The organism is Kosakonia sp. CFBP8986, from assembly GCF_034044935.1.
Classification (GTDB): domain Bacteria; phylum Pseudomonadota; class Gammaproteobacteria; order Enterobacterales; family Enterobacteriaceae; genus Kosakonia; species Kosakonia cowanii.
The window spans coordinates 172,503-228,977 of the sequence record NZ_JAXCXB010000006.1 but is presented as its reverse complement, the minus strand read 5'-3'; the positions used below and the strand labels follow the sequence as shown (position 1 = coordinate 228,977).

Here is a 56,475-nt window from a genome sequence, read left to right as displayed (position 1 = left end):
CTTTACCTGCGCGGAAGCCAGGGACTTTGGCAGCAGCAATAGTAATCTCTTTGCCGGTTTGCGGGTTGCGGCCAGTACGGGCAGCGCGCTCTTTAACCGCAAAAGTACCGAAACCAACCAGTGCTACGTCGTCCCCGGATTGCAAAGATTCAGTAACAGAAGCAATTAACGCATCTAACGCGCGTCCGGCGGCAGCTTTAGAAATGTCAGCGCCAGCGGCAATCTTGTCTATCAGTTGAGATTTATTCACTCTTCTCTTCCTCTCTTTATATTTTATATCGCACCACATCCTTCGCAGTGCGACCGCGCAGCAGTTATAACAGGCCTGTCATGCCCTTACAACATCAGTTGATGATGACATAGCCGACCAGCAATCTAAATTAGCTATACAAAAAAAGACTGGCAAGTGCGAAATCACTCACCAGCCTTATATTTCTCTACGCACTTTGCGCGAGGTCACTATTTTGCAGTGGCGACCTGTATGCCAAACGGCGCATTCTGCAAGGCAAGCGTCAGCACTTCTTCAATACGTTTCACCGGATGGATATCCAGATCGGCAATGACGTTTTCCGGAATTTCTTCCAAATCGCGTTTATTTTCGTAAGGAATCAGCACGGTTTTGATGCCGCCGCGATGCGCTGCCAGCAGTTTCTCTTTCAGACCACCAATCGGCAGCACCTGGCCGCGCAGGGTGATCTCACCCGTCATCGCAACGTCGGCGCGAACCGGGTTACCGGTCAGGCAGGAGACCAGCGCGGTGCACATGGCGATACCGGCACTCGGACCATCTTTCGGCGTCGCACCTTCCGGCACGTGCACGTGGATGTCGCGTTTTTCATAGAAGTCGCCGTTGATACCCAGCTTCTCTGCGCGCGCGCGCACCACGGTTAATGCAGCCTGGATAGACTCCTGCATCACTTCACCCAGCGAACCGGTGTAAGTGAGCTTGCCTTTACCCGGCACGCAGGCGGTTTCGATGGTCAGCAGATCGCCGCCCACTTCAGTCCACGCCAGACCGGTCACCTGGCCTACACGGTTTTCATCATCCGCACGACCGTAGTCGTAGCGCTGAACGCCGAGATAGTCATTCAGGTTGTCGCCATTGATCTCGATATGCTTCAGGGACGGATCCAGCAGCAGCTGTTTCACCGCCTTGCGGCACAGTTTCGAGATTTCACGCTCCAGGCCACGCACGCCCGCTTCGCGAGTGTAGTAGCGAATAATACCGACGATCGCACTGTCATCAACCGTCAGTTCGTTCGGTTTCAGCGCGTTACGCTCAATCTGCTTGGTCAGCAGGTGGCGTTTGGCAATGTTCAGCTTCTCATCTTCGGTGTAACCGGAGAGGCGAATCACTTCCATACGGTCCAGCAGCGGTGCCGGAATGTTCATGGAGTTAGACGTGGCAACAAACATCACGTCGCTCAGATCGTAATCCACTTCCAGGTAGTGATCGCTGAACGCCACGTTCTGCTCAGGATCGAGCACTTCCAGCAGCGCAGAAGCGGGATCGCCACGCATGTCGGAGGACATTTTGTCGATCTCATCCAGCAGGAAAAGCGGGTTTTTAACGCCAACTTTTGCCATTTTCTGGATCAGTTTACCCGGCATAGAACCGATGTAAGTGCGGCGGTGACCGCGGATTTCTGCTTCATCACGCACGCCGCCCAGCGCCATACGGATATATTTACGACCCGTCGCTTTCGCGATGGATTGACCGAGCGAGGTTTTACCTACCCCCGGCGGCCCAACCAGGCAGAGAATCGGCCCTTTGAGTTTGTTCATACGGCTTTGAACCGCAAGATACTCAAGGATGCGGTCTTTGACGCGCTCTAAGCCGTAGTGGTCTGTATCCAGCACTTCCTGCGCCTGGCGAAGATCTTTTTTGACCTTGCTGCGCGCATTCCACGGAACCTGCACCATCCACTCGATATAGCCGCGTACCACGGTTGCTTCCGCAGACATCGGCGACATCATTTTCAGCTTCTGCAGCTCGGACTCGGCCTTCTCTTTGGCCTCTTTCGGCATTTTCGCCGCGTCGATTTTACGCTTCAGCGCTTCGTTTTCGTCCGGCGCGTCATCCATCTCGCCGAGCTCTTTCTGGATGGCCTTCATCTGCTCATTCAGATAGTACTCGCGCTGGGATTTCTCCATCTGCTTTTTCACGCGGTTGCGAATGCGTTTCTCAACCTGCAGCAGATCGATTTCCGACTCCATCATCGCCATCAGATACTCAAGACGTTCGTTGATGTCGGACATCTCCAGCACCGACTGCTTGTCAGCCAGCTTCAGCGGCATATGCGCAGCAATGGTGTCAGCCAGACGTGCAGGATCGTCGATGCTATTCAGCGACGTCAGCACTTCCGGCGGAATTTTTTTGTTGAGCTTGATATAGCCTTCGAACTGGCTGATCGCGGTACGTACCAGCACTTCCTGCTCGCGCTCATCAATGGCCGGCGAGTCCAGGTACTCCGCTTTCGCAGAGAAGTGCTCGCCGTTATCGGCAAGCGAAGTAATGCGCGCGCGCTGAAGCCCCTCGACCAGCACTTTTACAGTGCCATCAGGCAGTTTCAACATTTGCAGAATAGACGCCACGGTCCCGACGGTGAAAAGATCGTTTACACCCGGCTCATCCGTTGACGCTTCTTTCTGCGCAACCAGCATGATTTTTTTATCATGATCCATGGCTGCTTCAAGACAACGGATTGATTTTTCCCGCCCCACAAATAACGGGATGACCATGTGCGGATAAACCACCACATCGCGCAACGGCAATACGGGGATTTCAATGCGTTCAGAACGCTCAGGATTCATAGAGCTCTCTCTTAGTTTAAAGTCCGCCAGGTAATCAAGGTGACGTGACTGTGCCACACGCACCATTAACATGTAATGGAGTATATGGGGATGTTTCCCACACATTCAACGCCGGGAAGTCGGAAAAATAAAAGGGGAGATAAAATCCCCCCTTTTTGATTAACTGACTGTATGAATTGACGAATTATTCGCCAGATGCCTGCTGCGCTTCCGGCTTGCCGTAAATCAGCAGCGGCTTGGTTTGCCCTTCGATTACCGACTCATCAATCACCACTTTTTCGACGTCTTCCAGAGACGGCAGATCGTACATGGTGTCGAGCAGCGCGGCTTCGACGATAGAGCGCAGACCACGGGCGCCGGTTTTGCGGCTCATCGCTTTCTTGGCGATAGCGTTCAGCGCTTCGTCGCGGAACTCAAGATCGACGCCTTCCAGGTTAAACAGCGCCTGATACTGCTTAGTCAGGGCGTTTTTCGGCTCTTTCAGGATCTGGATCAGCGCTTCTTCACTCAGCTCGTTCAGCGTAGCGACAACCGGCAGACGACCGATGAACTCCGGGATCAGACCAAACTTGATCAAATCTTCCGGTTCAACCTGCGCCAGCAGCTCGCCCTCTTTCGCTTTTTCGGATTTTCCTTTCACCGTTGCGCCAAAACCGATGCCGGAGCCGGTTTCCACACGGTGAGAGATCACCTTATCGAGGCCTGCGAAAGCACCACCACAGATAAAGAGGATTTTGGAGGTATCAACCTGCAAAAACTCCTGCTGCGGATGCTTACGACCGCCCTGCGGCGGAACCGCAGCAACGGTACCTTCGATCAGCTTCAGCAGCGCCTGCTGTACGCCTTCGCCCGATACGTCACGGGTGATGGAAGGGTTGTCTGACTTACGGGAGATCTTATCGATCTCATCAATGTAGACGATGCCGCGCTGGGCTTTCTGCACATCGTAGTCACACTTCTGCAGCAGCTTCTGAATGATGTTTTCCACATCTTCACCAACGTAGCCCGCTTCAGTAAGCGTGGTGGCGTCCGCCATGGTGAACGGTACATCAAGCAGGCGCGCCAGCGTTTCCGCCAGCAGCGTTTTACCGGAACCGGTCGGCCCGATCAGCAGAATGTTACTTTTGCCCAGTTCAACACCGTTGCTGGTGTCGCCGTTGCGCAGGCGTTTGTAGTGGTTGTAAACCGCCACCGCCAGCACCTTTTTCGCCTGCTCCTGACCGATAACATAGTCATCGAGATGGTGGCGTATTTCATGCGGCGTCGGCAGCGCGCTGCGCTCGCGGTGCGGCGCAACTTCTTTAATCTCTTCGCGAATAATGTCGTTACACAGATCCACACATTCGTCGCAGATATACACGGACGGTCCGGCGATCAGTTTACGCACTTCATGCTGGCTTTTGCCGCAAAAAGAGCAGTACAACAGTTTGCCCGAACCATCTTTGCGTTTATCTGTCATGAGTAAAACCTCTTTTCTGTTCTTTGCGCCACACGACGACGCAAATGCCATTCCAGGCGCAAAACGTTACTCAGGCATTACGCCGCTTGCACTGGAAAGTATAGCGGCCAATGCGGACTGAGCATTAGTTACGATGGGTCAAAATTGAGTCAACCAGCCCGTAATCAACTGCTTCTTGCGCGGCAAGGAAGCGGTCACGCTCGGTATCACGCTCAATTTGTTCTAAGGATTGACCCGTGTGATGCGCCATAAGTTCATTCATGCGCCCTTTCACTTTCAGGATCTCACGCGCGTGGATTTCGATATCCGTCGCCTGACCCTGATAGCCGCCCAGCGGCTGGTGGATCATCACGCGTGAATTCGGCAGGCAGAAGCGCTTGCCTTTTGCGCCAGCCGTCAGCAGGAATGCGCCCATTGACGCGGCCTGGCCCATACAGATGGTGCTGACGTCCGGTTTAATAAATTGCATGGTGTCATAAATAGACATACCTGCCGTGATCACGCCGCCCGGAGAGTTAATGTAGAGATAGATATCTTTTTCCGGGTTCTCTGCTTCGAGAAACAGCATTTGCGCCACGATCAGGTTGGCCATATGGTCTTCGACCTGACCGGTCAGGAAAATTACGCGTTCCTTGAGAAGACGGGAGTAAATATCGAAAGAGCGCTCACCGCGGGAGGTCTGTTCAATAACCATTGGCACCAGGGCCATATGGGGTGCAAAGTTGTCTCGTTCGCCGCTGTATGACATTTCCGTCTCCTGGATAAAAAATTAACAAACTTGCTGCACTGATTGTACTTGAGTGAAAGAGGTCTGACTACGACCCCTCACGGACGGATTATCAGCCAGAGTCTTTCCTGCCACCCTCTTTAGTGGGGATGACCACGCATGTTTTCAAGCATAACAATCTTTTGCTGTTACGCTAACCCTGAAACACGCTTTTAGCACAGTTCTGATAAAGCCAATACGATAAAAAAAGCCCGCCACCAGCAAGCAGGTGACGGGCTTATTACTTTTAGCTATCGCAGAAAACGATTAAGCCTGTTGGTTCATCAGCTCGCTGAAGGAGGTTGCTTTCTCCGTCACTTTCGCTTTTTCCAGAACCGCTTCAACCGCTTGTTCTTCCAGCGCGACGTTACGCATGTTGTCCATCAGCTCTTTGTTTTTGCTGTAGAACTCGATCACTTCTTTCGGATCTTCATACGCAGAAGCCATCTCTTCGATCAGGCCTTTAACGCGCTCTTCGTCAGCTTTCAGCTCGTGGGTACGAATCACTTCGCCCAGCAGCAGACCAACGACAACGCGGCGTTTAGCCTGCTCTTCGAACAGCTCACGCGGCAGTTCCAGAGCCTGTTTCTCGTTGCCACCGAAACGCTGAGCAGCCTGGCGACGCAGAACGTCGATTTCGCTGTCGATCAGTGCAGCCGGTACGTCGATGTTGTTGGCGTTAACCAGACCGTCGATCGCCTGAGATTTAACACGGTTACGCACGGCGCCTTTCAGCTCGCGTTCCATGTTTTTACGTACTTCTGCGCGCAGACCGTCCATAGAACCATCTTCAACGCCGAAACGTTTGATGAACTCTTCGGTCAGTTCCGGCAGCTCACGCTCTTCAACTTTCTTCAGGTTAATGACGAATTTCGCCGCTTTACCTTTCAGATTTTCCGCGTGGTACTCTTCCGGGAAGGTCACGTCGATGGTGAACTCTTCGCCCGCTTTGTGGCCTTTGATGCCCTCTTCAAAGCCCGGGATCATACGACCCTGACCCATCGCCAGTACGAAATCGGTCGCTTTGCCGCCTTCGAACTCTTCACCGTCAACAGAACCGGTGAAATCGACAGTTACACGGTCTTCTGCATCTGCAGCGCCATCTTTCTCTTTCCAGTCTGCCTGCTGCTTACGCAGGGTATCCAGCATGGTGTCAACGTCGGCATCGGTCACTTCAACGAGCGGTTTTTCAACTTCGATGGTGTCCAGCGCTTTCAGTTCAACTTCCGGATAGACTTCGAATTCAACAGAGTAGGTGAAGTCTTCGCCCAGTTTGTATTCGCCCGGAACATAGTTCGGTGCGCCAGCCGGGTTGATTTTTTCCTGGATGATCGCGTCGATGAAGTTGCGGCTCATCAGGTCGCCCAGCACGTCCTGGCGAACAGAGGCGCCGTAACGCTGAGCAACAACGGTCATCGGGACTTTACCCTTACGGAAACCGTCAATACGTACTTTCTTCGCTACGTTGACCAGCTCGCTCTTCACAGCGGTCTCGATGCTGTCAGCAGCGATTGTAATCGTTACACGGCGCCCAAGGCCCTGAGTGGTCTCAACTGAAACTTGCATCTTGTTACCTCAAAAAATCACAGTGCTCGGTCAACTCTACCCTGCGCAGCAAACCTCTCGCTTTGCAGAACCGGGATGCTCTCTCAAATCAGATATACATTCCCTGTCGTCAGAATCACCCCGAAGACATTCCGAAAAATAAGACGCCGCATTATAGCGGCATCGCAGATATGAGTCGAGAACGGTAATAGCGCAACGGTGCGTCATTTTTCACACTTCTGAAGCAATTTTGCTCACAAAGGGGCGCTTCTCGCTCAAATTTCAGACAAAACAAAACGGCCCGCAGGCCGTTTTCACATTAACTGCATGCAACATACTGGAAAAGTTCAGCGCGTTGCAACCCGGTTTTCTAGGCGAGAGTCCCTGCGCCGCGGCAGGCTGGCGAGGTCAACAGGGTATCCTGTAGCCCTTCCCACTCTTTCAGGGTGTAGGTATGCAGCGCGAGCGCATGAATTTTCGTCGCCAGCTCATCTGCCAGGGTACCGTAAATCATGCGGTGGCGGTTGAGGAAACGTTCACCGGTGAAGCAGTCGCTCACCAGCACCACTTTGAAATGGCTTTCCGAACCCGCGGGAACGTTGTGACGGTAACTTTCATCCACAACGTCGAGGAAAACAGGCTCAAATGCCGCCTTCAGTTTTGATTCTATTTGATCACGCATCATCATGGTACGCCTCCGACAACGCTGAGATACCAGCTATCCCTTTAAATGTTAGCCGCTTTTACCGTCTCCGTTACAATAAGACAACAAAAATTTAGCCTTTGTCGCGCTTTTGCGTCCAACGGCATAATCTTCAGGGAAAACCTGGGCATTTGGGGCCGGGATCGCGTTTGAAGATGTTACGGGCGCTGAAAAAAAACACAACACGATGAATTTACATGCGTTGAAGACTTCCTCTTAACAACGGCAATGTTATGATGGCGACAATTTTTCCCAGAAGCTTAGAGCCTTGAGAGCCTGAACATGATTAAGAAACTCCTCTTCCCGTTGGTTGCTTTATTTATGCTGGCTGGCTGCGCAACTCCGCCGACCACCCTTGACGTCACACCGAAAATTACCCTTCCGCAACAAGATCCGAGCCTGATGGGCGTAACGGTCAGCATTAACGGTGCCGATCAGCGTCCGGATCAGGCGCTGGCGAAAGTCACCCGTGATAACCAACTGGTTACCCTGACAGCATCGCGCGATCTGCGCTTCCTGCTGCAGGAAGTGCTGGAGAAGCAGATGACCGCACGCGGTTATATGATTGGGCCGAACGGCGCGGTTAACCTGCAGATCATCGTTAACCAGCTCTATGCTGACGTCTCTCAGGGCAACGTGCGTTACAACATCGCCACCAAAGCAGATATCGCGATCATTGCCACCGCTGCCAATGGCAACAAGCTGACGAAAAACTACCGCGCCAGCTATAACGTAGAAGGCGCTTTCCAGGCGACCAACGAGAAGATCACCAATGCGGTTAACAGCGTGTTGACCGACACCATCGCGGATATGTCTCAGGACACCACCATCCACGATTTCATCAAGCAGAACGCCCGTTAATCTCTCTGCACTGGCCCGGTTCCGCCGGGCCAGCTGAGCTGCCATGTCCAGTCACTACTTACGCATTTTCACGCAGCCTAAATCAGCGATTTTGCTGATGCTCGGCTTTGCCTCCGGTTTACCTCTCGCCCTCACCAGCGGCACGTTACAGGCGTGGATAACCGTCGCAGGCGTTGATGTCAAAACCATTGGTTTCTTCTCGCTGGTCGGCCAGGCCTACGTCTTTAAGTTTCTCTGGTCACCGGCGATGGATCGCTATACCCCCTCCTTTTTAGGACGCCGCCGCGGTTGGCTGCTGCTGACGCAGGTTGCGCTCCTGATCGCCATTGCCGCGATGGGCTTTTTACAGCCTGCCAGCGATCTGCGCTGGATGGCGGCGCTGGCGGTGGTTATCGCCTTCTGCTCGGCGTCGCAGGACATTGTTTTTGATGCCTGGAAAACGGATGTGCTCTCAGCCGAAGAGCGCGGCGCGGGCGCGGCGATAAGCGTGCTCGGTTACCGCCTGGCGATGCTGATTTCCGGCGGTCTGGCGCTATGGCTGGCGGATCGCTGGCTGGGCTGGCAAGGGATGTACTGGCTGATGGCGGCACTGATGATCCCCTGCATTATCGCCACGCTGCGCGCGCCGGAGCCGGTGGGCACCATTCCTGCGCCGCGATCTCTTGAAGAAGCGGTGGTTGCGCCCCTGCGCGATTTCTTCGGGCGCAACAACGCCTGGCTGATCCTGCTGCTGATTGTCCTTTATAAGCTCGGTGACGCGTTTGCCATGAGCCTGACCACTCTCTTCCTTATACGTGGTGTCGGTTTCGACCCCGGCGATGTCGGGATGGTGAATAAAAGCTTAGGGCTGGTGGCGACGATTATCGGCGCGCTGTGGGGCGGCGTATTAATGCAGCGTTTAACGCTTTTTCGCGCCCTGCTGATTTTCGGGGTGTTGCAGGCGATCTCCAACGCAGGTTACTGGCTGCTTTCCATCACCGATAAAGACATTGTGACGATGGGCGCGGCGGTCTTCTTCGAAAACCTCTGCGGCGGCATGGGGACGGCGGCGTTTGTCGCTCTGCTGATGACGCTCTGTAACAGCGCCTTTTCCGCCACACAGTTCGCGCTGCTCTCGGCGCTCTCGGCGGTTGGCCGGGTCTATGTCGGGCCGCTGGCGGGCTGGTTTGTTGCCAGCTATGACTGGCCGACCTTTTATCTCTTTTCGATCTTTGCGGCGATCCCGGGGCTGGCACTGCTGCTGCTGTGTAAACGCACGCTGGAGTACACGCAGCGCACGGAAGCCTTTATGCCGCGCACCGAGTTCACGGCGCTGTACCGGCTGGCGCTGCGCATCCTTGGTGCGGGCGCGCTGCTGCTTGCGGCTGGCCTGCTGGTGCTTGCCAGCAATGCGCTGGGTCTGACGCAGTGGTCTGTTGATAGCCTCCTGCTGGAGGGCGGCGCGCTGCTGGCGTTGGTGGGCATCCTGTTCGGTGGCGGGCTGGATCTGCTGGCCCTGCGCAGAACCGCACTGCTCTAGCGAGGGCAAAACGGACGTCTGCGGGTGGCGATATATTTTACATAGTGCAATTTAGGGTTATTTTTAAAGGAATAACTCTTTTAAAATCAGCTATTAAAAATAAAAAAAGCAGAAAAATAAATTTAGCGCCGTTATTATTTCGTTCATTAAACAGGCGTATTTTTTGTTTTTTGCCCAATCGCCCTGAGCGGGCAAAAAATAAAAATCTTATTTAATTTGTGCCTTATAAAATAAGGTCTATCCTATAACGATTCAGCACGGTTATTAATTGTTGGGTTTCATATTCGTTCCAATGATGTTTAATAGTTGCTGGATAATTGTTAATTATTTGTTTATTTGAACGATTGGTTATACCAATTTACCCTCAACGCAGATTGTAATGTCAGGTTTTCGTTATAATCGCTCTCTCTGGCTGTGCGAACGCCCGGTTTTACAGATTGTTGCATTCTGTGTGACATATGCGGCAGAACCCAGTAACACCTTACTGACACAAAGCCAATCATGTTTACAGTAACGTAACCTTTCCGTAAAATGCCCGCACACTTTAAGCGCCACCAGATCCCGTGGAATTGAGGTCGTTAAATGAGACTCAGGAAATACAATAAAAGTTTGGGATGGATGTCCTTAATCGCCAGCACTGTATTACTCAGTGGCTGCGATTCTGCGCTTCTTGACCCCAAAGGACAGATTGGTATGGAGCAACGTTCACTCATCCTGACGGCTTTTGGCCTGATGATGATTGTCGTGGTGCCTGCCATCTTAATGGCCGTAGGTTTTGCCTGGAAGTATCGTGCGAGCAATAAAGATGCGAAGTATAGCCCGAACTGGTCACACTCCAATAAAGTGGAAGCTGTGGTCTGGACGGTGCCGATTCTGATCATCCTGTTCCTTGCCGTGCTGACGTGGAAAACCACCCACTCGCTCGAGCCGAGCAGACCACTGGTACATGACGAACGCCCGATTACTATCGAAGTGGTTGCCATGGACTGGAAATGGTTCTTTATCTATCCGGAACAGGGCATCGCTACCGTGAATGAAATCGCCTTCCCGGCGAACACTCCGGTGGAATTCAAAGTGACTTCCAACTCCGTGATGAACTCGTTCTTTATTCCGCGTCTGGGCAGCCAGATTTACGCGATGGCCGGTATGCAGACCAAACTGCATCTGATTGCCAACGAAGCAGGTACGTATGATGGCATCTCTGCCAGCTACAGCGGCCCGGGCTTCTCAGGCATGAAGTTTAAAGCCATTGCAACGCCGGACCGCGCCGCATTTGACCAGTGGGTCGCCAAAGCGAAACAGTCTTCTACTACGGTGTCTGATATGGCCACGTACGAGAAAATTGCCGCACCAAGCGAATACAACAAGGTTGAATACTTCTCCAGCGTGAAACCCGATTTGTTTAAAGATGTTATTAACAAATTTATGGGCCACGGCAAGAGCATGGACATGACCCAACCGGAAGGTGAGCACAAGTCACACGAAGGTATGGAAGGCATGGACATGAGCCACGCGGAAACCTCTCACTAAGGGGCCGAGGAAAACGATGTTCGGAAAACTTACACTGGATGCAGTGCCGTATCATGAACCGATTATCATGATTACGATCGCTGCGATTGCCGTCGGTGGTCTGGCGGTAGTCGGCCTGCTCTCTTACTTCGGTAAGTGGAAATGGCTATGGAATGAGTGGTTGACCTCGGTTGACCATAAACGTCTTGGCATCATGTATGTCCTCGTAGCGGTCGTTATGCTGCTGCGTGGCTTTGCTGACGCCGTAATGATGCGTAGTCAACAAGCGATTTCGTCGATGGGCGAAGCGGGCTTCCTGCCGCCTCACCACTACGATCAGATCTTCACTGCCCACGGCGTGATTATGATCTTCTTCGTGGCGATGCCGTTTGTTATCGGTCTGATGAACCTGGTGGTTCCGCTGCAGATCGGCGCGCGCGACGTTGCCTTCCCGTTCCTTAACAACCTGAGCTTCTGGTTCACGGTTGTGGGCGTGATTCTGGTTAACATCTCTCTGGGCGTCGGTGAGTTCGCGCAGACAGGTTGGCTGGCTTATCCGCCGCTCTCGGGAATAGAGTACAGCCCTGGTGTCGGGGTCGATTACTGGATCTGGAGTCTCCAGCTCTCTGGTATCGGTACGACGCTGACCGGTATTAACTTCTTCGTGACCATCCTGCGCATGCGTGCGCCAGGCATGACCATGTTCAAAATGCCGGTCTTCACCTGGGCCTCGCTGTGCGCGAACGTGCTGATCATCGCTTCGTTCCCAATTCTGACGGTTACCATTGCGTTGCTTACCCTGGATCGTTATCTGGGCACCCATTTCTTTACCAACGATATGGGCGGCAACATGATGATGTACATCAACCTGATTTGGGCGTGGGGTCACCCGGAAGTGTACATTCTGGTGCTGCCGGTGTTCGGGGTCTTCTCCGAAATTACCGCCACCTTCTCGCGTAAACGCCTGTTTGGCTACACCTCGCTGGTGTGGGCGACCGTGTGTATTACCATCCTGTCGTTCATCGTTTGGCTGCACCACTTCTTTACTATGGGTGCCGGCGCGAACGTAAACGCCTTCTTCGGTATTACCACGATGATTATCGCCATCCCGACCGGGGTGAAGATCTTCAACTGGCTGTTCACCATGTACCAGGGTCGTATCGTATTCCACTCCTCTATGCTGTGGACTATCGGCTTTATCGTCACCTTCTCCGTAGGTGGGATGACCGGCGTGCTGCTGGCGGTTCCGGGCGCAGACTTCGTACTGCACAACAGCCTGTTCCTGATTGCGCACTTCCATAACGTCATCATCGGCGGCGTGGTATTTGGTTGCTTCGCAGGTATGACCTACTGGTGGCCGAAAGCGTTTGGTTACACCCTGAACGAAACCTGGGGTAAACGCGCATTCTGGTTCTGGATTATCGGCTTCTTCGTTGCGTTTATGCCGCTGTACGTACTGGGCTTCATGGGTATGACCCGTCGTCTCAGCCAGCATATTGACCCGCAGTTCCACAGCATGCTGATTGTTGCAGCTTGTGGTGCCGCGCTGATCGCACTGGGTATCCTGTGTCTGCTGATTCAGATCTACGTCTCTATTCGTGACCGCGATCAGAACCGTGACCTGACCGGTGACCCGTGGGGTGGCCGTACGCTGGAGTGGGCAACCTCCTCTCCTCCGCCGTTCTATAACTTTGCCGTTGTTCCGGAAATTCACGAACGTGATGCTTTCTGGGAAATGAAAGAGAAAGGCGAAGCGTACAAGCAACCTGCCCACTATGAAGAGATTCATATGCCGAAAAACAGCGGCGCCGGGATTGTTATTGCCGCGTTCGCAACGGTATTCGGTTTTGCCATGATCTGGCACATCTGGTGGATGGCGATTGCCAGCTTCGCAGGCATCATCATCAGCTGGATTGTGAAAAGCTTCGACGAAGACGTGGACTACTACGTACCGGTTGCAGAAATCGAGAAACTGGAAAAACAGCATTTCGATGAGATCAACAAAGCAGGGCTGACAAATGGCAACTGATACTTTGACCAACGCGCACGCCCATGCGCACGAACACGGGCACCACGATGCAGGGCCGAATAAAGTATTCGGTTTCTGGATCTACCTGATGAGCGACTGCATTCTGTTCAGCTGTCTGTTCGCGACCTATGCCGTTCTGGTGAACGGCACAGCGGGCGGCCCGACCGGCAAGGACATTTTTGAACTGCCGTTCGTTCTGGTAGAGACATTCCTGCTGCTGTTCAGCTCCATCACCTACGGCATGGCGGCGATCGCCATGCACAAGGGCAACAAGAGCCAGGTTATTTCCTGGCTTGCGCTGACCTTCCTGTTTGGTGCGGGCTTTATCGGCATAGAGATCTATGAGTTCCATCATCTGATTGCAGAAGGTATGGGTCCGGATCGTAGCGGCTTCCTGTCAGCGTTCTTTGCGCTGGTTGGTACCCACGGTCTGCACGTAACCTCTGGCCTGATCTGGATGGCGGTTCTGATGTTCCAGGTTTCCCGTCGCGGCCTGACCAGCACAAACCGTACCCGCATCATGTGCCTGAGCCTCTTCTGGCACTTCCTTGATGTGGTATGGATCTGTGTGTTCTCTGTTGTTTATCTGATGGGGGCGATGTAATGAGTCATTCAACCGATCACAGCGGCGCATCCCACGGTAGCGTAAAAACCTACATGACAGGCTTTATCCTGTCAGTCATCCTGACGGTCATTCCGTTCTGGATGGTGATGAGCGGTACCGCGTCACACGCCGCAATTCTGGGGACCGTACTGGTCACCGCAGTGGTACAGATTTTGGTTCATCTGGTCTGCTTCCTGCACATGAACACCTCTTCTGAGGAGCGCTGGAACCTGACCGCCTTTGTCTTTACCGTGATTATCATCGCTATCCTGGTAGTGGGCTCCATCTGGATTATGTGGAACCTGAACTACAACATGATGGTTCACTAAGAGCGGCGAGTATGTTCAAGCAATACCTGCAAGTAACGAAACCGGGCATTATTTTTGGCAATTTGATCTCCGTGATTGGGGGGTTCCTGCTGGCCTCTAAAGGCCAGATTGATTACCCCCTGTTCCTCTACACGCTGGTTGGCGTGTCGTTGGTGGTCGCCTCTGGTTGTGTTTTTAACAACTACATCGACCGTGACATCGATAAAAAGATGGAGCGGACGAAAAACAGGGTGCTGGTCAGAGGGCTGATCTCGCCAAAAGTCTCGCTGGTGTACGCCGCCTTGTTGGGTATTGCTGGCTTTATGCTGCTGTGGTTCGGCGCAAATCCGCTGGCCTGCTGGCTCGGGGTGATGGGGTTTGTGGTTTATGTCGGGGTGTATAGCCTCTATATGAAACGCCACTCCGTCTACGGTACGCTGATTGGCTCTCTCTCCGGCGCAGCGCCGCCGGTGATTGGCTACTGCGCCGTGACCAACGAGTTTGACAGCGGCGCGGCGATCCTGCTGGCGATTTTCAGCCTGTGGCAGATGCCCCACTCGTATGCCATCGCGATTTTCCGCTTTAAGGATTATCAGGCAGCGAACATCCCGGTTCTGCCGGTGGTGAAAGGCATCTCCGTGGCGAAAAACCACATCACGCTCTATATCGTGGCGTTTGCTGTCGCCACCCTGATGCTCTCGCTGGGCGGCTATGCAGGTTATAAATACCTGGTGGTTGCTGCCGCGGTGAGCCTCTGGTGGCTGGGCATGGCGCTGCGCGGGTATAAAGTGGCGGATGACAAAGTGTGGGCGCGCAAACTGTTCGTCTTCTCGATTGTCGCCATCACTTCGCTCAGCGTGATGATGTCCGTGGACTTTATGGTGCCGGATTCACATAGCCTGCTGACTTACGTCTGGTGATCCAGACCGTCATATAAAGGGTGCCTCGGCACCCTTTTTTTATGCCCGCCATCCCATCCACGCAGGTAATATTTGTTAATTAAGCTGGTGTTTACCCCGCCCTGCCCCCGCACTACACTATGTCCGGTTTTCAACATGAGGTGGTAATGAACGATTACAAGATGACGCCAGGCGAGTTGCGCGCCACCTGGGGTTTAGGGACTGTATTCTCCCTGCGCATGCTCGGCATGTTTATGGTCCTGCCCGTTCTGACCACGTACGGTATGGCGCTGCAGGGCGCCAGCGAAGCATTAATCGGTCTGGCAATTGGTATTTACGGCCTCGCTCAGGCCATCTTTCAAATTCCCTTCGGCCTGCTCTCGGATCGCATCGGCCGCAAGCCGCTGATCGTCGGCGGGCTGGTGATTTTTGTCGCCGGCAGCGTGATTGCCGCCCTCTCCCACTCTATCTGGGGCATTATTCTCGGCCGTGCGCTGCAAGGCTCCGGCGCGATTGCCGCTGCTGTCATGGCGCTGCTCTCCGATTTAACCCGCGAGCAGAACCGCACCAAAGCGATGGCTTTTATCGGCGTCAGTTTTGGCGTCACCTTCGCCATTGCCATGGTGCTCGGCCCAATCATCACCCATAAACTGGGTCTGCATGCACTCTTCTGGATGATTGCCGGTCTTGCCACGCTTGGCATTGCGCTGACGCTGTGGGTGGTACCAAACAGCACCCAGCACGTGCGCAACCGTGAATCGGGGATGGTGAAAGGCTGTTTTAGCCTGGTAATGGCGAACCCGAAGCTGCTTAAACTCAACTTCGGCATTATGTGCCTGCATATACTGCTGATGTCGACCTTTGTCGCCCTGCCGGGCCAGCTGGAAGCTGCCGGGTTTGCTGCGGCGCAGCACTGGAAAATCTATCTCGTCACCATGCTGGTGTCGTTTGTCTCCGTTGTGCCGTTCATTATCTATGCCGAAGTGAAGCGCAAAATGAAGCGGGTCTTCCTGCTCTGCGTCGCCCTGCTGGTGATCGCGGAAATTGTGCTGTGGGGCGCGGGCCCGCACTTCTGGGAGATTGTGATCGGCGTACAGATCTTCTTCCTTGCCTTTAACTTGATGGAAGCACTGCTACCGTCGCTTATCAGTAAAGAAGCGCCCGCGGGCTATAAAGGTACAGCGATGGGCATCTACTCCACCAGCCAGTTCCTTGGCGTTGCCATTGGCGGCTCGCTCGGCGGTTGGGTCGATGGCTTTTTCGACTCCCAGACGGTCTTCCTCGCCGGCGCGCTGCTGGCGGTAGTCTGGCTGTTAGTCGCCAGCACCATGCAGGAGCCGCCTTATGTCAGCAGTTTGCGTATCGCGATCCCTGAGGATGTTGCGGTGGATGCGGCGTTGCAGCAGCGCCTGCTGGCAATGGATGGGGTGAGCGAAGCGATGGTGGTGCCGGAAGAGCGCAGCGTCTATGTGAAGATAGACAGCAAGGTGACCAACCGTTTTGAAGTGGAACAGGTGGTTGCGGGTTAAACATGAAGCGCCCTCCCCCGCACGGGAGAGGGCAAGCGATTAATCGCGGAAGTTCTTAAACTGGAACGGCTGGCCTAAGTTACCGCCGCGTACCAGCGCCATGGCGGCCTGCAGGTCGTCACGGGCTTTACCGGTCACGCGGATCTCTTCACCCTGAATCTGCGCCTGCACCTTCAGTTTGCTCTCTTTAATCAGCTTGATGATCTTCTTCGCCGTGGCGGCGTCAATCCCCTGCTTGAGCTTGGCTTCAACAAACCAGGTTTTACCGCTATGGATAAACTCTTCCGGCACTTCCAGCGAAGTGCCTTCAATGCCGCGCTTTAACAGCTTAGCGCGCAGGATATCGAGCAGCTGGTTGACCTGGAAGTCAGACTCGCTCAGCACCTTGATGGTTTTGTTGGTTTCGTTTAATTCAAACGTCGCTTCAATGTTGCGAAAGTCGAAACGCGTGGCCAGTTCACGGGTCGCATTCTCAACGCCGTTTTGCACTTCGCGCAGATCAATTTCGGAAACAATATCGAAAGATGGCATCTTTTCTCTCCCTCTGTAATTTCAGCGATGCATAATACCCGCACTGTGTATTAACACAATCTTGAATACTGGAAGCTTAGCTGACAGCGCTATACTTATCGCTGTAACACCTGGCGCAGTTGCAGGTGAGGAGGAATAATGAGAATTACCGTACTGGGATGCGGCGCCTTAGGGCAACTGTGGTTAACGGCACTGTGCAAGCAGGGACATGAGGTACAGGGCTGGTTACGTATCCCGCAACCTTATTGCAGTGTGAACCTGGTTGAAGAAGACGGCACGATTTTTAACGAGTCCCTGACGGCTAACGATCCCGATTTCCTGGCCCGCAGCGATCTGCTGCTGGTCACGCTTAAAGCCTGGCAGGTTTCCGATGCGGTAAAAGGGCTGGTTGCCTCGCTCTCGCCCACCACGCCGGTGCTGCTGCTGCATAACGGCATGGGCACCGTAGAAGAGCTGAAATCCCTGCCCAATCCGCTGCTGATGGGTACCACCACCCATGCTGCGCGCCGCGATGGTAATGTGATTATTCACGTCGCCAGCGGCATCACCCATATTGGCCCGGCGCGCGCGCAGGATGGCGAGTTCAGCTATCTGGCCGACACGCTGCAAATGGCGCTGCCGGATGTCGCCTGGCACAACACCATTCGCCCCGCACTGTGGCGCAAGCTGGCGGTGAACTGCGTCATCAACCCGCTGACGGCGCTACGCGACTGCAAGAATGGCGATCTGCGCGATGTGCCGGAAGAAATAGAGAAAATCGCCCGCGAAGTGGCGGCGGTGATCGAGCGCGAAGGCCACCATATCTCTGCCGACGAGCTGATCGCCTATGTTCACCAGGTAATTGAGAGCACGGCGGAGAATATCTCATCGATGCTGCAGGATGTGCGCGCGATGCGCCATACCGAGTGCGATTACATTACCGGCTATCTGCTAAGACGCGCCCGCGCGCACGGCATCGCGGTGCCTGAGAATGCCCGGCTGTTTGACCTGATTAAACGTAAGGAGAGTGAATATGAGCGCATCAGCTCTGATATGTCTCGCCCCTGGTAGTGAAGAGATGGAGGCGGTCACCACTATCGATCTGCTGGTGCGCGGCGGGATCGCAGTGACCACCGCCAGCGTGGCCAGCGACGGCGAACTCGCGATCGTCTGCTCGCGTGGCGTAAAGCTGTTAGCGGACGCCCCGCTGGTTGAGGTAGCGGATGGCGATTACGACGTGATCGTGCTGCCTGGCGGGCTTAAGGGCGCGGAGTGCATGCGCGATAACCCGCTGCTGGTAGAGACCGTGCGCCAGTTTCACCTCTCCGGGCGCATCGTTGCGGCGATTTGTGCCGCCGCCGGCACCGTGCTGGTGCCCCATGAGATCTTCCCGATCGGCAATATGACCGGTTTTCCAGGGCTTAAGGAGACGATCCCGGAGGAGCAGTGGCAGGATAAGCGCGTGGTGTGGGATCCGCGCGTCAACCTGTTGACCAGCCAGGGACCGGGTACGGCGATTGATTTTGGTCTGAAGATTATCGATCTGCTGGTCGGGCGCGAAAAAGCCCACGACGTGGCGTCACAGCTGGTGATGGCGGCGGGAATTTATAACTACTACGAAGCGTAAGCTTTGGCACTGAATGCCGGATGGCGCTTATCCGGCCTACAGGTAGGTGCAGTTTATTTGAATGCTGTGCGGCAAACGTATTTATGGCATGTTGCACCGCGTAGGCCGGATAAGGCGAAGCCGCCATCCGGCACGATCCACGGTGCTATCCATGGCACAACGTAAAACTACGGGCGATAAACCTTCACATTGGTAAAGCCCTGCTCACGCAGATAGAGCGCCTGCAGGCGGCTCATCACGCCGCGCTCACACCACAGCAGCCAGGTTTTGCTCTGATCGAGATCGCCAAACTTGGTGCTCAGCTTGTAGAACGGCAGCGACACCACATCTACGCCTTCAAGCTGCAACGGCTTGTCATCCTGCTCATCGATGGAGCGGATATCGAGGATCGCGTCATTCTCACCGAAGCCGGTTACCGTTTCGACTTCCACCACCTCTTCCGAGGTCTGCTGCGCGATTTCACGAATATCGATATTGCTCGCTTCCGCGACCACTTTCTCAAGGATCGCGAAATCGAAGTTCGCCTCTTCCGCTTCAATCTTCCCTTTAACCGCTTTTACCGTCGGTTTTTTGGAGATCACACCGCAATACTCCGGCATGGTGCGGGCAAAATCTTCGGTGCCGATTTTGCGCGCCAGATCGATGATGTGCTCTTTATCGTGAGAGATAAGCGGGCGCAGGATCAGCGTATCGGAGACGTTATCAATCAAACGCAGGTTGGTCAGCGTCTGGCTGGAGACCTGGCCCAGCGCTTCGCCGGTCACCAGTGCCTGCACGCCGTAGCGCTCGGCTACCTGAGAGGCTGCACGGACCATCATGCGTTTCAGCACCACGCCCATCTGGCCGTCGTCGACTTTCTCGAGGATCTCGCCCACTACCGGCTCAAAGTTGATCGCCACAAAGCGCACACGATGGGAACTGCCAAAGCGGTTCCACAAATAGTGCGCCACCTGACGAACGCCGATTTCATGCGCCGCGCCGCCAAGGTTAAAGAAGCAGTAGTGTACGCGGCAGCCGCGACGCATCAGCATATAGCTGGAGACGCCAGAGTCGAACCCGCCGGAGATGAGCGACAGCACATCTTCCTGCGTGCCGATCGGGAAGCCGCCAATACCTTCATAACGGCCCTTCACCAGCAGCAGGCGATCGTCTTCAATCTCCAGATGCACGGTCACATCCGGATGGGTCAATTTAACCTTTGCCGACGCAACGTGTTGATTAAGGCCGCCGCCGATGTAGCGTTCTGCTTCGATCGAGCTAAACTCATGTTGCCCGCGGCGTTTTACCCGCACGCAGAAAGTTTTGCCTTCGATTGCATCGCGATACTGCGCCAGCGCTTTCTCAAAAATGTCGTGCAGAGAGGTAAACGGAACATCTTCCACCTCCAGCACATGGTGAATGCCCGGCACGCGGGTCAGCGCATCGCGGATGGCCAGACGCTGAGTCTCGTCTTTGGCGCGCACTTCAATATGGTCCCAGTGGCGCACAACGGCGAGCGCCTCATCGTAGTGCTTCAGAACGTTACGAATGTTCCCGGTGAGAATTTTAATAAAGCGCAAACGCACAGATTGGCTTTTGATGGTGATTTCCGGGAACAATTTAATGATAAACTTCATGGCGGCAATGGTTCGTTGGCAAGCCTGCAAAGGCCTGTAGAGGAAAATTTACAGCAGCCCTTACCCGCGGCTGCATCCAGGCGCGGAAGTATACCACCATCGCGAAGATCATGTGCAACGCATTACCACTGAGCGTTATTTGCTATGTGCCCCGACTTCGCTACCATAACGTAGTCGGAATAATAGAAGAGTCAGACATTCACTATGCCAAAGAAAAACGACGCACCCGCCAGTTTCGAAACCGCACTGAGCGAACTGGAACAGATTGTCACTCGTCTTGAAAGCGGCGAACTTCCGCTTGAAGATGCCCTGAACGAATTCGAGCGCGGCGTCCAGCTGGCCCGCCAGGGACAGGTTAAGCTTCAGCAGGCAGAGCAGCGCGTACAGATCCTGCTCTCCGATACCGAAGAGGCGCCGTTAACCCCTTTCGCTCCGGATGCTGAATAGATGGATTTCAATCAACAACTGCAGGCCTGCGTTGAACAGGCCAACGACGCGCTGCGCCGTTTCATCGATCCCCTGCCCTTTCAGAACACTCCGCTGGTTGAGGCGATGCAGTATGGCGCACTCTTAGGCGGTAAACGCCTGCGCCCCTTTTTGGTTTATGCCACCGGCCGCATGTTCGGCGTCAGCCAGCAAACGCTGGACGCGCCCGCCGCGGCGGTGGAGTGCATTCATGCTTACTCATTAATGCATGACGATCTGCCGGCAATGGACGATGACGATCTGCGTCGCGGTCTGCCCACCTGCCATATTAAATTTGGCGAAGCCAATGCCATTCTTGCGGGCGATGCCTTGCAGACGCTGGCCTTCTCGATCCTGACGGAAGCGCCAATGGCGGATGTCGCCGCAGAAGATCGCCTGGCGATGGTCGCCACGCTCGCAAACGCCAGCGGCGTTGCCGGGATGTGCGGCGGGCAGGCACTGGATCTGGCAGCGGAGAACGAGCAGGTTTCTCTGGAAGGGCTGGAGCAGATCCACCGTCATAAAACCGGGGCGCTGATCTGCGCGGCGGTAAAAATGGGCGCCCTGAGCGCCGGGCAACGCGGTCGCGACGCGCTGCCGCTGCTCGAACGCTACGCGCAGTGTGTCGGCCTGGCGTTTCAGGTTCAGGATGACATCCTCGATGTGGTCGGCGATACTGCGACCCTTGGCAAACGCCAGGGTGCTGACCAGCAACTGGGTAAAAGCACCTACCCCGCACTACTGGGCCTTGAGCAAGCCCGCACGAAAGCCCGCGATCTGATTGACGATGCCCGCCAGGCGCTGAGCCTGCTGTCGGCGCAATCGCTGGATACGACGGCACTGGAAGCACTGGCGAATTACATAATCCAGCGTGATAAATAACGATATAACACGATGAGTCCGAGTCTCTGATGAGTTTTGATACAGCCAAATACCCGACGCTGGCGCTGGTTGATACCACGCAAGAGTTGCGCCTGCTGCCGAAAGAGAGTTTACCGAAACTGTGCGACGAACTGCGTCGCTACCTTCTCGACAGCGTAAGCCGCTCCAGTGGACACTTCGCCTCCGGGCTTGGCACGGTTGAGCTGACCGTGGCGCTGCATTACGTCTATAACACGCCCTTCGATCAGTTAATCTGGGACGTCGGCCACCAGGCCTATCCGCACAAAATCCTCACCGGTCGCCGCGACAAAATCGGCACCATCCGGCAGAAAAACGGCCTGCACCCCTTCCCGTGGCGCGGCGAGAGTGAATATGACGTGCTGAGCGTCGGTCACTCCTCCACCTCCATCAGCGCCGGGATCGGCGTGGCCGTGGCGGCAGCGAAAGAGAATAAGCAGCGTCGTACCGTCTGCGTGATTGGCGATGGCGCCATCACCGCAGGCATGGCGTTTGAAGCGATGAACCACGCCGGGGATATTCGTCCGGATATGCTGGTGGTTCTTAACGACAACGAGATGTCGATCTCCGAGAATGTTGGCGCGCTGAATAATCATCTGGCGAAGCTGCTCTCCGGCAAGCTCTACTCCACCCTGCGCGAAGGCGGGAAAAAAGTGCTCTCCGGCGTGCCGCCGATCAAAGAGCTGCTAAAACGCACCGAAGAACACATCAAAGGCATGGTCGTGCCGGGCACGCTGTTTGAAGAGCTGGGCTTTAACTATATCGGCCCGGTGGACGGTCACGATGTGCTGGGTCTGGTGCAGACGCTGCGTAATATGCGCGACCTGAAAGGCCCGCAGTTCCTGCATATCATGACCAAAAAAGGGCGCGGCTATGAGCCGGCCGAGAAAGATCCTATCACTTTCCACGCGGTGCCGAAGTTCGATCCGACCAGCGGCACCCTGCCGAAAAGCAGCGGCGGTATGCCGAGCTATTCGAAAATCTTCGGCGACTGGCTGTGTGAAACCGCGGCGAAAGATAACAAGTTAATGGCCGTTACCCCGGCGATGCGTGAAGGCTCCGGCATGGTTGAGTTCTCGCGCAAATACCCAGGGCAATATTTTGATGTCGCCATTGCCGAGCAGCACGCGGTCACTTTTGCCGCCGGGCTGGCGATTGGCGGTTATAAACCGGTAGTGGCGATCTACTCCACCTTCCTGCAGCGCGCCTACGATCAGGTGATCCACGACGTGGCGATCCAGAAGCTGCCGGTGCTGTTTGCTATCGATCGCGCCGGGATTGTTGGCGCAGACGGCCAGACTCACCAAGGGGCGTTTGATATCTCCTATCTGCGCTGCATCCCGGAGATGGTGGTGATGACGCCAAGCGATGAGAATGAGTGCCGCCAGATGCTCTTTACTGGCTACCACTACACGGATGGCCCGAGCGCCGTGCGCTACCCGCGCGGTAACGCGGTCGGCGTGACGCTGGAGCCGCTAGCGAAACTGCCTATCGGTAAAGGCGTGATGAAACGTAAAGGCGAGAAGGTGGCGATCCTCAACTTCGGTACTTTGCTGCCGGAAGCAGCTAAAGCCGCCGAAGCGCTGAATGCGACGCTTATCGATATGCGCTTTGCCAAACCGCTTGATGAAGCGCTGATCCTGCAGGCGGCTTCGCAGCATGAGGTGCTGGTAACGCTGGAAGAGAACGCCATTGCGGGCGGTGCCGGCAGCGGCGTTAACGAAGTGCTGATGGCGAAGCGTAAGCCGGTGCCGGTGCTCAACCTCGGCCTGCCGGACTTCTTTATTCCGCAGGGTACGCAGGATGAAGCGCGCGCTGAGATTGGCCTTGACGCCGCCGGTATCGAATCGCGCATCAAAAACTGGCTCACCTGATTCCGCCCTTTTCCGCTCCTGCTATGCTTAAGCCTAATTCGTGACCAGCAGGAGTGGAACCATGCAATACAACACATTAGGGAAAACAGACCTCAAAGTCTCCCGCCTTTGCCTTGGCTGTATGACCTTTGGCGAGCCGGACCGGGGTAAACATGCCTGGACGCTGCCGGAAGAGAGCAGCCGCCCGATTATTCAACGCGCGCTGGAAGGCGGGATTAACTTCTTTGATACCGCTAACAGCTACTCCGACGGCAGCAGTGAAGAGATCGTCGGCCGTGCGCTGCGCGATTTCGCCCGCCGCGACGAGGTGGTTGTTGCTACTAAGGTTTACCATCAGGTCGGCGATCTGGCGGAGGGCCTCTCCCGCGCGCAGATCCTGCGCTCCATTGATGACAGCCTGCAACGCCTCGGCATGGAGTATGTCGATCTGCTGCAAATCCACCGCTGGGACTACAACACACCGATTGAAGAGACGCTGGAAGCGCTGAACGATGTGGTGAAAGCGGGTAAAGCGCGCTATATCGGTGCTTCTTCCATGCACGCCAGCCAGTTTGCTCAGGCGCTGGCTTTGCAGGAGCAGCACGGCTGGGCGCGCTTTGTCACCATGCAGAATCACTACAACCTTATCTATCGTGAAGAAGAGCGCGAGATGCTGCCGCTCTGCTACAAAGAGGGCGTGGCGATTATTCCGTGGAGCCCGCTGGCGCGCGGACGTTTGACCCGACCGTGGGGGGAAACCACCGCCCGCCTGGTCTCTGATGAGTTTGGCAAAACGTTGTATAGCGAAACGGATGCTAACGATGCGCAGATCGCCGAACGTCTGGCGAGCGTGGCAGAGGAGTTGGGCGCGTCGCGTGCGCAGGTGGCGCTGGCATGGTTGTTGAGTAAGCCAGGCGTTGCCGCACCGATTATTGGCGCGTCCCGTGAGGATCAGCTCGAAGAGTTGTTAGGCGCGGTAGAGTTAACGCTGAAGCCGGAACAAATTGCCGAGCTGGAGATGCCCTACAAACAGCACCCGGTGGTGGGGTTTAAGTAACGCGCGGATAAGTTGCCGGATGGCGGCTTACGCCTTATCCGGCCTACGCCCAAATGCCAATTCGGAACCGCAGGCCTGATAAGCGCAGCGCCATCAGGCAATTGCCACCGCATTCACATGCAAGCCCGGAACCGTAGGCCTGATAAGCGCAGCACCATCAGGCATTTGCCACCGCATCCACATGCCAGCCCGGAATCGTAGGCCTGATAAGCGAAGCGCCATCAGGCAATTTCCACCGCATCCACATGCAAACCTGGTACCGTAGGCCTGATAAGCGCAGCGCCATCAGGCAGTTCGCCGCAGCTAAATCAGCCCAATCGGCCAATGATGGCCAATCACATAGAGCAACCCGGCGGCGACAATCCCGGCGACGATATCGTCGACCATAATCCCCATGCCGCCATGCACGTTGCGATCGAACCAGCGGATCGGCCACGGCTTCCAGATATCAAAAATGCGAAACAGAACAAACCCAACGGCGACCCACTGCCAGTCGTTAGTGGGCAGCGCCATCAGGGTGATCCACATCCCGATAAACTCATCCCAGACGATACTGCCGTGATCGTGCACGCCCATATCTTTTGCCGTCTGATGGCAGAGATAAACGCCCAGCGAAATTCCCAGCATCACCAGCAGCGAATAGAGCTGCCAGGGCAGGAAGGTCATCAGCCACCAAAAAGGGATCGCCGCAATCGAGCCCATGGTGCCGGGCATAAACGGGATTAAACCGCTGCCAAACCCGGTCGCCAGCAGGTGCCAGGGGTTACGCATAGTGAGACGGCTTTTAGCGATATCTTTATCTTTAGTGCGCTGCAAAATGGTCATATCCTTTCCAGTCGAGGGTGACGGCTTTTCCCTCGCGAGTGAAGTAGAGCCCCTCCCCGTCCGCACCCATCTGCCCGATGCAGGTAAACGGTGCGCCCAGCTGTCCAATCGCCACATCCAGTGCGCCGCGATTCAGCTCAGGTACGGTAAAGCAGAGTTCATAATCCTCTCCGCCGGACAACGCCCAGCGCAGCGCCTGATCCGGCTCAACGTGCCGACGCATGGCATCCGATAACGGGATCGCATCAAGATCGATCCGCGCGCCAAACCCGCTCGCTTTCAGGATATGCCCGAGATCGGAGATAAGACCGTCAGAGAGATCGATGGCCGAGCTTGCGAGGTTACGCAGCGCCTGGCCCTGCAACACGCGCGCCGTCGGGCGCAGATGGCGCTTTTTCAGGTAAGCCGCATCATCGCTGTCGCTGACGGTTAAACGGTTTTGCAAAATCGCCAGCCCGGCAGCGCTGTCGCCCGGCGTACCGGTGACATAGATCCAGTCGCCCGGCTTCGCGCCGGAGCGCTTCATCGCGCGGCCTGCCGGCACGTAACCATGAATACCAATGGTCATCGACAGCGGCCCGCGGGTGGTATCACCGCCGATAAGCTGCATATCGTAATAGCTGATTTGCTCAAACAGGCTGTCGCTGAAAGCCTGCAACCACGCTTCGTCCGCTTCCGGGAGCGTTAACGCCAGCGTCAACCAGGCAGGATCGGCACCCATCGCCGCCAAATCGCTGAGATTGGAGGCCATTGCTTTCCAGGCCAGATCGGCAGGATCGATATCGGGGAGAAAATGGTTACCCGCCACCAGCGTGTCGACGCTGATCGCCAGGGTCTGTTTTTCGGGGACATTGAGCAGCGCACAATCGTCACCGATACCGGTTTCGACGTCGCGACGTGAAGTTCGTACGCGGTCAAAATAACGGGCAATCAGGGAGAATTCACCGCATGCCATACGTTATTCCTCTGTAGAAAAAAGAAAAAGCCGGGACCGGCGCGCTGAAAGCGTCGCCCGTCACCGGCTTGCGGATCACTTCTTGTGGGGACGGATCGCAGGTGCGGCTTTATCCAGCACGCCGTTCACAAACTTATGGCTGTCTTCAGCGCCAAAGGTTTTAGCCAGTTCGATAGCTTCGTTGATCGCCACTTTATAGGGCACATCATCACGTTTTGAGAGTTCGAACAGCGCGATACGCAATACCGCTTTCTCAACCTGACCCAGCTCTTCGAGCAGACGGGAGAGGTATGGCTTCATCAGGCCATCGAGATATGCGCTATTAGTCGCCACCCCGTTCAACAGTTCACGGAAGTACACGACGTCAACATCTTTCACGTCCTGTTCCGCCAGGAACTGGTATTCAACATCAGTGATGTCGTTCTGGGACAACTGCCAGGAGTAAAGCGCCTGAACGGCACACTCACGGGCGCGGCGACGAGCAGCAGGTTTCACGTAATTCCCCTTACAAAATTCAAGCCTTGATGGCTTTCAATACATTAATCATTTCAAGCGCGGTCAGTGCGGCTTCCGCACCTTTATTACCGGCTTTGGTGCCAGCGCGTTCGATGGCCTGTTCAATACTTTCTGTGGTGAGCACGCCGAATGCGACCGGAATGGCGCTCTCCTGCGCGACATGCGCCAGGCCGTTGCTTGCGCCGCCTGCCACATACTCAAAGTGCGCAGTACCGCCGCGAATCACGGTGCCGAGCGCAATCACGGCGTCATATTTGCCGGTTTTCGCCAGCTCGCCTGCGGCCAGCGGCAGCTCGTAAGCGCCCGGAACCCACACGACGGTGATGTTATCGTCCTGCACCTGACCAATACGTTTCAGGGCATCGATCGCGCCTTCCAGCAGACTGTCATTGATAAAGTTGTTGAAACGCGCAATGGTGATGGCGACGCGAGCGTCCGGAGCAGCAACGTTGGCTTCAATAATGTTCATACACTTCCTTCACAGGTTCAGTTCGGACCCCGCAGGGGGGCGGATTTTAGCATACTATTTAACGCGCTGCTTCCCTTTTACAGCAGGCTTCACGCGTTGGTGAGGTGCAGGCAAACATCAGGACCAACCTGCCGTATCTCACTGAAATTAAAGCGCGGCGCATCGGCAAGCGCCGTCAATCCTGGTAACTGGCAGAGCCCGCGCGCATCGCTGCCTAACAGTTTAGGCGCAAGATAGACCACCAGCTCATCAACCAGCCCCGCGTTCAGCAGCGCGCCAGCAAGCTCTGCGCCCGCCTCAACCCAGACGCTGTTAATCTGCTGTTTACCGAGCATCATCATCAGCATCACCAGATCGGCATGGCCGTTATGTTCCGGCACGATGATTTCGCGCACACTCTCAGGCCACGCGCGCACATCAGTTTTGGTGCGCGCAAACCAGGTCTCCCCCGGCTGGCTGACGACGTTATGCTGCGGCGTCACGCGGTTCTGGCTATCAATAATAATGCGCAGCGGCTGGCGCAGATCCGCTTCGGGATAGCACGCCTGGGTATCGTTGTTTAATTCGTTCCAGCGCACGGTCAGCGACGGATCGTCTGCCAGCACCGTGGCGCTGCTGCTGAGAATGGCATGGCTCTGCGCGCGCAGCTGCTGCACGTCGCGGCGCGCCTGCACAGAGGTTATCCACTGGCTTTCGCCGCTCGCCATTGCCGTGCGCCCGTCGAGCGACGCGCCGAGCTTAAGCTGAAGATAGGGAAAACCGGTGCGCATACGTTTGAGAAAGCCTTTATTCAGCGCTTCTGCCTCGCTCATCATCAGGCCGTGGCTCACCTCAATCCCGGCCTGCTGGAGACGATAAAGTCCACGCCCGGCAACCTGCGGATTGGGATCCTGCATGGCAGCAACGACCCGCGCTACTCCGGCGGCAATCAGCGCATCGCAGCAGGGCGGCGTGCGCCCGTGGTGGCTGCAGGGTTCCAGCGTCACATATGCGATACCGCCGCGCGCGCGATCGCCCGCCATGCGCAGGGCATGCACTTCCGCGTGCGGCTCGCCGGCGCGGTAGTGAAACCCTTCACCGACAATCTCGCCATCGTTAACAATCACGCAGCCGACGCGCGGATTCGGATGGGTGGTAAAGCGGCCGCGCTGCGCCAGTTTCAGCGCGCGCGCCATATAGATTTCATCCTGCATGATCAATCCTGTAGACGGGCGATCTCTTCGCCAAATTCGCGGATATCCTCGAAACTGCGGTAAACGGAGGCAAAGCGCACATAGGCCACTTTATCGAGCTTTTTCAGCTGCTCCATCACCAGATTGCCGATCATCTTACTCGGCACTTCGCGTTCGCCGGTTGCGCGAAGTTGCGATTTAATATGGTTTAACGCCATTTCTACGTCATCGGCGCTCACCGGGCGCTTCTCCAGCGCTTTCAACATGCCGCTGCGCAGCTTGTCTTCATTAAAGGGTTCACGCACATCATTGCTTTTTACTACGCGCGGCATCACAAGCTCTGCCACTTCAAAGGTGGTGAAACGCTCATTGCAAACCAGACACTGCCGACGGCGGCGAACGGATGAACCTTCTCCCACCAGGCGGGAATCGATGACTTTGGTGTCCACGGCGAAACAGAATGGGCAATGCATACGGGATCCTGACGTGAGAGTTAACTGAAATCTATTTTAACCTGAAGTGGCATGACAACAAAGGCAGACCCTTTTTGAGACAATGGATCGATGGCAAAGCCGCGGTTGCGATCTACCATTACAGCGATCCTCCCCTTCAAGGAAACAGACGCAATGACAAGACGTTACCTAAGAACACTGTTGCTGGGAAGCCTTTTTACCCTCAGCGCCTGCGCCCCGCAAAGCGAAGTCCGCCAGCTCCACCAAAGCGTCAGTACGCTCAATAAAGAGATGAGCAAGCTGAACCAGGAGACGGTCAAAATCACACAGCAAAACAGCCTTAACGCCAAATCGGGCAGCGGTGCCTACCTGCTGCCCGGCGCCAATACGCCTGCGCTGCTGAAGAGCCAGATCGGCACACTGCGTCTCTCACTGAAAGATATGGCGCCAAACGCCGCCGGAACGCGCGTTGTGCTGCATATTCAGGGTCAGTCCAACGATCCGCTGCCCGCCTTTAGCGGCACCATTGAGTATGGCCAGCTTCAGGGCACCACCGAGAACTATCAGGAAGTAAATGTACAGAATCAGTTGATCAACGCCCCGGCCAGCACGCTGGCACCGAGCGATGTCGACATTCCGCTGCAGCTTAATGGCATCACGCCTGAGCAACTCGGTTTTGTGCGCGTTCACGATATCCAGCCGGCTACCGCTCAGTAACCGCTCTTCTGCGGGCGATCCTCTCGCCCGCCCTTTCGCTGCTCTGTTTTTCAGCCACACCGCAACGTTGATATTCATCAATTGGCATTATCAATAAATGTCAGTACAATCGCCGCCGTTTAATCGACGCAAACGTGAACGCAATCGATTACGTATATGTCAATAATGTGAAACAACACATATTTTTGTGAGCGTGGATACTTATAATAGGCGCGCAGAAATATGAAACATTTAGCAATTTAATGCGTGCTTACTTTCACTCCCGTCTGGGATCATAATCAGTGGCGTAATGATGAAAAAAACTCTCCTCGCAGCCGGTGCCGCACTGGCGCTTACCGCTTCTTTCTCTGCCAGCGCAGCGGAAACCAGCAAACCTGAATTTGTCTCCGACTGGTGGCATCAGAGCGTGAACGTAGTGGGCAGCTATCACACCCGCTTCGGAGCTATTCCGCGTAACGATACCTATCTGGAATATGAAGCGTTCGCCAAGAAAGATTGGTTCGACTTCTACGGCTACCTGGATGCGCCGGTCTTCTTCGGCGGTAACTCCGGCGCGAAAGGGATCTGGAACCACGGTTCTCCGCTGTTTATGGAGATTGAACCGCGCTTCTCTATTGATAAGCTGACCAACACCGATCTGAGCTTCGGCCCGTTCAAAGAGTGGTACTTCGCCAACAACTACATCTACGACATGGGCCGTAACGCCGGTGGTCGCCAGAGCACCTGGTACATGGGTCTGGGCACCGATATCGACACCGGCCTGCCGATGAGCCTCTCCCTGAACGTCTATGCAAAATACCAGTGGCAGAACTATGGCGCAGAGAACGAAAACGAGTGGGACGGCTACCGTTTCAAAGTGAAATACTTTGTGCCGATCACGCCACTGTGGGGCGGCCAGCTGAGCTATATCGGCTTCACCAACTTTGACTGGGGCTCCGATCTCGGCGATCGCCGCTACTACAACAATGGCCAGCAGCAGCGTACCAGCAACTCGATCGCCTCAAGCCACATTCTGGCGCTGAGCTACGATCACTGGCACTACTCCGTCGTTGCCCGTTACTGGCACAACGGCGGCCAGACCAAAGATGATGCGATCCTGAACTACGGCGCGGGCGATTTCAGCGCCCGCACTACCGGCTGGGGTGGCTACCTGGTGGTTGGCTACAACTTCTAATGTAACGCCTGAAAAGCCGACCTCGAGTCGGCTTTTTTATGCCCGAACGCTGCTGAATAAAAATCTGAAAACAGACCTTTCCAGTACACCAGTACCAATCCTCCCCATCCATTGCTCATCGCCATGCTTTAAAATCCGCTCCTGAGAGGAATTTACTCTAAGGAAAAGAGAACCATGTGGGCCGTAGAAATGGAGGGCATCAGTAAGAAATATTTACTGGGCCAGGTGTGGGTAGATGCCCTTAAAGACGTCACGCTCAACATTGCAGCAAACCGCTTTACCGTCCTGTCCGGGCAATCCGGCAGTGGCAAAACAACCCTACTTAATTTAATCGGCGGCATCGATCGGCCCGACAGCGGGTATCTGACGATTGCCGGCCAGCCAATGGCGGAGCTGGATGATGACCAGTGCAGCGACTTTCGCGCCCGCCACCTCGGTTTTATCTTCCAGAACTTCAATCTTATCCCGGTGCTGACCGTGCGCGAGAACATCGAAGTTCCGCTGCTGATACAGCATAAAAACCCGGCGTATCGCCAGCAGCGCATCGATGAGATGCTCGACAATGTTGGCCTGGCACATAAGGCTGACTCGCTGCCTAACCAACTTTCCGGTGGTCAACGCCAGCGCGTTGCCATTGCCCGGGCGCTGATCCACCGCCCCGCGCTGATTGTCGCCGACGAACCCACCGCCAACCTCGACAGCAAAACCGGTGCCGCCATTTTGCAGCTGCTGCGCCATTTACAGCGTGAATACGCCGTGACGGTAGTGTTCTCCTCCCACGATCCGCAGGTGATTGCCGCCGCGGACGATCTCTATGTGGTGCATGACGGCAGCGTCACGCGCCCGGCAATGGTGTAAGGGGGGATAATGCAAACCACAACGCTAATGAAACATGCCCTGCGCAACTTACTGCGCAGCCGCCGACGCACGCTCTCGACCCTCTGCGCCATTATCGTCGGGGCGATAGGCATTCTGCTGTTCGCAGGCTATAACCAGTCGATTGAGTACAGCCTGCAAACCACCTTCGTGCGCGATAAAGGCCATCTGCAGATCCAGCAGCGGGACTATCTTCTGCACGGCACCAGCAACCCTGCGCTTTACAGCATTCATAACTATCAACAGATCGTCGATATCCTCATCCGCGATCCGGTGCTGAAAAAGATGATCGCCGTTACCACGCCGGTCCTCTCCCTGACCGGTCTCGCGGGCCACTATGCGGTTGGCACCTCGCGTCCGGTGTTGATCTATGGCACAGAGGCCGTTGGGCAGGCACAGCTGGATAAGTGGGATGAATATCAGATAGGCGCAGACCTTATCGTCCGCAAACCGCTGACCGGTACCCAGCCGGAAGCGGCTTTGATTGGCCGCGGGCTGGCTCGCCTGCTGCTGCTGTGTGATTTTGTTAAAGATCAGCCCTGCGCGCCGCCGCCGTCGAAAGAGAACAATGCCAGCGCACTGCCTGACGATCTGCTGGCGCTGTCGCAAAGCGCCCGCGATACGCGCCCACCGGCCACGGGATCGCATATTGAGCTGCTGGCCGCTTCCGCTGCCGGTGCGCCGAATATTATCCGCGTCAACGTGCTGGGCACCCAGCCGCAGCAGGCGCGCGAACTGGATGACACCGTGGTCAGCCTGCATCTGCGCCAGGCGCAGCAGCTGCTTTTCGGCCAGGAGACGCCCGGCGTAACGGCAATCCTGCTCCAGTTGCACAGCACCAAAGAGATGGAGGCCGCACGGGCGCGCCTGCGGCAGATCTTCGCTAATAAGCTCTCCGGCGAACCGCTGGCGGTGTTTGACTTCACGCAATTACAGCCGCTCTATAACCAGGTGCTGGCGATGTTCGGCAAGATCTTCTCATTCCTGCTGGCGCTGATCCTCTGCATTGCACTCTTCACCGTCGGCAACACCATGAATATGGCAGTGATGGAGCGCACGGTGGAGATCGGCACCCTACGTGCGGTGGGGCTAAAACGTGGCGATATCCAGCGCCTGTTCCTGAGCGAAGGCGCGCTGCTGGGCGCGATTGGCGCAGTCTTTGGCGTGCTTATCGCGCTGGCGCTGGCCTGGCTTATTAACCGCTCCGGGATGACATGGCAGCCGCCGGGCGTCACCTCGCCGCTGCCGATCCGCATCAGTATCTGGGGAGAGTGGCGCATGCTGGCCAGCGTTACGGGCACCCTGCTGTTGGTGACCGTGCTCTCTTCCTGGTGGCCCGCACGACGCGCCTCGCGGGTGTCGATTGTTGAAGCGCTGCGCCATATCTGATGCAACACCCTGAATAAAAAAGGAGGAATTCATGTCATTACGGAAAAAGAGCCTGGCATCAGCGTGGCTGACCATCCTGTTAATAAGCGCCGCACCGGCGTATGCGGCGCTTAGCGCCCAGCAGATCCTGAAAAAAAGCGATGAGGTACGTAACCCGGATCGCTCCTTCAGCCTGGTGACCACGCTTATCAGTTACAAAAATGGCAAACAGCACGAAACCAGTGAACTGATGCTCTACTCCCGGGTTGCGCCGGACGGCGGCCAGTTTCGCAGCCTGCTGCGCTTTATCAGCCCGCAGCGCGATGCCGGTAAACTGACGCTGAAAAGCGGTCGCGATTTGTGGCTGTACGATCCCACAAGCCAGGCCAGCGTGCCAATTTCGCCGCAGCAGCGGCTGATGGGGCAAGCCTCCAACGGCGATGTCGTTACCGCAAACTGGGCGGCGGATTACCAGGCAAAGCTGGTGGGAGAGGAGCGCATTCAGGATGGCGAGCGGCAGATGCGCGACTGCTACCACCTGCATCTGGAGGCGCAAAACAGAGATGCGGCCTATCCATCGATGGATCTATGGGTCGATAAAACCGACTTTAAGAGCCGTAAAGCGGAGTTCTATGCCGTTAACGGCAACCTGCTGAAAACCACCTTCTATCGCCGCTATGCACCCGTGCTGGGCGGCATCCGCTCGACGGAAGCGGTGATTATTGATGGGGTTAATGCGCACTGGGTTACCGTGCTGCGCCAGAAGGATTTCCAGTGGCGCGACGTGCCGGAGTCCTGGCTGCAGCGTGATTTCCTCGCCCATTTCCGGGATGCGAATTCATGACACGATCGCCCCTTTCCCTTCTCTGCCTAATGCTGCTGAGCGCGCTGCCAGCCGCGCCCGCGCTGTCGCAGGAGGATGAGACCCTGGCAGCCCTCGATCTGGCCGACAGCGCCGAGTTTAGCCCCGACGCCTACCAGGCGCTGAATATGATGTTTGAAGCGGCCAGCAGCATCAATCAGCAGCAGGAGAAAGAGCAGCGGCTGTCGCTGGATATGCGTCTGGATGCGCCGCTGGGTGAGAAGTGGCGGCTGGTGCTCTCCAACCGCCTGGATAGCCGGTTTACCCACAGGCTCAGCGAAACCCGCTATACCAACACCCTGCGCGAAGCGTGGCTCAGCTACCACCTGACGCCGCAAACGATGCTGGATATGGGCCGTATCAACACCCGCTACGGCGTCGCGCTGGGCTATAACCCGACGGACTTTCTTGGCCGGGGCACCGTGCGATCCATGACCTCTGCCGACCCGGAAACCCTGCGTAACAACCGGATGGGCAATGGGATGGTGCGTCTGCAACACTTTTGGGACAACGCCGCCGTTAGCGCGCTCTGGGCACCGAAAATCCGCAGGGGCAGCGCCGATCGCAGCGCCAGCCTCGACTGGCAGGCCAGCAATCCGCGCGACCGCCTGCTGCTCAGCGCCAGCTACCGCTTTGCGGAGAATTTCAACCCGCAGCTGCTGCTGTTTAAAGAGCAGCAGCGCGAGCCGCAGTTTGGCCTCAATCTTTCGCGGGTGCTCTCCCGCTCAACGCTGATTTATGGCGAATGGGCCGGCGGGCGTCAGCCCTACAGCTGGCAGGAGACGCTGCTGCCGGAGAGCCAGTGGGATATCGCCTGGCGCAACCGCGTGGCGGCGGGTCTCACCTGGACCGGCGAGAGCGATCTGACGCTGCGGCTCGAAGGGCACTACAACGGCAGCGCCCAGCCGACCGTGGCCGGGCAGGATCCCCGCCGCAGCGTGCTGTTGCAGGCTTACTGGAAAGACCTTTTCGAACAGTACGATCTCAACCTGATTGCGCAGCGGGATCTGCAGCGGCATACCAATATGGGCTTTGCCGAACTGCGCCGCCATCTTGGCTCGCTGGATGTGGCATTGCAGTGGCAAAAGGTCTACCTGCTGAATCTGAGTGAGCGCCGCTGGCAGATCTCACTGGATTACTGGCTGTAAACCATCGCCCAGCCGATGCAGGCTAGAATAATGGCGGGGCCAAATGGAAAGGGCTGCTGGCGCGAGGCGCGAAAGAGCAGCAGCCCGCTCGCCAGCCCGATAAGTGCGGCGATCAGCATAATATCAAACAGTGCCGGTAAGCCGTGCCATGCGCCGATGCCAGCAAAGAGTTTCATATCCCCTCCCCCGATGCCCTCGCACCCGCGCCAGCGCGCAAACCCATAGTTGAGCAACCACAGAATAGAGAAGCCGACCGCCGCGGCCAGGAGATGTTCCTGTAGCGTCGCAAGAAGTGGCTGGCGGCACCAGGCGCAGAGCAGCGCCAGCAGTAAAAAGGGATACGTCAGCACATCAGGCAGCAGCATATGGTCGATATCGATAAAAAACATCGCTACCAGCAGACTCAGCAGCGCCAGCGTCAGCAGCACCGCCAGGTTGACGCCATCATGGGCTATCACCGCCGAGAACAGCAGCGCCATCAACGCTTCAATGGCCGGGTAGCGAACGCTTATCCGCTTGTGGCAACAGCGGCTGCGCCCGCCTAGCCACAACCAGCCGAGTAGCGGAACATTGTCATGCGAGTTTATCCGTGTCCGGCAGTGGGGGCAGAACGACGGTGGCCAGCTCAGGCTTATCGCTTCCCCCTGCATTTTTCGCGGTAAACGGTAGATAACCACATTAATAAAACTGCCGAAAATCGCGCCGATCAGCGCAAAAAAGAGGCTTTCCACAGGGTTATCGCTCCGTTTTATTAAGCAGCGAGCGGCAGGCAGAAGGGAGCGGTGCGGAGAGCACTTCCGGGGTGTTGAACAGCCACTGTTCGTAGCGCTCCGCCTGTTTGAAGTTCTTTATTTCAGGCGGGAAGAGCGTGTGGCGCAGCGGCGTACCGTGGCCTTTGCTGTAGACGCCAACCCAGCGCCCCTGCTTGTCATAGCTCATCCCCCAGTCGCGCGAGCCGGTGAGCGGGTCGGCAAACCACTGGCGCAGATGGGCGACGGGCTTTTTATCGCGGCTGTCCTGTAACAGATCTTCAAAGCCCAGCGGAAAGCAGCCGCTGCCCTTTTTCTGATAACTGTGGATCGCATTGCGGATCTGCACGCCGCGAAAAAAGAGCTCCTCCTCCTGCTGCTGGCGAAACTGCACCTCGCGCGAGCGGGTCTCTTTCAGCAAGGAGAGCGACAGCATGGTGAGCATCAGCAGCACCCACAGGTAGGTGAAACCGCCCTGCGCTGCGGGCTTACTCCTGTGCATTTTCCTGCTCCGGCAGGGAGGGCGAAGTAACATCGATAATCTGATCGTTCTCATCACGCTTCACTTGCCAGTTGTCGCGTCGCTGGGTGACGGGATCTAAGGGAATATCAAACAGGTACCCCTGCTCAACCAACTCCTCCAGTTGCTCCGGCCCGCTCAGACGATCGTGACGCCAGGCGGCAATCGCCGCGCGCAGAGCGTTGCGGTTATGCTGCAACACCACAATTTTTGCGCGCTCGGTTTGATTAAAAAAGCGCGGCGCGACCAGCGTCATCAGCGTGGCGATAATCGCCATCACCACCAGTAACTCGATCAGCGTAAAACCCTTTTCACCACTGCGCATACGGCACTCCATTCAGTCCGGGCTGCATGCTGGTGGAGCTGACATCCCAGATATCCTTCCCACCGGTGCTTTCACCGGGTGCCTGCGTCGAAGCGCGCAGCCGCCAGGTTTCGCTGTTCGGCTTGCCTTCACAGTCGCAGAAGGGATCGCGCGGGATGGCGCGCAGCAGGTAGATCTTCTCCCGGTTGGCCGACTTTTTATTGATCACGCCATCCACCAGCTGATTCAGCGACACCGGCCAGTTCGACATATCCGCCTCTTTTTCGATAATCCCCTCTTCACTCAGTTGCGCATAGCGATCGAGGGCGGTGCGGATCGCGCGCAGTGCCACGCGCAACGCCTCTTCGTTGCGCTGCTGGATCTGACGCTGGTAAATCGGGATAGCGGCGCTGGCAAGCGTGGCGAGCAGCGCCAGCGATACCAGCATCTCAATCAGCGTGAAGCCGTTGCGCCGCGCCATTACGGCTTGCCTTTGGCAAGGGTTGGTGCCGGTACTTTTTTCAGCGCCGGGAAGGTGGCGGGCGGCGTCAGCGGCGGCGGAGCAAAGTGCGGGGCTTCAGGCGTCTCCTCTGCGGCAGGCGGCAGGTAGGCGCTCTCACCCGGCGCATCTTCGCTGCCCATCTCAATGGTGTTGATATGGGTGCCCGGCAGATCGATGCTGCGCTCAATGGTCGGCGTGATCAGCAGCACCACTTCGGTCCGCTCATGGTTACTTTCGTGGCTGCCGAAGAATTTGCCGAGCAGCGGCAGATCCGCCAGCCCCGGCAGGCCGTTCAGCCCTGCACTGTCGCTCTCTTTGATCAGCCCCGCCAGCATCTGCGTCTCGCCATTCTGGCTGCTGAGGACGGTGGCCGCGTCGCGGTTGTTGGTACGATAGTAAGCGACGCCATCTTTTGAGTGTTCGGCGCTGCCGATGGTGCTGAGGTTAAACTTCACATCCATCGAGATGGTGTTATCGACGCTGATATCCGGCGTGACTTCCAGCTTCAGGCCAACATCCTGATACTCCACCTGCTCTTGTGAAAAGCTCTCAGAGATACTGCTGGTCAGCACCGGGATGCGCTCGCCAATCTCCACCACCGCCTTTTTATTGTTTTTCACGCGGATGCGCGGGTTCGCCAGCACGCGCCCATGGGAGCGGATCTTCTGCATATTGGCGCTCAGCCCCTGGCCGGAGCCGAGATTGACGAACATATTATTTTTATTCAGGGCGTTAATGGCGATGTTGCTGTTGCCGGACTCGATAGCGTTAAAGCCGATGCCAATCTGCCCTGGGAAGTTGATGCCCAGGGTTTCAACATCTTTGGCGTCCACTTCCAGCACCTCTACCGCCAGCGTCACCTCCGCTTCCGGACGGTCGAGGGTCAGCAACAGCTGCTCGGCTTTTTCCACGCTTTCACGCGGGCCGCGAAAGGTCACTGAGTTGGTGCGCTCATCGACATGGACATCGCGCAGCTTGATCAAATTACGCAGCGCCACATTCAGCTCTTTCGCTTTGGCGTAGCCGAGAAAAACCGTTTTCACTACCGTATCGCGGTAGAGCTTCTCTTTCTGCATCGTGGCGGGATAGATCAACAGCGTGTTGCCATTGAGGATCTTTTTACGCAGCTGGTTGGAGAGCAGCAGCAGATTGAGGGCGTTCTCCGCGCTGGTGTCGTGGGCGATGAGGCTGGCGGTAGCCGCATCGGAGACATCCTTATCGTAGATGATATTGATGCCGGTAATCTGGCTGATGGCAGCGAAGATCTCCTTCAGATTATGTTTGTTGAAAGTAAAGCTGACGGGCTTGCGCAGCTCGCGCTTGATCTTCTTCTCCGGCTGATTCTGCACGGCGATTTCACGCATCAGACGGTCGCGCATCTCCGCCGCCTGCGGCCAGCCGGGCGACTCTTCAAGGATCTGCTGGATTTTGGCTAACGCCTGCTCCGGGTCGGTTTGATACTGCGCTCGCGCCTGTTGATAGAGCTTATCCAGCACGCGCAGCCGGTCGATTTTTTGTAACCCCTGCTGCGCGACAAAGTGGCCCGGCTGATAGCGCAGCACCGCTTCCCATGCGCGGCTCGCCGCGACATAGTTATTTTTCGCCGCCGCCTGGCGGGCGGTGGTGATATAGCCCTCCACTAACTGCGTCACCAGCAGTTGCCGCTGCGTTCGCAGCTTAACATCTTGCGGGTGGCTCTTAAGCTGGCTATCGATACGCTGCAACGCATCGCGCAGCGACGCCGTATTGACGGGGGCGGCATCTTCCGGTGCGACGGATTTGCTGCTTGCGCAGCCCGTCAGCAGCGCAAGCGCACATACCATAGTGAGAATCGGTTTTTTCATTGTGTTGTTACGGCTTGTGTAGTCAAAGTGTTAAGGCTGATGCTGTACGGCTCATGCCCCGGTAATGATTCAAAAAGCAGGCTGCCCTGTGCCATCGCCTGCAGTCGCCAGTCGGGTGTGATCAGGCCACCAGGCCGGATATACCCCGCTTTACGGCAGGCATCACAGAGCAGCCAGTTACGTGCGCCATCCGTCAGAATGACGATGCGCATGCCGTTGCGGATCCACAGCCCCACCGCGCGAAAAGGGAACGTGACGCGCTGCACCTTTGCCACCGGCGCGGGTGCGGCCGCTTTCGTTGCCGGTGCGTTATAGACCGGGAAGAGATTGGCAATCGCGCTGGCATCATCAGTGACGTGCAGTGGACGGTTTGCCTGGCGCGGCGGACGCGTTTCGTCTGGCGCAGCCTGGCTCACCTCAGGGCCGTTTTCGGCGCTTTCATCGGTGACATGCACCCAGAGAAGCAGCCCGGCGGTCAGCAGCAGCAAGATTTTCAGATATCGCGGCAGCTTCATGACGCCTCCAGACCTGATGCCAGGCTGAGCGTCAACTGCAACGTGATCAGCAGATGAGCGCTCTCCGGGCTGGCGCGGCTGATGGCAAGCCTGTCGACATGAAAGATCAGGCTTTTACTCATGGTGATAAGGGATCGCGTCAGGTTGTTCCATTCGCCCTGCAGCGGAATGGTTAGCGCCAGCGCGCGTTGACGCCCTTTGCCGTTTTTGCCGAACTGATAGCGGCTGCCGTCAACCTGCAGGTGGTTCTGCTGAAAAATGTCGAACACCGCTTTCACCTGCTGATACTCGGTGTCATTCAGCGTGCGCTGTAAGAGAGCCGCGCTATTTTTAGGCTGAGGCGAGAGCGCCAGCGGTTTATCTAACTGCAACTCCAGTTGCGCATTCTCACTGAGGAGCTGGCGCTTTTCCGGCGCGAGCGCGCCCTGCCAGTAACCGGCCATCAGCAGTGGAAAGAGCGCGGCCAGCAGCGGCGCCCTGCCCGTTCTCTCCACGAGAGAGGCCAGCGACCAGCGTAGATAAGGTAAAGAGAGGGAAGATCGCATAAGTTCACTCAGAGCCGGGGGTTATTGGGATAGATGACTATCAGCGTGGCGTTGACCGCCCATTTCTGGCTGAGCTCCTTTGACGGCGTGTGGTGTTGCAGCTCAACACGCGCCGGGATCGCCTCCAGTCGGGTGCTGAAATCGAGCAGCGCCTCAAGCGACATCGCTTTGACCTGCAGCCGAACCACTTTTTTCTCAGGCTCAACGCTGACGTTCATGATCGCCACATCGGGCAGGAGTAATTTCGCCAGCGGGTTCAGCATCGCCACCACCTGCATGGCGGCTCGCGCATCCGGCTGATGTTTTTTCATGCGTGCCGACAGGCCACGAACAATTTCATCCCGCTTCGCCACCGTCTCGAGCAGGTGTTGATGCTGGCGCTGTAGCGCGTCGCGCCGTTGATAATCCTTCATACTCGCCAGCAGCAGCCCGCCGGTCAGCAGCAGCACGACACCCATTACCGGCCAGGCGGCGCGGGGACGATAGTGAAAACAGGGAGCGGCCCACTCTTTAAAAGCCGATATGGAAAACATCCTTACTCCCCCGGTGCATCAATGTTGTTGAGAAAGTAGTGCGGAATGCCAGCGTCCAGCCCCATCAGCCGCGCGGTCTGAGCGACCTGCTGCTGCGCGCTCACGCCCGCGTCATTGTGCAGACACCACGCCTGCTGCCACTGCCCGCGCTGGCGCGAGACAAAGATCGTCGACTGCTCATCACGCAGACAGAAGAGCGCATCGGCGGGCAGTGCGCCGCGCCAGGCGCGAAGCTTTTGGTGCAGCGCGACATGAATACCGCCCACACGCAGTTTCCATTTACGGGCGGTGAGCAGTAAGGCCTGCCAGAGTGCTTCATCAATGGCCGCCGCCAGCGCCGTTGCGCCGAACTGCACCGAGATAAAGGCGGTTTTACACGCCAGCACATGGCGCCAGAAGGGTTGCCTGGCGGCCTCGGTGGCGGCGAAGCTGCGTAACTCCTCCGGCGTGCTCAGCCCTGGCTGCCAGGGCACGGTAAAGTAGTGAATCCGGCTGCTGCTCAGGCAGAAGCTGAGCTTTCCCCACCAGGGCAATCCTGAGGTGTGGGCGCTTAACAGCTGGTCGAGTGCCTCATCCAGCGCGGTCTGTGCGGTTAACGCTTGTTCGCCAAGCACCCGGTTGCCCCGGCGCAGCACCAGCCGCTGCGGATGAATGTCGCACTGCAACTCAGGCGGGAGGAGTGATAACACGGTTGATCTCCGAAAAAGTGGTTTTGCCCTCCAGCACCGCGCGAATGGCAACGTTATGCAGCGGGACAAAGCCTTCTGCTAAAGCGATTTCGCGCATCTGGCGCACCGAGGCGCGCATCTGGAGCGCCTCTTTCATCCTGTCGCTGAACGGCAAAACTTCCGCCAGCGCCAGCCGGCCACGAAACCCGCTCTGCCGGCAGGCCGGGCAGCCGCGCCCTTTACGCCACACCGGCGTCAGCGTGTGTAGCGCGCTCTGCTGCCACTGATGAAGATCCTGCTCGCTCGGCTGCGTCTCCTCCAGGCACTGCGGGCAGATGCCGCGCACCAGCCGCTGCGCCAGCACGCCGCGCAGCGCGGAGAGCAGGCTGTTGGCATCGACGTTCATATAGAGAAAACGCTCCAGCACGCTAAAGACATCATTGGCGTGGACGGAGGAGAGCACCAGGTGACCGGTAAGCGCAGCCTGCACGGCGATACCGGCGGTTTCGCTGTCGCGGATCTCACCAACCAGAATGGTGTCAGGATCGTGGCGCAAAATAGCGCGCAGGCCGCGGGCAAAGGTCAGCCCTTTTTTGTCATTGACGGGAATTTGCAGCACATCGTTAAGCTGATACTCAACCGGATCTTCAATGGTGATGATCTTATTGTCGCCGGTGTTCAGCTCGCTCAGCGCCGCGTAAAGGGTGGTCGATTTGCCGCTGCCGGTCGGCCCGGTGACCAGCACCATGCCGTTCGGCTGGTGAGTTAACAGGCGGATTTCGCGCAGCGTATGGTCGTCAAAACCGAGCGTCTCCAGGCTCAGGGTGCTGCTGTGAGACTTGTCGAGTACGCGCAACACGGCATCTTCGCCATGAATACCCGGCACCACCGAGACACGAAAATCGACCGGTCGCTGGTGGATCATTGCCTTAAAGCGGCCATCCTGAGGAATACGCCGCTCCGAAATATCCATGCTGCTCAGCACTTTAATGCGCGAAATAATCTGACCGGACGCCTGGATACCAGGGCAGTGACGAATAGCGTGGATAACGCCATCAACGCGGTATTTGACCGCCAGGCCGTCCGGCGCGGCGCTAAGGTGGATATCGCTGGCGCGGCTCTGGATCGCATCATAGAGCGTGGCGTTAACCAGCTTAATGATCGGGTTGCTTTCACTGGCGATATTGCCGGGGGTGATCTCAAGGATCACCTCATCTTCGCCCTCTTCATTTGCCTGCTGTTCGAGCTGATCGAGCGTGCGCTGCTGGCGGGTCAGCGCCTCAAGCTGCTCGCGTAACCAGCCGGGTGAGGCAATGGCAAGCGTAACCGGCAGCCGCTGCGCCCACTGGCGTAGCGCCAGCGAAAAGGGATCGCTCAGCAGCAACCACTGGCGATCGCGCCAGCACACCGGCAGGACATGCATCGCCAGCGCGTCATTGAGGGGAATATGCTGAAAATCGACGGTAACCTCTTCCTCCGCCTCCGGGGCAAAGAGCGCGATGCCGAGTGCCGCGGCAAGCGCGGGCAGCGCGGTGGGCTCGGCGTCAATCAGCTTCTCAAACGCCTCGCTGCGCTGGGCTTCATCAACCGCCAGCAGGCCATCAATCAGGGTGGAAACTTCCGGCTGCGACATCATCAGGACATACTCCCGGCCATCTCAAAAATGGGCATATAGAGGAGAAACACCACCAAACCAACAATGCCGCCGACGATCATCATCAGTAACGGCTCAAAAATGCGGGTGAAGGTGTCGATGGCGCGCTCCAGCGCCTCGTCATAAAAGCCCGCAATGCGTTCGCACATACCGGCTAACTCCCCGCTGCGCTCGCCTACTTGCAGTAAACGCATCGCCACCGGGGTGGTTAAATGCTGGCTCTCCAGCGACTCCGAAACGCTCTTACCCGCCATCACATGCTCCACCACGGTGTTGAGCTGGGAGTGATGGCTGACCGGGATCACCGATTGCGCAAGGCGTAACGCGTGGGTAACCGGTACACCGCCATCAAGCAGCAGGCCGAGCGTGCGATAGAAACGCACCAGAATGGTGAGAAACTGCTGCTGGCGCAGCTGGGGGATTTTCATCGCGCCTCGCATCAATAGCTGTTTGGTCCAGCTCTGTTTACACACCACGATCAGCGCGCCGATGGTGGCAATAGTGCCCATTAACAGCTCCGGCCCCGACTGCTTAACCAACTGTCCCCACCATAAAATCAGCTCGGCGCTGCGGCTGAGGGTGTTCACCCCTTCAAACACCTGTGAAAAGCTGGGCACGATAAAACCCAGCAGGAAACAGACAATCAGCCCGCCAACCGTCAGCACAATCAGCGGGTAGGTTAAGGTGCCGCGAATGCGCTTACGCAGTTGCTCAAGGCGCTGTTCATAGAAGTGGTAGCGTTTCAGGGCGTTGGCCAACTGGCCAGTTTGTTCAGAAGAGGCGACGGTATTAACTAATAGCGGCGGAAAAATATCGGGCTGGGCGGCCATCGCCTGCGATAACTGGCTTCCGGCGTAGAGCTTCTCCAGCAGCCCCTCCAGCATCTCCAGCGCCTGTTCATCGCTTGAGCAGGCGCAGAGTGTCTCAATCGCTTCGGTTACCACCAGCCCGGCATCCAGCAGCGCCATCAGCTCCTGCGTAAAGAGCGTCAGCGAGACGCGCTTTGCCGGGTGCTGCACCTGTTGCGCCACACGCAGCACCACATAGCCTGCCTGTTGTAACTGGTGTCTGGCTGAAATGGGCGTATCGGCCTGGGTACGGATTTTTTTGCGTTTACCCTTTTCTAAATAGGTCACTTCCCAGGTGCTCATTTTTCCCATGCCGCGAACTCCTTATCGTTACTTTTCAGCCCCTGATAAATACGCGCCACTTTTTGGCTATAGCGCAGGCGTGCTAAATGCGTTTTCCTGTTACGGGCATTCCCGGCGTTATAGGCACCCACCGCTTCCCAGTTATAACCAAACTGGCGAATTTGCCCGGCCAGCACCCAGGCACCCGTTATTACGTTTTGGCAAGGGTTAGTAATAAGCGAGCGTGCGGTGATGTGATATTGCTTGAGCTGCGCAAAATGCTGGCTGTTGATCTGCATTAAGCCGACATCCGTGGAGCCATTACGATTTTTATGCACCACCGTTGCTGATAATCCCGATTCAACCACAGCGATCGCTTTTAATAATGCTGGCTCAATACCGTAACGCGCGCCTGCACGTTGCCAGCAATGGGCTTCAGCGCTATGCCCCGCCAGCAGAATGAGTACCAGCATTAGCCGAATCATTATCAGAAGCCGTAGACAATGGCCTTGCCATTATTATCAGTGGTAGAAATATCCACTTCGTATACGCTTTGCGATTGTCGACTCGGGTTATGCCACTGATACTCTTTGCCCCACGGATCATGAGGAATTTTTTGCGCCAGATAGGGGCCGTTCCAGTTATTGACGTTATCGGGCTTCTCAACCAGCACATTTAACCCTTCTGACTCTGAAGGATAACTGCCGGTATCCAGCCGATATTGCGTTAATGCATCCGCAAAGGCGTGCATCTGGCGTAACGCGGTTTTTTCTTTTGCCTGATCAACATTGGAAAATAATTTCGGGCCAACAAAGCCGGCCAGCAGCGCAATGATCATTAATACCACCAGCAGCTCAAGCAGTGTAAAACCCTGCTGCTGATTAATCCTAAGGCGTTGTTGATAATTCATGATTCACTTGCTCACTCAAAGAATTGCCGTTTACCGTGGCTATTCTCCCCCGATGCAACAGAGACGAAAGCTGATTGCTCCCGCGGCATTAAAGAATGCTCTACCCGCGCGCGGAAATCTCTTTTCCGTAAAAGGCCGCTGATTTTTCTTACTGGTCAGATAGAAATAACGTCAGGAACGCCGTATGGTGCTTTTGTACTCTTCATTCCTACAGGACGTTGGGAGGATAATTAATGCCAATTAATATATTGATTGCCGATGAGCATACGATAATACGCCGGGGGATGACCTCGATGATTAACTCTCTGAAGGCCAGTAATATCAACACAGAGAGATTAGATATAGAGGTTGTCGGCGACACACATGAACAAACAGAACTGCTAAATATTCTCGCAAATAAACAAGTTGATCTTCTTTTCCTCGGCTACGGACTGACCACAATAAAAACCGGAAGCCCCTTATCAGAATTAGATGGCATCGCGCTGGTAAAATGGATTTCAGGCCGCTATCCCAAAACAAAAATCATCTTCTTATCTCCGTATAACAACACCAATCTTATTCGAATTGCCCTCGAAGCCGGCGCCAAAGGGTATATCAGCCGCAATACCAGTGAGCGCACATTATGGCGCGCCATGGCCACTGTCTTAATGGATGAAGTCTATATTGAGCGCGGCTTAATGGACTCCCTTTTCCGCCGCGATGCCATCACGCCGCAGGAGCTTTCAACGCGCGAAAGTGAAGTACTGCGCCTGCTCTGCCGTGGTCTCTCATTAACCACCATCTCCAGGCGTATGAATATCAGCATTAAAACGGTGAGCGCGCATAAGCTGCGGGCGATGGCGAAACTGAACGTGCGAACCGACTGTCAGCTCTACTGCCTGCTGTTCCAGACGAGGATGTTTGATATCGCGATGTAACCGCAAGGCCAGCCATTTCACTTAACACCACCACTGCGCCAGCGTAATAAAACAAGGCCATCCACTTTGCTGTATGACCTTGTTTTTTCTTCCGCGCCTTATTTCACTTCGCTCCAGACTTCATGCTCGCCCGGCTGGTTGCCGCGCGTCCACCAGCGCGCCTGGTACGCTTTCCCGTCCCACGTCACCCGGTCGCCGCTAACGTAGATGGTGTCGTTATGCCACTGTGCCGGGAGATCGCTCTGCGGATCGTCATCCGGCGCAGGGGTGTTATGGCCACCGAAATCAACGTCAATCACGTTGTAAAAGGTCGCGCCCGTGTCGGCAACGTCCCAGGCGGCGAGGATCACATGGTAGCCCTGCCGTTCAGGCACCGTACACTCATGAGGCAAGTCCGGGCCGGTGCTGGGCTGAATGTTTTTCCCTTCAATGTGACAAAAAGGTTCTGTCTCAAAGGAGGCACGCGTCAGCGGCTGCGCGGGATCCCAGTCGCTTTTCGTCAGGTAGTAGTCCCACGATTTGGTTTTATGCGGCGCGGTATAGGTCCATGTGAAGGCATGTTTGCCTGCGCTGATGGGGTGTTTCGCCCAACGCATTTCACTCTGCTCATCCAGCCGGCCCATTGACGCTAACCCCGCGCTGGCGAGATGGCCATCCGCAGGCCCTTGATTCGCTGCGGGAAAGCCATCAGGCCCCTCAACGCTCTGCATCTCATACAGCGGACCGCTGCCGCACTCTTTATTTTGGTAACCCATATTGGCATTGCACATATAGGCGCGTGACGCCGGGAGAGAGACATAGCCATGCGCCAGCGCACCGCCTGCCATGCATAATGTAATAACCGCCAGGCCTAATTTCGAATAATTCATACGTACTCCGTTTATTAGCGAAATAAATCCACAGCGCTAAATTAATGGCTTATCACCCCGGCAGTAATATCAACCTTCTTTTATCCCTTCAGAGGCAGCGTAATAAAGCGAGGAAAATTCCCAGCCGGGATAAATAAAAAAGGCCGCAATGAAAATATTGCGGCCAAAACATCAAAAAGATTAACTCAACTAGAACTTACTCAACTACCTGCCACACTTCATTCGTGCCTGGCTCATTACCACGTGTCCACCAGCGTGCTTTATACTCCAGCCCTTTCCACGAGGCTTTATCGCCGCCGACATAAATCTTATCGCTCTGCCACTCGTCAGCAGCGACGGGATTATCCGGGATAGTGACGCTGCCCTCCTCCGGAACGTGCTTAATGGTCAACGTCAACGGCAGGGAGTCATGCACGCCATCGTTCACCGTCAGATTGAAGACCAGCGTGCTCTCCTGATCCGGCGCATTGAGCGTAAAGCTCGCTTTCTGCTGGTTAGCATTAGTCAGCGTCACATGCGGGCCAGAAACCTGCGTCCAGCTCCAGCTAAGCGCTGCACCCTCTGGATCTGTTGATGCCGAGCCATCAAGCACCACGGTTGCGGCGCCGGTCACCGTTTGCGGATAAACGGCGTTCGCCACGGGGATATGATTCTCCACCTGCGGTACGTCGCCGCCCGCCGCCTGTTTCATCTCATTAAGGTAGCTCACCTGGTCCGGGAAACTGAGCTGAACATTATTGGAGCCAAGCGCCCAAACGAAGACGCCGCCGTAACCCTGCTCTGCCTGCCAGGCCGCACGCGTCAGGTTATTCTCTTTGGATTCAACATAGCGGCCTTCCGGCCCCCACTGGGAGTTGATGGTATTGCCGAGAATAATCTTCTTCTTGTCGCCTACTGCACGCGCGTAGTTGGCCATCGCGACGTCATAGCGGAAACGCGGACCGGCGTCATAGGTCATGACATTAAAGAAGTCGAACACATCGCGCCCGGCGGTGAGCAGCCCCAGCACTTCGCCGTGATGCGCCGAACGGGCATCCTCAATAAACGAGCAGTTTTCCATCACCGATGGGCTGGCGCAGGATTCAGGATCGGCCCCGACGTGATAGGTAGTCAGGCTCAGCACTTTACCGCTGTTCGGCCCGAGCAGTGACTTAACGCGTTTTGCGAGGATCAGCAGGTTTTGGTTCTCCTGCGGCGTCAGGCGGGCCACTTTTTCATAGTCGAAATCGATGCCGTCCAGTTGAACCGTGCCTGCTTTCTGGAAACTCGCCATATTGCAGGTTTTATCCCAGTTGGCGCTTAAACAGCCGCCTACCATCTCTTCCGGCTTCATATCCTTTTTGTAAACCGGGAAGTCGGTTTTCAGCAGTTTAACCAGCCCCTGCGCAATCTTTTCGCGGCTCGCGGCATCGGCAATATAGCCCCACATTCTTTCATAGGTCTCCCCCCCGAAAGCCACCAGCATACGTTTAGAGGGCGCAGCCAGCTTGGTCTGCGTCCAGGAGGTGTAGGAAGGAGAGAGCCAATACGGGTCGTATTCAGCAGGTTTAATGATGTTGTCAGAAGAGGAGATCTCACCATTCTGATTCCAGCCGCCAAAAGAGAGGAAGAAAGTATCAACATTGGACTTCTCTAACTGGGTCGCGGCGTCCTGTGGAAGACCCCAGGATGTCAGGTAACTCATGATGCGGTTATTTTCAGCCGCTAACACAGATTGCGTCAGTAATACCGAGCCAATCAAGGCAGCTAAAGAGAGCTTTTTCAATGTAACCTCCTGTTACAGGTTAAGTAATTATTCTGTCCTCCATCTTAATCCCGGCCATTAATAATCCTATTAGCGCCCTCTTTTCCGGATTGAGAAGCGAGAGGTATTAACAAGGAAAATTCCTGGCAACAATCGATGCTATTTTTCACTCGCCAATAAGCACCGCGTTTATATTATCCATTGTGCAATATCCTGCTGGCTGCAGGGTTTAAATAAACAGCCATCCATTCCTGCGTTCTGGCACTGTTCAATAATTTCTTGCTGGGCAATAGCGGTAAAACCCAACAGCGTCGCACGGGTAATAGCCTGCTGCTGCTCCTGAAGACGAATGGTTTTCGCAAGCGTAAAGCCATCCATCAACGGCATATTGCAATCCATCAGAATGTAATCAAACGGTTTATGGGCATGCCACTTTGCCAGCGCCTCTTCTCCGCTTTGCGCTTCGATTACCTGGTGGCCGAGCAGTTCAAGCTGGTGGCGCAGCAGCAGCAGGTTTGGCCGGTAGTCATCAACAATCATCACCCGCCTGCCCGTGGCGGTCGAAACCGGTATATCGGGCAGGCTTCGCTGCACCGGATAAGGGTCCTGTGACGGCGGTAACGTGAGTTGCAGGGTGACGCAGGTGCCTTTGCCTGGCGTGCTGTTTAGGGTCAGTTTCCCCGCCATTAACTCGCACAACGCCCGGCAGATGGCGAGGCCCAGGCCTGAACCGTTTCGTGCACCATCCTCATCGGGGCCGAACTGTGCAAAAGGGGTAAAAAGCCGCGCCTGGTGCTCTGGCGCAATGCCCGGCCCGGTATCGGTGACGCTCAGCGAAACCGCAACCCGCTGTGCATCCCTTATCTGGTGGGAGAGCGTAATGCGGATCTCCCCTTCACGGGTAAATTTAATGGCGTTACTCACCAGGTTGGAGAGGATCTGCTTGTAGCGCCAGGGGTCAATCAGCACCGGACAACTCTCGCCGCCGACAACCGAAAACCGGAGAGCAAGTTGCTTCTGCTCGCTCGCCTCTTCAAAGAGCAGCACCACGGCGCGGGTCAGGCTAACTAACTCCTGCGCAGAGGGTTGAAGGGGCATATGACCCGACTCGATGCGCGACATATCAAGCACATCACCGACTAACGCCAGTAGATCTTTTGCCGCGCCGTGCGCCACCTCCAGCATCGGCTGGGCATGTTGCGTCTGCGCATTCTGTTTAATTTGTAGCTCAAGAATGCCCAGAATCGCATTGAGCGGCGTGCGGATTTCATGGCTCACCATGGCGAGGAAGTGAGTTTTCGCAAGCGTTGAGGCCACACTCTGGTTACGCCTGCGGATGCGCAGTGCCAGCCCGCAAACCAGCAGCAGCACGCCGATAAAAATGGAGCTCAGTAAACCCGCATAGTGCCCGCGCGCAGAGGTGGCGGCACATGCTGGCAGAGAGAAGCTAAAAAGCCCCGGCATATAAGCAAGCCATAAGAGGCGATAACGAGAAGTGCTGCGCATCATCTGCTCCGCGTTAAACAAGTCACCATTAACAGCAGGGAGAGCTGTTTAACCGTCGGCACCACATTAACGTTGCGCGGGTAACAGCCCCTTACATTGACGAAGCGACGCAAACAGCACGGAAATAAAATTGATGCGCATCTTTTCGCTCTCCTGCGCGCTTATGACCCCGTTATCCAGCAGCGCGGGCAGGCGCTCCATAATGATGCAGCTTCGTCTGGCGTGGCTCATGCCCAGCAGATACCAGGAGGATTTCATTCGGTGGGCGATCTCAGCGATTGCCGTGAACGGTGCCTGCGCAGGCAGGCTGGCGAGGTGCTGGATGTCGTCATTAAGTGTCTGAATAAGTACCGGCATCATCGCGTCAACCACCGCCTGCTGCCCGCCTGCCAGCGCGTTTAACTCGCTGAGGTTCAGCACCTGTGGCGCGCTCATGGGCAAGGTTTCGGTTATCGGTAAAGGAAGAAGCCTGTCAAAACCATTAAGACGCAGCAGAGAGCTATTAAAGGTTTCCGGGGTCGCGCTGCAGGCCAGCAACAGCGGCGGCGGAGCAAAGGTGCCGATCAGCCCGGCCGCCAGCACCCTGTCGATAAGCATCAGGCCCGGAGTGGGTTGACGGGTTAAATCAATGAGTAAGGCGTTCCAGTGTCGGGAGCGCAGCGCGCAAATGGCAGATTCACCCTCAATGACGTCAATCTTATTAAGAACATCTTGCTTGCACTGCTGCGTTAAGTGCCGCTGTTGCGACGGGTCAAAGGTGACGAGCAGGTTTGCTGGCTTCTTCATCTTTCTGTCGGTAATCAGCTGACCAGCCCAAGCTGTTGCAGCTGTTGATAGAGCTCATATTCGGAGGTGACGCCGAGCTTACGCATCGCGCTCTTTTTTTGTGCGCTGACGGTCTGTTTGGTGCGGTTAAGGCGGGTGCTGATATCGCTCACCGTTAAGCCGCGCAGCAGCAGACGCAGCACTTCACTCTCTTTTGGCGTCAGGCTGATGCCGCTCAAGGCCGGTGCGTCGGCGGAGGGTTTGCTGGATGCAAATGCGCCGGTAAGCCCTTTGATAAAATGTACCAGCTCCGTTGAGAGACCCGCTTTGCTGAGCACGCCGTGTACGCCGAGTTGCCGTAACGCGCGCTCAATTCCGGGGTTGTTGATCATTGTCACTACAATAATCACCAGTGCGGGCCAGCGCCGCTTTATTAGCTGCATAAGCGCAAGCCCATCGTTATATTTATCCCCCGGCATACTGAAATCGGTAATCAGAATATCGATATCATCACGTTCGAGTTTGCTTATTACGTCATCAGTGGTGAGCGCTTCGTCAGCAATGTGATATTGCCCGGAAAGCGGTGAGAGTAATGCGCGCAGTCCCATTAAATAGATGGGGTGATCGTCTGCTATCAGGATCTTTTTTTCCATTACCATGCTTACGGATGTTGAGGTGGCATCGTCGTTACGAGAGTGGCGGCTACTCTAGCAAAAACCTCCCGGCGGAGGGTGAATATTTATTAGTAATAACGCAAGAAAAGTGAATAAAATTGCATAAATAATACATATAACAAATAAAAATAATTAACCAATAAACACTACGTATATTTCAGGCAAAAAAAACCGCAACTTTACGCTGCGGTTTTTTATTATTGCTCGTTTGTTACGGCAGAATCGAGGGCTGATCCGCCCCCTCTTTTTCCACTTTCTGCTGCAGGAGATGCTCGCGCTTCATCCCAAGTTTCAGCGCCAGCGCTGAAGCAACATAGATAGAAGAGGCCGTACCGATAGAGACACCGATCAGCATCGTCAGCGAGAAGCCTTTCAGCATCGCGCCACCGAAGAGATAGAGCATCAGGATCACCACCAGCGTTGTGCCGGAGGTGATCAAGGTACGATGCAGCGTCTGCGTCAGCGAGATGTTGAAGATCTCATACGGCGTACCGCGACGGATCTTACGGAAGTTCTCACGGATACGGTCCGATACCACGATACTGTCGTTGAGCGAGTAACCGATCACCGACATCAGCGAGGCCACGATGGTCAGATCAACCTCAATCTGGAACAGCGACAGCACGCCCATGGTAATGATGACGTCGTGCGCCAGCGCAATAACCACGCCCGCCGCCAGACGCCATTCAAAACGGAAACCGACATAGACAAGGATGCTGATCAGCGCTACCAGCAGCGCCATGCCGCCGGTTTGTGCCAGATCCGCGCCCACGCTCGGGCCGACAAACTCAATACGCTTCACGGCGGCATTCTGGCTGGTCGCTTCATTGATCACGCTAACCACTTTGCTGCCCAGCAGCTGCCCGCCGTTATCGCTCTGCGCAGGTGGCATGCGTACCATGATGTCACGGCTGCTACCGAAGTTCTGCAACAGTGGATCCTGGAAGCCCGCTTTCTCCAGCGCTTCGCGCATCACGTCCATATCTGCCGGTTTTTCCAGCGAGATTTCGATGACCGTACCGCCGGTAAAATCCAGGCCCCAGTTAAAGCCGCGAACACCCATCACAACGATGGAGAGGATCAGCAGCGCGCCGGAAATGATAAAAGCCCAGTTGTCCCAGCGCATAAAGTCCCAGACTTTACGGCCATGGTTCAATTGTTCAACAGTATAATCCTGTGCCACAACGCACTCCTCAGATAGACAGCTTGTTAATGCGTTTGCCGCCGTACAACAGGTTGACGATGGCACGGGTACCGACAATAGCGGTGAACATGGACGTCGCCACACCGATACCGGTGGTGATTGCAAAGCCTTTGATTGAGCCAGTACCGACCGCGTAAAGGATAAGCACTTTGATCAACGTGGTGATGTTGGCATCGAAAATGGACGAGAACGCGCCCTGATAACCTTCGTGAATCGCCTGCTGTACGGATCGCCCGTTGCTCAGCTCTTCTTTAATACGTTCGTTTATCAGTACGTTAGCATCCACCGCTACCGCAAGGGTTAGCACGATCCCCGCAATCCCTGGCATGGTCAGCGTTGCACCAGGCAACAGGGACATAATGCCGACAATCAGCACCAGGTTCGCCAGCAGCGCTGAAGTCGCGATCAGGCCAAACTTCTTATAGAAGAAGAGCATGAAGATGATCGACACTGCCAGACCGGCCAGACACGCTTCCAGACCCTGAGTGATGTTCTGCGCCCCAAGGGTTGGACCGATGGTACGCTCTTCCACGATCTGAATCGGCGCAATCAACGCACCTGCGCGCAGCAGCAGTGAAAGCTGACGTGCTTCGTTGGCGTTTTCGATACCGGTAATACGGAAGCTGTTACCAAGGCGAGACTGGATGTTGGCGATGTTGATCACCTCTTCCTGCTTCACCAGTACCGAACGACCGTTGGCATCTTTTTTACCGCTGTCTTTGTACTCCACAAACAGGGTCGCCATCGGTTTATTGATGTTGTCCTTGGTGAAGTTAGACATGATGTTACCGCCCGCGCTGTCCAGTGAAATGTTCACCTGCGGCACGTTGTACTCATCCATACTGGAGGTTGAGTCGGTAATGTGGTCGCCGGTGAGGATCACGCGTTTGTAGAGCACAACTGGCCGCCCATCACGTGTCTCTTTCACTTCGGAATCACCCGGAATACGACCATTTGCCGCAGCGGAAGCATCGACATTGGTGTTAACCAGACGGAACTCAAGCGTTGCGGTCGCGCCAAGGATCTCTTTCGCGCGCGCCGTATCCTGAATACCCGGCAGTTCAACCACGATGCGGTCAGCGCCCTGGCGCTGCACCAGCGGCTCGGCAACGCCAAGCTGGTTGACACGGTTACGCAGGATATTGATGTTCTGCTGAACAGCATATTCACGGGCTTCGCTCAGGCGCGCATCGCTCATCACCACGCGCAGCACGTTATCGCCCTGATTAGAGAAGACGAGATCGCGATGACGGCCGGTCAGGTAGGTATTCGCCTGGTCGCGCGCCGCGCTGTCGCGGAACTGAATGCTAAGACCATAGTTATCTTCCTTACGCACGGTGGAGTAAGGAATGCCTTTTTCCCGCAGATCGCTGCGCAGGCTGTCGATATTCTGTTCCTGCAATTTGCCCAGTGCCGTTTGCATATCCACTTCCATCAGGAAGTGAACCCCGCCACGCAAGTCGAGGCCGAGTTTCATCGGTTCCGCTTTCAGGAGGGAGAGCCAGCGAGGCGTTGCCGGTGCGAGGTTGAGCGCGACAACATACTTGTCGCCTAATGCGCTAAGCAGGACTTCGCGGGCGCGCAGCTGGGTGTCGGTCGATTCAAAGCGAGCAAGTACCGTGCCCTCTTCCATCGCCACAGATTTCCAGCTGATCTTTTCTTTTGTTAGTTCGTTCCGGACCTGGATCAGAGTTTGTTCGCTGGCGGCGACACCGCGCGCGCCAGAGATCTGAACAGCCGGATCCTCACCATAGAGGTTGGGAAGTGCGTAAAGCAGGCCGACGATAAGGACGACGACCAGCATGATGTACTTCCACAAAGGATAACGGTTTAACACGGCAGTTCCCTTTGGGAAAAACGAAAATTACAGCGCCTTCATGGTGCCTTTCGGCAGAACGGCAGCTACGAAGTCACGTTTGATTACCACTTCAGTGGTGTCGTTCAGTGCGATAGCAATGTAGCCGGTTTCCGCTACTTTGGTTACGCGCCCAACCAGGCCACCGTTGGTCAGCACTTCATCGCCTTTCGCGATGGAGTCCATCAGCTTTTTATGCTCTTTGGTACGTTTTTGCTGCGGGCGCAGGATCATGAAATAGAAAATCAGACCAAATACTACCAGCATCAGGATCAGAGACATCGGGCTGCCCTGTGACGGTGCGCCTGCTGCCGCTACCGCGTCAGAAATAAAAAAGCTCATTCAAATTCCCTCATTATTAAATTAATCAACGTTCAAAGGTGGAACCGGTCGACCCTGACGCTGGTAAAAATCTGCTACGAAGCTCTCTAATTTACCCTCTTCAATAGCCTTGCGTAAACCAGCCATTAAGCGCTGATAGTAGCGCAGGTTATGAATGGTATTGAGACGCGCGCCCAGTATTTCGTTGCAACGATCGAGATGATGCAAGTAGGCGAGCGAATAATTGCGACAGGTGTAGCAATCACACTCGGCATCGAGCGGGCTGGTGTCGCTCTTATATTTTGCGTTACGGATTTTCACCACGCCGTTGGTTACGAACAGGTGGCCGTTACGCGCGTTACGCGTCGGCATGACGCAGTCGAACATGTCGATGCCGCGACGCACGCCTTCGACCAGATCTTCCGGTTTACCTACGCCCATCAGGTAACGCGGTTTGTCTGCGGGGATCTGCGGACAGACGTGCTCCAGAATGCGGTGCATATCCTCTTTCGGTTCGCCCACAGCAAGACCGCCGACAGCGTAGCCATCAAAGCCTATCTCTACCAGACCTTTGACGGAGATATCGCGTAAATCTTCGTAAACACTGCCCTGAATAATGCCGAACAGCGCGTTTTTGTTGCCAAGCCCGTCAAAGCGGTCGCGGCTACGTTTTGCCCAGCGCAGAGACATCTCCATTGAGCGTTTGGCGTAATCCCAATCCGCCGGGTACGGCGTACACTCGTCAAAGATCATCACGATATCGGAGCCGAGATCGTACTGAATCTCCATCGACTTTTCCGGATCGAGGAAGATCGGATCGCCATTGATCGGGTTACGGAAGTGAACGCCCGCTTCGGTGATTTTGCGGATATCGCCGAGGCTGAACACCTGGAAGCCGCCGGAATCGGTAAGGATTGGCCCTTTCCACTGCATAAAGTCGTGCAGATCGCCGTGCAGCTTCATGATCTCCTGGCCGGGACGCAGCCAGAGGTGAAAGGTGTTACCCAGAATGATCTGCGCACCGGTGGCTTCGACCTCTTCCGGGGTCATCCCTTTCACGGTGCCGTAGGTGCCAACAGGCATAAACGCCGGCGTTTCAACCACGCCGCGCTCAAACACCAGCCGGCCGCGGCGGGCGCGTCCGTCGGTGGTATCCAGTTCGAATTTCATCTTTTCTCCAACACCAGATAGACAGTCTGATGATTACTCTCTGTTGCGGATTCACTCCACAACCTCGAATTGACCAATCCGCACGCAAGGCGTTATTGGCGCAGCCACTCTGGACGCGGGCACTGCCCGGGTCCAGAAGGGCACGTAAAATAGCCCTGTTAAGGGCGCTCTAAAATCGCCTGCGGATTGTACGTGATAAACATCGCGTCCCCGTAACTAAAAAAGCGATATTTTTCAGCAACTGCGGCGCGGTACGCATTCATGGTGTGTTGATACCCGGCAAACGCAGAGACCAGCATGATCAGCGTCGATTCCGGCAGGTGGAAGTTGGTCACCAGCGCATCAATCACTTTGTATTGATAGCCCGGATAGATAAAGATTTGCGTGTCGCCGAAGAAGGGTTCGATCAGATCCGCTTTTGCCGCCTGTGCGGCGCTCTCAAGCGATCGCACGGAGGTCGTGCCGACTG

58 protein-coding genes (2 of these 58 running past the window's edge) are annotated in these 56,475 nt (G+C 55.9%); 21 read left to right on the top strand and 37 right to left on the bottom strand.

Annotated features, from left to right (window positions below; genetic code table 11):
• From hupB to bolA, 6 genes are all read right to left on the bottom strand, one after another.
• Positions 1-250, bottom strand: the 5' portion of a protein-coding gene (gene hupB / locus SOM48_RS15865) for a nucleoid-associated protein HU-beta (protein WP_010428111.1). Its footprint begins 23 nt before the window's first position; only the first 250 of its 273 coding nucleotides appear in the window; it begins with the start codon at positions 248-250; the stop codon falls past the left edge of the window.
• A 209-nt stretch (positions 251-459) separates the two neighbouring features.
• Positions 460-2,814 (bottom strand): endopeptidase La, encoded by a 2,355-nt coding sequence (lon, locus tag SOM48_RS15860; protein ID WP_320512300.1) that lies wholly within the window; start codon positions 2,812-2,814, stop codon positions 460-462.
• Between the two features lie 184 nt (positions 2,815-2,998).
• Positions 2,999-4,273, bottom strand: coding sequence for an ATP-dependent protease ATP-binding subunit ClpX (gene clpX, locus SOM48_RS15855; RefSeq protein ID WP_054804405.1), 1,275 nt, complete (start codon positions 4,271-4,273; stop codon positions 2,999-3,001).
• 124 nt (positions 4,274-4,397) lie between these two features.
• Positions 4,398-5,021, bottom strand: a complete 624-nt coding sequence (clpP, locus tag SOM48_RS15850) for an ATP-dependent Clp endopeptidase proteolytic subunit ClpP (protein ID WP_007373538.1) — start codon at positions 5,019-5,021, stop codon at positions 4,398-4,400.
• A 285-nt stretch (positions 5,022-5,306) separates the two neighbouring features.
• Positions 5,307-6,605, bottom strand: a complete 1,299-nt coding sequence (gene tig / locus SOM48_RS15845) for a trigger factor (protein ID WP_023481893.1) — start codon at positions 6,603-6,605, stop codon at positions 5,307-5,309.
• Between the two features lie 349 nt (positions 6,606-6,954).
• A complete protein-coding gene (gene bolA / locus SOM48_RS15840; RefSeq protein ID WP_042713623.1) occupies positions 6,955-7,272 on the bottom strand; it encodes a transcriptional regulator BolA in 318 nt (105 codons plus the stop codon).
• A gap of 297 nt (positions 7,273-7,569) precedes the next feature.
• On the opposite strand from bolA, the gene SOM48_RS15835 reads away from it, so the two are divergent.
• The 8 genes from SOM48_RS15835 to SOM48_RS15800 all read left to right on the top strand — a co-directional run bounded on the left by SOM48_RS15835 (position 7,570) and on the right by SOM48_RS15800 (position 16,545).
• Positions 7,570-8,148 (top strand): lipoprotein, encoded by a 579-nt coding sequence (locus SOM48_RS15835; RefSeq protein ID WP_023481890.1) that lies wholly within the window; start codon positions 7,570-7,572, stop codon positions 8,146-8,148.
• A 43-nt stretch (positions 8,149-8,191) separates the two neighbouring features.
• On the top strand, positions 8,192-9,667 hold the full coding sequence (ampG, locus tag SOM48_RS15830; protein WP_128483509.1) for a muropeptide MFS transporter AmpG: 1,476 nt from the start codon (positions 8,192-8,194) through the stop codon (positions 9,665-9,667).
• Positions 9,668-10,249: 582 nt separating this feature from the next.
• Positions 10,250-11,197 (top strand): cytochrome o ubiquinol oxidase subunit II, encoded by a 948-nt coding sequence (gene cyoA / locus SOM48_RS15825; RefSeq protein WP_315082791.1) that lies wholly within the window; start codon positions 10,250-10,252, stop codon positions 11,195-11,197.
• Between the two features lie 16 nt (positions 11,198-11,213).
• Positions 11,214-13,205: a cytochrome o ubiquinol oxidase subunit I gene (gene cyoB / locus SOM48_RS15820; protein ID WP_023481935.1), complete on the top strand. Its 1,992-nt coding sequence runs from the start codon at positions 11,214-11,216 to the stop codon at positions 13,203-13,205.
• Complete coding sequence (locus SOM48_RS15815; protein WP_320512299.1) at positions 13,195-13,809, top strand: cytochrome o ubiquinol oxidase subunit III; 615 nt, start codon at positions 13,195-13,197, stop codon at positions 13,807-13,809. The genes cyoB and SOM48_RS15815 overlap by 11 nt, the downstream gene beginning before the upstream one ends.
• Positions 13,809-14,138 carry a cytochrome o ubiquinol oxidase subunit IV gene (locus SOM48_RS15810; protein ID WP_023481940.1) on the top strand — a complete coding sequence of 110 codons (330 nt, stop codon included), beginning with the start codon at positions 13,809-13,811 and terminating at the stop codon, positions 14,136-14,138. Before SOM48_RS15815 ends, SOM48_RS15810 begins: the two co-directional genes overlap by 1 nt.
• 11 nt (positions 14,139-14,149) lie before the next feature.
• The gene (cyoE, locus tag SOM48_RS15805) at positions 14,150-15,037 is read left to right on the top strand and encodes a heme o synthase (RefSeq protein ID WP_094419519.1); all 888 of its coding nucleotides are present in this window, start codon (positions 14,150-14,152) and stop codon (positions 15,035-15,037) included.
• Positions 15,038-15,183: 146 nt separating this feature from the next.
• A complete protein-coding gene (locus SOM48_RS15800) occupies positions 15,184-16,545 on the top strand; it encodes an MFS transporter (RefSeq protein WP_128483510.1) in 1,362 nt (453 codons plus the stop codon).
• A 39-nt stretch (positions 16,546-16,584) separates the two neighbouring features.
• Here SOM48_RS15800 and SOM48_RS15795 read toward each other — a convergent pair whose 3' ends face one another.
• Complete coding sequence (locus tag SOM48_RS15795; protein WP_054804403.1) at positions 16,585-17,076, bottom strand: YajQ family cyclic di-GMP-binding protein; 492 nt, start codon at positions 17,074-17,076, stop codon at positions 16,585-16,587.
• Between the two features lie 138 nt (positions 17,077-17,214).
• Between SOM48_RS15795 and panE the strand changes: the two genes are divergently transcribed.
• Both panE and yajL read left to right on the top strand, forming a co-directional pair.
• Entirely contained in the window at positions 17,215-18,126 is a 912-nt protein-coding gene (gene panE / locus SOM48_RS15790; protein WP_128483511.1) for a 2-dehydropantoate 2-reductase, read from the top strand.
• Positions 18,089-18,682 (top strand): protein deglycase YajL, encoded by a 594-nt coding sequence (gene yajL, locus SOM48_RS15785; protein WP_289746473.1) that lies wholly within the window; start codon positions 18,089-18,091, stop codon positions 18,680-18,682. The genes panE and yajL overlap by 38 nt, the downstream gene beginning before the upstream one ends.
• Before the next feature lie 167 nt (positions 18,683-18,849).
• Here the strand turns inward: yajL and thiI are convergent, their stop codons facing one another.
• Positions 18,850-20,298, bottom strand: coding sequence for a tRNA uracil 4-sulfurtransferase ThiI (gene thiI, locus SOM48_RS15780; protein WP_054804401.1), 1,449 nt, complete (start codon positions 20,296-20,298; stop codon positions 18,850-18,852).
• A gap of 204 nt (positions 20,299-20,502) precedes the next feature.
• Between thiI and xseB the strand changes: the two genes are divergently transcribed.
• The 4 genes from xseB to SOM48_RS15760 all read left to right on the top strand — a co-directional run bounded on the left by xseB (position 20,503) and on the right by SOM48_RS15760 (position 24,573).
• On the top strand, positions 20,503-20,745 hold the full coding sequence (gene xseB, locus SOM48_RS15775) for an exodeoxyribonuclease VII small subunit (protein ID WP_054804400.1): 243 nt from the start codon (positions 20,503-20,505) through the stop codon (positions 20,743-20,745).
• On the top strand, positions 20,746-21,645 hold the full coding sequence (gene ispA / locus SOM48_RS15770; protein ID WP_076769476.1) for a (2E,6E)-farnesyl diphosphate synthase: 900 nt from the start codon (positions 20,746-20,748) through the stop codon (positions 21,643-21,645).
• Positions 21,646-21,674: 29 nt separating this feature from the next.
• On the top strand, positions 21,675-23,537 hold the full coding sequence (dxs, locus tag SOM48_RS15765) for a 1-deoxy-D-xylulose-5-phosphate synthase (protein WP_320512298.1): 1,863 nt from the start codon (positions 21,675-21,677) through the stop codon (positions 23,535-23,537).
• A gap of 61 nt (positions 23,538-23,598) precedes the next feature.
• The gene (locus SOM48_RS15760) at positions 23,599-24,573 is read left to right on the top strand and encodes an aldo/keto reductase (protein ID WP_124969435.1); all 975 of its coding nucleotides are present in this window, start codon (positions 23,599-23,601) and stop codon (positions 24,571-24,573) included.
• A gap of 303 nt (positions 24,574-24,876) precedes the next feature.
• On the opposite strand, the gene pgpA is transcribed toward SOM48_RS15760, so the two are convergent.
• From pgpA to nrdR, 6 genes are all read right to left on the bottom strand, one after another.
• Complete coding sequence (gene pgpA, locus SOM48_RS15755) at positions 24,877-25,398, bottom strand: phosphatidylglycerophosphatase A (RefSeq protein WP_042712115.1); 522 nt, start codon at positions 25,396-25,398, stop codon at positions 24,877-24,879.
• Positions 25,376-26,353: a thiamine-phosphate kinase gene (gene thiL, locus SOM48_RS15750; protein ID WP_054804398.1), complete on the bottom strand. Its 978-nt coding sequence runs from the start codon at positions 26,351-26,353 to the stop codon at positions 25,376-25,378. The genes pgpA and thiL overlap by 23 nt, the downstream gene beginning before the upstream one ends.
• Before the next feature lie 75 nt (positions 26,354-26,428).
• Positions 26,429-26,848, bottom strand: coding sequence for a transcription antitermination factor NusB (gene nusB / locus SOM48_RS15745; RefSeq protein WP_023481929.1), 420 nt, complete (start codon positions 26,846-26,848; stop codon positions 26,429-26,431).
• Positions 26,849-26,867: 19 nt separating this feature from the next.
• Complete coding sequence (ribH, locus tag SOM48_RS15740; protein ID WP_042712118.1) at positions 26,868-27,338, bottom strand: 6,7-dimethyl-8-ribityllumazine synthase; 471 nt, start codon at positions 27,336-27,338, stop codon at positions 26,868-26,870.
• Between the two features lie 89 nt (positions 27,339-27,427).
• Complete coding sequence (gene ribD / locus SOM48_RS15735) at positions 27,428-28,531, bottom strand: bifunctional diaminohydroxyphosphoribosylaminopyrimidine deaminase/5-amino-6-(5-phosphoribosylamino)uracil reductase RibD (protein WP_320512297.1); 1,104 nt, start codon at positions 28,529-28,531, stop codon at positions 27,428-27,430.
• Between the two features lie 2 nt (positions 28,532-28,533).
• Positions 28,534-28,983, bottom strand: coding sequence for a transcriptional regulator NrdR (nrdR, locus tag SOM48_RS15730; protein WP_054804396.1), 450 nt, complete (start codon positions 28,981-28,983; stop codon positions 28,534-28,536).
• A 153-nt stretch (positions 28,984-29,136) separates the two neighbouring features.
• Between nrdR and SOM48_RS15725 the strand changes: the two genes are divergently transcribed.
• The 6 genes from SOM48_RS15725 (at position 29,137) to SOM48_RS15700 (ending at position 35,107) form a co-directional block, all read left to right on the top strand.
• Positions 29,137-29,679: a SadB/YajI family lipoprotein gene (locus tag SOM48_RS15725; protein WP_054804395.1), complete on the top strand. Its 543-nt coding sequence runs from the start codon at positions 29,137-29,139 to the stop codon at positions 29,677-29,679.
• Between the two features lie 292 nt (positions 29,680-29,971).
• The gene (locus SOM48_RS15720; protein WP_312202556.1) at positions 29,972-30,853 is read left to right on the top strand and encodes a nucleoside-specific channel-forming protein Tsx; all 882 of its coding nucleotides are present in this window, start codon (positions 29,972-29,974) and stop codon (positions 30,851-30,853) included.
• Positions 30,854-31,027: 174 nt separating this feature from the next.
• The gene (locus tag SOM48_RS15715) at positions 31,028-31,711 is read left to right on the top strand and encodes an ABC transporter ATP-binding protein (protein ID WP_076769472.1); all 684 of its coding nucleotides are present in this window, start codon (positions 31,028-31,030) and stop codon (positions 31,709-31,711) included.
• Between the two features lie 9 nt (positions 31,712-31,720).
• A complete protein-coding gene (locus SOM48_RS15710) occupies positions 31,721-33,118 on the top strand; it encodes an ABC transporter permease (RefSeq protein WP_320512296.1) in 1,398 nt (465 codons plus the stop codon).
• A gap of 31 nt (positions 33,119-33,149) precedes the next feature.
• On the top strand, positions 33,150-33,941 hold the full coding sequence (locus SOM48_RS15705) for an outer membrane lipoprotein-sorting protein (protein WP_312479885.1): 792 nt from the start codon (positions 33,150-33,152) through the stop codon (positions 33,939-33,941).
• Positions 33,938-35,107, top strand: a complete 1,170-nt coding sequence (locus SOM48_RS15700) for a hypothetical protein (protein ID WP_313163013.1) — start codon at positions 33,938-33,940, stop codon at positions 35,105-35,107. The genes SOM48_RS15705 and SOM48_RS15700 overlap by 4 nt, the downstream gene beginning before the upstream one ends.
• Here SOM48_RS15700 and SOM48_RS15695 read toward each other — a convergent pair.
• Genes SOM48_RS15695 through gspG form a run of 13 tightly spaced genes read right to left on the bottom strand, consistent with a single transcriptional unit; the run spans position 35,095 to position 44,981 of the window.
• A complete protein-coding gene (locus SOM48_RS15695; protein ID WP_320512295.1) occupies positions 35,095-35,838 on the bottom strand; it encodes a prepilin peptidase in 744 nt (247 codons plus the stop codon). The two genes, SOM48_RS15700 and SOM48_RS15695, sit on opposite strands and share 13 nt — an antisense overlap.
• A 4-nt stretch (positions 35,839-35,842) precedes the next feature.
• Entirely contained in the window at positions 35,843-36,358 is a 516-nt protein-coding gene (locus SOM48_RS15690; protein WP_320512294.1) for a hypothetical protein, read from the bottom strand.
• On the bottom strand, positions 36,345-36,701 hold the full coding sequence (locus SOM48_RS15685; RefSeq protein ID WP_083699380.1) for a type II secretion system protein: 357 nt from the start codon (positions 36,699-36,701) through the stop codon (positions 36,345-36,347). Before SOM48_RS15685 ends, SOM48_RS15690 begins: the two co-directional genes overlap by 14 nt.
• On the bottom strand, positions 36,688-37,161 hold the full coding sequence (locus SOM48_RS15680; RefSeq protein WP_319551538.1) for a type II secretion system protein: 474 nt from the start codon (positions 37,159-37,161) through the stop codon (positions 36,688-36,690). Before SOM48_RS15680 ends, SOM48_RS15685 begins: the two co-directional genes overlap by 14 nt.
• On the bottom strand, positions 37,161-39,026 hold the full coding sequence (locus SOM48_RS15675; RefSeq protein ID WP_320512293.1) for a secretin N-terminal domain-containing protein: 1,866 nt from the start codon (positions 39,024-39,026) through the stop codon (positions 37,161-37,163). The genes SOM48_RS15680 and SOM48_RS15675 overlap by 1 nt, the downstream gene beginning before the upstream one ends.
• Positions 39,023-39,541 (bottom strand): hypothetical protein, encoded by a 519-nt coding sequence (locus SOM48_RS15670; protein WP_320512292.1) that lies wholly within the window; start codon positions 39,539-39,541, stop codon positions 39,023-39,025. Before SOM48_RS15670 ends, SOM48_RS15675 begins: the two co-directional genes overlap by 4 nt.
• The gene (locus tag SOM48_RS15665; RefSeq protein ID WP_139965526.1) at positions 39,538-40,086 is read right to left on the bottom strand and encodes a hypothetical protein; all 549 of its coding nucleotides are present in this window, start codon (positions 40,084-40,086) and stop codon (positions 39,538-39,540) included. The genes SOM48_RS15670 and SOM48_RS15665 overlap by 4 nt, the downstream gene beginning before the upstream one ends.
• Before the next feature lie 8 nt (positions 40,087-40,094).
• Positions 40,095-40,619: a hypothetical protein gene (locus tag SOM48_RS15660; RefSeq protein WP_076769465.1), complete on the bottom strand. Its 525-nt coding sequence runs from the start codon at positions 40,617-40,619 to the stop codon at positions 40,095-40,097.
• Positions 40,620-40,621: 2 nt separating this feature from the next.
• Positions 40,622-41,308, bottom strand: a complete 687-nt coding sequence (locus tag SOM48_RS15655; protein WP_139567035.1) for a hypothetical protein — start codon at positions 41,306-41,308, stop codon at positions 40,622-40,624.
• Positions 41,286-42,923, bottom strand: coding sequence for a GspE/PulE family protein (locus SOM48_RS15650; RefSeq protein WP_320512291.1), 1,638 nt, complete (start codon positions 42,921-42,923; stop codon positions 41,286-41,288). Before SOM48_RS15650 ends, SOM48_RS15655 begins: the two co-directional genes overlap by 23 nt.
• Positions 42,923-44,101 (bottom strand): type II secretion system F family protein, encoded by a 1,179-nt coding sequence (locus SOM48_RS15645; RefSeq protein ID WP_312278205.1) that lies wholly within the window; start codon positions 44,099-44,101, stop codon positions 42,923-42,925. The genes SOM48_RS15650 and SOM48_RS15645 overlap by 1 nt, the downstream gene beginning before the upstream one ends.
• A complete protein-coding gene (locus SOM48_RS15640; protein ID WP_232374435.1) occupies positions 44,089-44,544 on the bottom strand; it encodes a transglycosylase SLT domain-containing protein in 456 nt (151 codons plus the stop codon). The genes SOM48_RS15645 and SOM48_RS15640 overlap by 13 nt, the downstream gene beginning before the upstream one ends.
• 14 nt (positions 44,545-44,558) lie before the next feature.
• Complete coding sequence (gspG, locus tag SOM48_RS15635; RefSeq protein ID WP_042712149.1) at positions 44,559-44,981, bottom strand: type II secretion system major pseudopilin GspG; 423 nt, start codon at positions 44,979-44,981, stop codon at positions 44,559-44,561.
• A gap of 233 nt (positions 44,982-45,214) precedes the next feature.
• On the opposite strand from gspG, the gene SOM48_RS15630 reads away from it, so the two are divergent.
• On the top strand, positions 45,215-45,898 hold the full coding sequence (locus SOM48_RS15630; protein ID WP_034814117.1) for a LuxR C-terminal-related transcriptional regulator: 684 nt from the start codon (positions 45,215-45,217) through the stop codon (positions 45,896-45,898).
• A gap of 98 nt (positions 45,899-45,996) precedes the next feature.
• On the opposite strand, the gene SOM48_RS15625 is transcribed toward SOM48_RS15630, so the two are convergent.
• From SOM48_RS15625 to queA, 10 genes are all read right to left on the bottom strand, one after another.
• Positions 45,997-46,767 (bottom strand): lytic polysaccharide monooxygenase, encoded by a 771-nt coding sequence (locus SOM48_RS15625; protein ID WP_076769463.1) that lies wholly within the window; start codon positions 46,765-46,767, stop codon positions 45,997-45,999.
• Positions 46,768-46,963: 196 nt separating this feature from the next.
• Positions 46,964-48,532: a glycosyl hydrolase family 18 protein gene (locus SOM48_RS15620; RefSeq protein ID WP_054804381.1), complete on the bottom strand. Its 1,569-nt coding sequence runs from the start codon at positions 48,530-48,532 to the stop codon at positions 46,964-46,966.
• Between the two features lie 168 nt (positions 48,533-48,700).
• Entirely contained in the window at positions 48,701-50,020 is a 1,320-nt protein-coding gene (locus tag SOM48_RS15615; protein ID WP_320512290.1) for an ATP-binding protein, read from the bottom strand.
• A gap of 63 nt (positions 50,021-50,083) precedes the next feature.
• Positions 50,084-50,803, bottom strand: coding sequence for an Hpt domain-containing protein (locus SOM48_RS15610; RefSeq protein ID WP_320512289.1), 720 nt, complete (start codon positions 50,801-50,803; stop codon positions 50,084-50,086).
• Positions 50,804-50,817: 14 nt separating this feature from the next.
• A complete protein-coding gene (locus SOM48_RS15605) occupies positions 50,818-51,435 on the bottom strand; it encodes a response regulator (RefSeq protein ID WP_320512288.1) in 618 nt (205 codons plus the stop codon).
• Positions 51,436-51,667: 232 nt separating this feature from the next.
• Positions 51,668-52,639 carry a protein translocase subunit SecF gene (secF, locus tag SOM48_RS15600; RefSeq protein ID WP_023481942.1) on the bottom strand — a complete coding sequence of 324 codons (972 nt, stop codon included), beginning with the start codon at positions 52,637-52,639 and terminating at the stop codon, positions 51,668-51,670.
• 10 nt (positions 52,640-52,649) lie between these two features.
• Positions 52,650-54,497 carry a protein translocase subunit SecD gene (gene secD / locus SOM48_RS15595; protein ID WP_076769460.1) on the bottom strand — a complete coding sequence of 616 codons (1,848 nt, stop codon included), beginning with the start codon at positions 54,495-54,497 and terminating at the stop codon, positions 52,650-52,652.
• A gap of 27 nt (positions 54,498-54,524) precedes the next feature.
• Positions 54,525-54,857 carry a preprotein translocase subunit YajC gene (gene yajC / locus SOM48_RS15590; protein WP_023481946.1) on the bottom strand — a complete coding sequence of 111 codons (333 nt, stop codon included), beginning with the start codon at positions 54,855-54,857 and terminating at the stop codon, positions 54,525-54,527.
• Between the two features lie 21 nt (positions 54,858-54,878).
• Positions 54,879-56,006 carry a tRNA guanosine(34) transglycosylase Tgt gene (gene tgt, locus SOM48_RS15585; protein WP_023481912.1) on the bottom strand — a complete coding sequence of 376 codons (1,128 nt, stop codon included), beginning with the start codon at positions 56,004-56,006 and terminating at the stop codon, positions 54,879-54,881.
• Positions 56,007-56,164: 158 nt separating this feature from the next.
• A protein-coding gene (queA, locus tag SOM48_RS15580; protein ID WP_320512287.1) for a tRNA preQ1(34) S-adenosylmethionine ribosyltransferase-isomerase QueA crosses the window boundary here: on the bottom strand, positions 56,165-56,475 show its 3' portion. 754 nt of this gene lie beyond the right edge of the window; 311 of the gene's 1,065 nt are visible here — the last part of the coding sequence; its start codon lies beyond the right edge, outside the window; its stop codon occupies positions 56,165-56,167.

What these genes read in the sequence shown, in the direction of transcription:
- SOM48_RS15815 (WP_320512299.1), top strand. Translation starts at nt 13,195, where the DNA reads ATGGCAACTGATACTTTGACCAACGCGCACGCCCATGCGCACGAACAC.
- SOM48_RS15640 (WP_232374435.1), bottom strand. Translation starts at nt 44,544, where the DNA reads ATGCTGGTACTCATTCTGCTGGCGGGGCATAGCGCTGAAGCCCATTGC.
- SOM48_RS15650 (WP_320512291.1), bottom strand. Translation starts at nt 42,923, where the DNA reads ATGATGTCGCAGCCGGAAGTTTCCACCCTGATTGATGGCCTGCTGGCG.
- ribD (WP_320512297.1), bottom strand. Translation starts at nt 28,531, where the DNA reads ATGCAGGATGAAATCTATATGGCGCGCGCGCTGAAACTGGCGCAGCGC.
- SOM48_RS15795 (WP_054804403.1), bottom strand. Translation starts at nt 17,076, where the DNA reads ATGCCATCTTTCGATATTGTTTCCGAAATTGATCTGCGCGAAGTGCAA.
- clpP (WP_007373538.1), bottom strand. Translation starts at nt 5,021, where the DNA reads ATGTCATACAGCGGCGAACGAGACAACTTTGCACCCCATATGGCCCTG.
- SOM48_RS15630 (WP_034814117.1), top strand. Translation starts at nt 45,215, where the DNA reads ATGCCAATTAATATATTGATTGCCGATGAGCATACGATAATACGCCGG.
- cyoE (WP_094419519.1), top strand. Translation starts at nt 14,150, where the DNA reads ATGTTCAAGCAATACCTGCAAGTAACGAAACCGGGCATTATTTTTGGC.
- cyoB (WP_023481935.1), top strand. Translation starts at nt 11,214, where the DNA reads ATGTTCGGAAAACTTACACTGGATGCAGTGCCGTATCATGAACCGATT.
- bolA (WP_042713623.1), bottom strand. Translation starts at nt 7,272, where the DNA reads ATGATGATGCGTGATCAAATAGAATCAAAACTGAAGGCGGCATTTGAG.
- lon (WP_320512300.1), bottom strand. Translation starts at nt 2,814, where the DNA reads ATGAATCCTGAGCGTTCTGAACGCATTGAAATCCCCGTATTGCCGTTG.
- thiL (WP_054804398.1), bottom strand. Translation starts at nt 26,353, where the DNA reads ATGGCATGCGGTGAATTCTCCCTGATTGCCCGTTATTTTGACCGCGTA.
- thiI (WP_054804401.1), bottom strand. Translation starts at nt 20,298, where the DNA reads ATGAAGTTTATCATTAAATTGTTCCCGGAAATCACCATCAAAAGCCAA.
- tig (WP_023481893.1), bottom strand. Translation starts at nt 6,605, where the DNA reads ATGCAAGTTTCAGTTGAGACCACTCAGGGCCTTGGGCGCCGTGTAACG.
- SOM48_RS15690 (WP_320512294.1), bottom strand. Translation starts at nt 36,358, where the DNA reads ATGCACAGGAGTAAGCCCGCAGCGCAGGGCGGTTTCACCTACCTGTGG.
- SOM48_RS15615 (WP_320512290.1), bottom strand. Translation starts at nt 50,020, where the DNA reads ATGATGCGCAGCACTTCTCGTTATCGCCTCTTATGGCTTGCTTATATG.
- ampG (WP_128483509.1), top strand. Translation starts at nt 8,192, where the DNA reads ATGTCCAGTCACTACTTACGCATTTTCACGCAGCCTAAATCAGCGATT.
- SOM48_RS15675 (WP_320512293.1), bottom strand. Translation starts at nt 39,026, where the DNA reads ATGAAAAAACCGATTCTCACTATGGTATGTGCGCTTGCGCTGCTGACG.
- SOM48_RS15670 (WP_320512292.1), bottom strand. Translation starts at nt 39,541, where the DNA reads ATGAAGCTGCCGCGATATCTGAAAATCTTGCTGCTGCTGACCGCCGGG.
- nrdR (WP_054804396.1), bottom strand. Translation starts at nt 28,983, where the DNA reads ATGCATTGCCCATTCTGTTTCGCCGTGGACACCAAAGTCATCGATTCC.
- SOM48_RS15645 (WP_312278205.1), bottom strand. Translation starts at nt 44,101, where the DNA reads ATGGGAAAAATGAGCACCTGGGAAGTGACCTATTTAGAAAAGGGTAAA.
- cyoA (WP_315082791.1), top strand. Translation starts at nt 10,250, where the DNA reads ATGAGACTCAGGAAATACAATAAAAGTTTGGGATGGATGTCCTTAATC.
- SOM48_RS15705 (WP_312479885.1), top strand. Translation starts at nt 33,150, where the DNA reads ATGTCATTACGGAAAAAGAGCCTGGCATCAGCGTGGCTGACCATCCTG.
- ribH (WP_042712118.1), bottom strand. Translation starts at nt 27,338, where the DNA reads ATGAACATTATTGAAGCCAACGTTGCTGCTCCGGACGCTCGCGTCGCC.
- SOM48_RS15760 (WP_124969435.1), top strand. Translation starts at nt 23,599, where the DNA reads ATGCAATACAACACATTAGGGAAAACAGACCTCAAAGTCTCCCGCCTT.
- SOM48_RS15685 (WP_083699380.1), bottom strand. Translation starts at nt 36,701, where the DNA reads ATGCGCAGTGGTGAAAAGGGTTTTACGCTGATCGAGTTACTGGTGGTG.
- SOM48_RS15610 (WP_320512289.1), bottom strand. Translation starts at nt 50,803, where the DNA reads ATGAAGAAGCCAGCAAACCTGCTCGTCACCTTTGACCCGTCGCAACAG.
- yajC (WP_023481946.1), bottom strand. Translation starts at nt 54,857, where the DNA reads ATGAGCTTTTTTATTTCTGACGCGGTAGCGGCAGCAGGCGCACCGTCA.
- SOM48_RS15625 (WP_076769463.1), bottom strand. Translation starts at nt 46,767, where the DNA reads ATGAATTATTCGAAATTAGGCCTGGCGGTTATTACATTATGCATGGCA.
- SOM48_RS15725 (WP_054804395.1), top strand. Translation starts at nt 29,137, where the DNA reads ATGACAAGACGTTACCTAAGAACACTGTTGCTGGGAAGCCTTTTTACC.
- SOM48_RS15680 (WP_319551538.1), bottom strand. Translation starts at nt 37,161, where the DNA reads ATGGCGCGGCGCAACGGCTTCACGCTGATTGAGATGCTGGTATCGCTG.
- SOM48_RS15835 (WP_023481890.1), top strand. Translation starts at nt 7,570, where the DNA reads ATGATTAAGAAACTCCTCTTCCCGTTGGTTGCTTTATTTATGCTGGCT.
- SOM48_RS15720 (WP_312202556.1), top strand. Translation starts at nt 29,972, where the DNA reads ATGAAAAAAACTCTCCTCGCAGCCGGTGCCGCACTGGCGCTTACCGCT.
- SOM48_RS15665 (WP_139965526.1), bottom strand. Translation starts at nt 40,086, where the DNA reads ATGCGATCTTCCCTCTCTTTACCTTATCTACGCTGGTCGCTGGCCTCT.
- SOM48_RS15700 (WP_313163013.1), top strand. Translation starts at nt 33,938, where the DNA reads ATGACACGATCGCCCCTTTCCCTTCTCTGCCTAATGCTGCTGAGCGCG.
- SOM48_RS15710 (WP_320512296.1), top strand. Translation starts at nt 31,721, where the DNA reads ATGCAAACCACAACGCTAATGAAACATGCCCTGCGCAACTTACTGCGC.
- dxs (WP_320512298.1), top strand. Translation starts at nt 21,675, where the DNA reads ATGAGTTTTGATACAGCCAAATACCCGACGCTGGCGCTGGTTGATACC.
- SOM48_RS15715 (WP_076769472.1), top strand. Translation starts at nt 31,028, where the DNA reads ATGTGGGCCGTAGAAATGGAGGGCATCAGTAAGAAATATTTACTGGGC.
- yajL (WP_289746473.1), top strand. Translation starts at nt 18,089, where the DNA reads ATGAGCGCATCAGCTCTGATATGTCTCGCCCCTGGTAGTGAAGAGATG.
- tgt (WP_023481912.1), bottom strand. Translation starts at nt 56,006, where the DNA reads ATGAAATTCGAACTGGATACCACCGACGGACGCGCCCGCCGCGGCCGG.
- panE (WP_128483511.1), top strand. Translation starts at nt 17,215, where the DNA reads ATGAGAATTACCGTACTGGGATGCGGCGCCTTAGGGCAACTGTGGTTA.
- SOM48_RS15660 (WP_076769465.1), bottom strand. Translation starts at nt 40,619, where the DNA reads ATGTTTTCCATATCGGCTTTTAAAGAGTGGGCCGCTCCCTGTTTTCAC.
- xseB (WP_054804400.1), top strand. Translation starts at nt 20,503, where the DNA reads ATGCCAAAGAAAAACGACGCACCCGCCAGTTTCGAAACCGCACTGAGC.
- SOM48_RS15605 (WP_320512288.1), bottom strand. Translation starts at nt 51,435, where the DNA reads ATGGAAAAAAAGATCCTGATAGCAGACGATCACCCCATCTATTTAATG.
- clpX (WP_054804405.1), bottom strand. Translation starts at nt 4,273, where the DNA reads ATGACAGATAAACGCAAAGATGGTTCGGGCAAACTGTTGTACTGCTCT.
- SOM48_RS15810 (WP_023481940.1), top strand. Translation starts at nt 13,809, where the DNA reads ATGAGTCATTCAACCGATCACAGCGGCGCATCCCACGGTAGCGTAAAA.
- SOM48_RS15800 (WP_128483510.1), top strand. Translation starts at nt 15,184, where the DNA reads ATGAACGATTACAAGATGACGCCAGGCGAGTTGCGCGCCACCTGGGGT.
- ispA (WP_076769476.1), top strand. Translation starts at nt 20,746, where the DNA reads ATGGATTTCAATCAACAACTGCAGGCCTGCGTTGAACAGGCCAACGAC.
- gspG (WP_042712149.1), bottom strand. Translation starts at nt 44,981, where the DNA reads ATGAATTATCAACAACGCCTTAGGATTAATCAGCAGCAGGGTTTTACA.
- pgpA (WP_042712115.1), bottom strand. Translation starts at nt 25,398, where the DNA reads ATGACCATTTTGCAGCGCACTAAAGATAAAGATATCGCTAAAAGCCGT.